Source organism: Pseudodesulfovibrio piezophilus C1TLV30, assembly GCF_000341895.1.
Classification (GTDB): domain Bacteria; phylum Desulfobacterota; class Desulfovibrionia; order Desulfovibrionales; family Desulfovibrionaceae; genus Pseudodesulfovibrio; species Pseudodesulfovibrio piezophilus.
In genome coordinates this window covers 367,672-425,342 of record NC_020409.1, presented here as the reverse complement: position 1 = coordinate 425,342, position 57,671 = coordinate 367,672, and the positions used below count along the sequence as shown (strand labels likewise).

Genomic DNA, 57,671 nt, shown 5'->3' with positions numbered 1-57,671 from the left:
GTGTCAAAAACAGACATATGAAATCACCTTTGTGAATTGTTTATAGTTTTTTAAACAAATGAATAAGTTTCCGTCAAGCAAATAAGAAATGAATTATTTTTTTTCTGAAAAAAATTTTAGACAAGTTTTATGAATATAGACACTCTCAAGACTAAACTCGATCCACAACAACCCAGAAGACAAGAGCCCCCACTCCGAGTCGAATCACATGACCGATATTGAAATGGTATCCCCAATCAATAAGAAACATCGCTAATAGACTTACAATATAAGCAATAATAATAATTTTACGCCAAATATTAAGTTTCAATAAATCCATTCAAGACCTCACAAATAGGAAAGACTGTATAAAACATGAAAGATAGAATCATTTCATTGCATACTACAGCTTGTCAATTCACTGAGCAAATCAACTTTACGAACTCCCCTACTTCGTTTCACCATCATCTTCTTTCGTCAATGCCATAAGCATCTCACCGAGCTTTTTCAATTTGGCATTGACCATACCATTGATACTTTTCTTAGGATAATCTCCATTTTTGCCTTTTACTCCAGCAGGAACACCAGTCAAGAGTTCGACCCCCTCATCAACTGTCTTCACTGCCCAAATGTGGAAATCACCGGCTTTAACAGCATCTATTACTTCATCTCGTACCATGAGATCCTTAATATTGGGGTGTGGAATCATGACCCCTTGATCACCCGTGAGGCCAGCACTCTTGCAGCAGAGATAGAAGCCTTCTATCTTCTCGTTAACGCCACCAATTGGTTGTATTTCACCATATTGATTGACAGACCCAGTTACGGCTATATTTTGTTTGAGAGGTGTCTCCGACAAACTGGATAGAATTGCGTAAAGCTCCGTAGAAGAGGCGGAATCCCCATCAATTCCTCCGTATGACTGCTCAAAAGCAATACTCGCAGCAAGAGAAAGAGGTTTGTCCTGAGCGAAACGACTTCTTAAAAAACCGGCAAGAATCAACATTCCTTTATTATGTGTTGGACCTGACATTTCAGCTTCACGTTCGATGTTGATGATCCCCTCCTTCCCCAAAGACGTGACAGCAGTAATTCGTGATGGTCTTCCAAATGCATAATCGCCCATGGAATACACAGCCAATCCATTGACCTGACCAACGACAGCTCCCTTCGTCTCAACCAGAAGACTCCCTCTGTCGATCATCTCCTGAAGCCGTTCTTCAACTTGGTTAGAACGATAAATCTTGCCACGTATAGCCTCTTTGACATGAGAAGCATTGACCTGCTCCACTTCATCTTTCATGGCGTAATAATTGGATTCACTCAAAAGATCCGCCATACTGGGGAATGCCGTAGAAATTTTTTCCTGCCGACCTGCCCATCTCACCGCTTCTTCCATAACAGCACCAAGGGCACTGGCGTCAAAAGGCTTCAATCCGCATTTATCAACTTCAGACCGAATAAATCGAGCGATTTGCAACACCGAATCATCCGAGATGTTCATACTTGATTCATAATCTGCCCGTATCTTAAAAATTTTCGGAACATCTTCATCATAATATTTTAACATCATGTATAAATAAGGACTGCCAAGGACGACAACCTTAACCTCCATATCAATAGGCTCCGGCTTTAACCCTGTAGCACTTATAAAATAGTAAGGATCAAATGTCTCAATCTCGATTTGCTCGGTTTTAAGAGAGCGTTTGAGAGTTTGCCAAACCCCTGGTTCATATATGGCATCCATTAAATTGATTACGAGATAGCCACCGTTGGCCTTGACAAAAGATCCTGCTTTAATCTTTGTATAATCAGTATGCCATCCCCCTGTTCTATCTTGTACCCGCTCTATACTTCCAAAAAGATTTCTGTATGTTGGATATGATTCAACAATGATCGGAGGTCCTACTAATTCTGAATTGTCAACCAATAAATTCACTTGGTATGGTTGAAATACCATTTCAGCCGAAGGCCCCGCAAACATCATTCCCGGAAGAGGACCTTGTTGTCCTGTCGACCCCAAAGCTTTGATACTCTCAAGGTCATCGGCCATATGTTCAAGAACAGAGTCCAGATAAGTTAACGTCTTCTTATCCGAATATTTTGCTTTAAGAGGTTGAAGAAAATCCTGAGCCAGTGCGGTGAACATTAATCGATCAACCTCTTCGTGCTTTTTCCCTACATCCTTTTGAATCAATTTCAATTCTTGCACAATCGAATCAATTTCTTCCTTCAACTCCAATCTTTTTTGTTGAAGACGCACAAACTCATCTTTAGGAAACCGACCATTCTCGACCATCTCTTCCAATTCAATCATTCGCTTGGGTTCCCCATCAACCAAAGGAACCACATCAGGCCGTTGTATTGGCCCCATCTGCATCCTTACAACAACCAGCCCAGTATCCTTAACTTGGTCTTCGATGGCCTTATAAAAACTCATAACTTTTTTTTCATGAGCTTCAGCAATTTGATTTTTGCGTGCTATATATTCTTCACTTTCGAAAAGCTGTGGAGCTTCTCTCTTCACGGTATCCAGAAAATCCTGCATATCCTTTTTGAAATGTCCTCCCTCTCCAGCTTCAAAACGCAGTTGAATAGGGGCCTCTGGTGATTTAAAATTATTAACATAACAGATATCATCTGGCGTTCTGTTTTTGTCTGTCATTTCGTCAAGGAGCTTTTTCACGGAAGACAATCGGCCTATCCCGGGCTGCCCTGTCACAAAAATATTATATCCTTTTTTATGCATTCCCATACCAAAGCGAAATGCTTCCACACCCCTTTTTTGCCCAATAATCTCGGTTTGTGGTTCAAGATCATCAGTTGTTGCAATTTTTAGGATTTTGGGATCAAGGGTCCACTTGAGTTTCTCAATAGGAACTTCTGCATGTATTCTCTTTGGCATTGATTCATCCCCCTGTCTTATTTCTTTGTAATGGTAACATGTTGCCCACTTTGATCAGGGCATTTGGGCAGTCGAACTTCAAGCACCCCCTGTGAATACGATGCTTGAACTTTTTCAGGCTGAATGACACAGGGTAACTTGATTTCTTTTTTTAATGTTTCCGATTGTGTTATACCAAGACTGCGTTCAATCATTTTCGTTGAGATGATCAATCGACGATCAAGCACCGAAACATCGACATCGTCAGGGTTTATGGTTCCAAGCTCTAACCGAACGACAAGGGTTTTCTCTTCTTCGAAAAATTCAAGATCACCCGAAATTCGACAAAACTGAACTGGAAGATCAAAATCAGTGCAGAGTTCATCGAACATTTTATCCATATCCTGTCGCATACGGCTAATTTCATTATGACTCCACCATTTCAAGTTGGCCATGGAAGCAAAACCTCCTAAGTCTGTGCCGCCCTGACGAGCGATTGAGTACTGAATCCTTCCTATCAATAGGCAATAAATTATCACACAATTCTGAATAACGACAAGGGGCCTATCGAATAAATCGATAGGCCCCTACGAAACACTCTAAAAAAAAAGATCAAAGTCTTCGAAATAAATTCGAAATAGCCAGAATCACAAATCCCGTAGAGACAAGCCAGAAAGGTCTTACAAGATCTTCCAAGGCCGGGACTGACATCACATCCAATTGAATAAGAATACCAAGTAGGCCAACGATGACGCCGATGATCCAGGTGATCAACTGCGGTGCGCTCAAGTTCATTATATTGGGCTCCCTTACTTCAACGATTCGACAGTTCGCTGCTATTTCAACTTTTCCAGCAACAATTCCGCTTCCGCCCTTGGAAGCGGCTTGGCATAGAGATAGCCTTGTCCATAATCGCATTGCAAGGAATAAAGCAAATCACGTTGCCGTTCTGTTTCTATTCCCTCAGCAACAACTCTTAATCTGAGACTATGAGCCATATTGACAATAGCCCTAATAATTTCAATATTCTCTGGTGACTTCTCCATTCTTCGTACAAAACTTAGATCAATTTTCAGTTGATCCATGGGGAATTTTTGCAAATAGCTCATAGAGGAATACCCTGTCCCAAAATCATCAATAGAAAGCATCAGCCCAAGGGATTTCAAGAGATTCAACCGATTGGTTGATTCCATGGCATCCCCCATGACAACGGTTTCAGTGATCTCCAACTTCAGGTTCCCTGGAGGCAACCCCGATCGATCAAGTATCGACTCCACTTCGGCAACAAGCGTTGCCTCGGCAAACTGTTTTGCGGAGATATTAACCGCCATAGTGAGGCTTTCCGCTCCTTGATGTGTCGATCTCCAATGACTGAGTGTTGAACATGCATCCTCAAGAATTTGCCTCCCCAATTCGACAATAAGGCCCGTTTCTTCAGCTACCGGAATAAACTCTCCTGGATTAACCAAACCACGTTCAGGATGGACCCAACGGGCCAGAGCTTCGAATCCATAAAGTGAACCGTCTGCCAAATTCACTATAGGTTGAAAGAAAGCCTCGAATTCCTTTTCCTTTAAAGCTCTTTTCAGATCACTTTCCACAGCGATGACATTAACAATTCCCTCACGCATTTTAGGAGAGTATTCTGCATAGCGATTTTTCCCCTTCTCTTTCGCCTTGTACATTGCCAACTGAGCATTATGAACAAGTTCATCTTTGTTGAGGAGACTACTACGAGCTGCTTCAAAACCGAAACTGGCAGTAATAGGAAAGTCAATACCATCAATAACAAATGGTTGACTAAAACACTCTTTGATATCTTTCACCAGGCTTCGCGCATCATCTTTACGATCAATTTGTTCAAAAAGAATCACAAACTCATCCCCGCCAAAACGGGCCAGCGTATCAGTAGGTCGGATGCGTTCCCTCAACCTCACACTAACGTTGACCAGGACCTTATCACCTACGGAATGCCCGTAATGATCATTGATGGCCTGAAACCGATCAAGATTGATAAAAAGCAACCCAAAGACCTTTTCCTGACCAACAGCTCTGTCAAGAGCCCTATTTACCCGATCAAGAAACAGTGCCCTGTTGGGTAACCCTGTCAATGGATCATGAAGAGAGCTATGCTTGAGTTGTTGCTCCATTTGTTTGCGGCTGGTCACGTCGCGTATATTTGTCCGTATTCCTAAAGGAGCACCGTTTTCATTTTCAATGGTATGCTTAATAAGACTCACCCAGCGCACGCGAGCATCTCTATGATTAATGCGAAAATCTATCGCCTGCTCTTCTCCGGATGTTTTGTCTGACATATAGTTATGCCAGGCAAGCAAATCATCTCTGTGTATAATACGCTCAACAAAATCAGGATTTTCCAGGAATTTATCCGGTGGGTAACCGCTAATGCGTTCACAAGCCGGAGAGACATAAATTGGACTGCCGTCAGTATCAATCCAACTTTCCCAGTCATAATTGTAGTCCGCGACCATACGATACCGCTGCTCAGAATCCTGAAGAGCCAAACGAGAGGACTCCAACTCTTCAATAGTCTTCTCCAACCGGCGAGTTGTCTCTTCCAAAGTTCTTTTATTTCGATGCAACTCTGCAAAGGTGTGAACTTTCCCTCGCAATATCTCCGGTTCGACTGGCTTGAAAAGATAATCGACTGCACCAAGCTCGTACCCCCGAAAGACATGGCGCTGTTCCTTACTTATTGCCGTGATAAAGATAAGGGGTATGTTGTAGGTCTGTTCCATGCTGCGGAACTTTTCTGCCAATTCAAAACCGTCCATCCCAGGCATCATGACATCAAAAAGCGCGACGGCAAAATCATTCCCTTCAATCAATTCGAGAGCTTCTTCACCAGACTGAGCCATGACCAAGTTAATATCTTCATCACGCAGGATACCCTGGATAAGTTTCAAATTGATCCTTTCATCATCGACAGCGAGTATATCTACAGAATAATTCATTTTACCCCTGAAAGGTCAGCTCAATATGATTGGTCGGAATCTACTCATTTGGTAGACTAGCAAAACCTTGATCGAATTTGTTTTATAATTATACTCAATTTAGCAAGACCACTACTGTCATTTTCATTTATTTGACAAAGACTCTCTCTAAATATATTTCCCACAATCTGATTTGCTAAGGAGAACCATATGCCTGAGAAAAAAGCACGTTTCAAAGAAACCCTCGATGAATGCCATGAATGGCCATGCCCATACGTATTTAAATTTATAGTTCCGAGTGAAAACCTTCAACTTATCAAGGATTTTTTCCCAGAAAACGAAAGTAGAAACAAAAAAAATACCAAGACTGGCAAATATACCAGTGTGACAGCCGAGGTCCATGCATACTCCAGCAAAGAGGTCATGGATATCTACGAAAAAGTATCCATAGTTCCTGGTATCATGTCCCTCTAATAATTAAAATATCCTTTTCACTTTCCCGACAAAGCCGACTATTTTAGTCGGTTTTCTTATTTACTGGCTTTACACTGTCCTCCTCTGAACTTACATTAGATTAACCATATTACCAGCGACATAAAGCCGTTCATGGTATAGTATTCACATTTATATAAATAGTTTTATTATCTCAGGAGAATATCATGTGGGAATACACCGACAAGGTTAAAGATCATTTTTTGAACCCCAGAAATGCAGGAAAGCTTGATGACGCTGATGGCATTGGAGAAGTAGGTTCTCTTGCCTGCGGAGACGCGTTGACTCTTTATATCAAGGTTAATGATGGAATAATAACAGACGCTAAATTTCAGACTTTTGGCTGTGCGAGTGCAATAGCCTCCAGCTCAGCTCTCACCGAAATGCTTATTGGAATGCCTGTTGATAAGGCTGAAGAGCTGACCAACAAGGACATTGCCGAGTTCCTTGGTGGACTTCCACGCGAGAAGATGCACTGCTCCGTGATGGGACAGGAAGCATTGGATCAAGCTTTGAAGAACATGCGCGGTGAAGCACCACCTCAAGCAGAACATTCTCACGAAGGAGAACTGATCTGTGAATGCTTTGGAATCTTTGATGAAGAAATACTCCGTGCGATCAAAGAAAATGATCTCAAGACAGTTGAAGATATAACAAACTTTACCAAGGCTGGCGGCGGGTGCGGAAAATGCGTGGATGATTTGGCCAGACTTCTTGCAGAATCCCGCGGTGAAGGAGTCTGTGAACCCCCTTCCACCGAATCGGCATTTCCGGCTCAAGGCTTGACGAATATTCAACGCATGCATCTCATCGAATCTGTTATTGATGAAGAAGTGAGACCTCTCCTGCAGGCTGATGGCGGAGATATCAGCCTCATAGATATCAATAAAGATGAAGTCGTGGTAAAATTCATGGGGATGTGTTCCAACTGCCCATCAAGCCAACTGACCTTGAATAATCTTGTCGAAGGAAAACTCAAGGAGAAAGTTGACCCATCTATCACGGTTCAGGAGGCATAGGAAAATGAAAACCATCTATATGGATAACAATGCAACGACTCAAGTTGATCCAGCCGTATTTGATGAAATAAAGCCTTTCTTTTCAGAATTGTACGGAAATCCGTCATCAATGCATCGCTTTGGAGGACAAGTAGGAGGACGAATTGCAGAAGCAAGGCAACAGGTAGCCGACCTCCTCGGCTGTTCACCTGAAGAGATCATTTTTACTTCGTGTGGGTCAGAATCAGACAACACCGCCATACGCTCAGCACTGAATGCGCAGCCTGATAAAAAACACATTATTACGACCCGCGTCGAACACCCAGCTGTTCTCAGTCTGTGCAAATTCCTCGCAAAAAAAGACGGCTATGAGGTCACATATCTCGGCACAGATGAGCACGGTCGCCTTGACCTTGATGAATACAGAAAAAGTATTCGAAAGGACACAGCCATCATTTCCATTATGTGGGCGAATAATGAAACAGGCAACATATATCCTATTGAAGAAATGGCGCGTATAGCCAAAGAATATGGGGTCATATTTCACACAGACGCAGTTCAAGCTGTCGGTAAGGTTTCCATCGACCTGCATTCTGCTCCTATCGACATGCTTTCTCTCTCCGGTCACAAGCTCCATGCTCCCAAAGGAGTCGGTGCCTTGTTTGTCAGAAAACGTCTCCCTTTTCGACCATTTCTTATTGGAGGCCATCAGGAACGTAGTCGTCGGGCCGGAACAGAAAATACAACGGGCATCATCGCTCTTGGCAAGGCTTGCCAACTGGCCATGCAACACATGGAGAAGGAAAAGACTGAGGTCAAACAACTGAGAGACAAGCTGGAATCAGGGCTCCTTGCAAGCATTCCCGACTCTATTTTGAATGGAGACAAAGAAAGCCGCCTTCCCAATACATCCAACATCTCATTTGGATATGTTGAAGGCGAAGCCATCCTGCTCATGATGGATCAACTCGGAATATGTGCAAGCTCTGGTTCCGCATGTACTTCAGGAAGCCTTGAACCGTCTCATGTCCTTCGTGCCATGGGGATTCCTTTTACCTTTGCACATGGTTCAATTCGATTCAGCTTGAGTCGATTCAATACAAATGAAGAGATTGATTTCGTACTGGAAAGCATGCCAGATCTTATTAAAAACCTACGTAAGCTTTCTCCTTTCTCCGCTGAAAAAATGGCTCCTGCCTGCACAAAGAGTTTTTCGGAGTAATATTATGAAGATAGCAAAAGATATGACTGAATTGATAGGGAGAACCCCTTTAGTTCAACTCAACAAGCTTTCCAACGGACTCGACGCGACCTTAGTAGCCAAACTCGAATTCAATAATCCATGTGGTTCGGTCAAAGACAGAATAGCTCTCAGTATGATTGAACACGCTATCAAAGAAGGACTTATCGATGAAGAAACCGTCCTCATTGAGCCGACAAGCGGCAATACCGGAATAGGGCTTGCCTTCATCTGCGCAGTAAAGGGACTTCGCCTTATACTGACGATGCCTGAATCCATGAGTATTGAACGCCGTAAACTCCTCAAAGGATTCGGTGCAGAACTCGTCTTGACCCCCGCACAAACCGGTATGACAGGTGCCATAGCCAAAGCTGAAACACTGGTTGCTGAACACACAAATGCGTTCATGCCCATGCAGTTCAAAAACCCGGCCAATCCTGAAATGCACCGCATAACTACAGGAGTGGAAATTTGGGACGACACAGATGGACAGGTTGACATCTTCGTTGCAGGTGTCGGAACCGGTGGAACGATTACCGGAGTGGCAGAGATTTTAAAAGAAAAGAAACCAGGACTTATGGCCGTTGCTGTCGAACCGACAGCGTCCCCGGTACTTTCGGGAGGAACTCCCGGCCCCCACATGATTCAAGGAATAGGTGCCGGTTTTATTCCAGAAACAATGGACACAAAAATCGTTGATGAAGTCATCACAATAGATAATGAAACAGCTTTTGAAATGGCAAAACAATTGATCAGCCAAGAAGGTATCCTTTGTGGCATTTCCTCAGGAGCAAATTGCGCTGCCGCCATTGAATTGGCAAAACGTGAAGAGAACGCAGGAAAAATGATCGTTTTTATAGCCTGTGACACAGGGGAAAGATATCTTAGCACCCCACTGTTCGATTAATGAGGCAACAATGACAGAAGATGATTACACCCTAGCCGATGTGGTTGCCCTGCTCGTTGAATCGGGCGACAGTGGTCCGATATCACATAGATATTCCGAAGATGTTCCTATGCCATCAGTCGAGATGCTTTCTTCTATTGTGGAAGATCTTCGCTGTGTTCTCTTCCCCGGATATTATGGACCGTCTGAGATTACTCCAGATACCATGCCCTATTATATCGGAGCCACGCTTGATCGAGTTGAACGCCAACTCACAGACCAAATTAACCGTGGTTATTGTTTTGTTTGTGACAAAAATCAAATTGACCGCTGCCACGATTGTGAAACTCGTTCACGTGCAATGGCAAGAGCCTTTGTTAGAAGTCTCCCTTCTATAAGGGCACTTCTTCTCACAGATGTCGAAGCAGCATATGACGGAGACCCTGCTGCCAAGACCCATGGAGAGACCATATTCTGCTACCCCTCTATTAGGGCGATGACCAACCACCGAATTGCTCATGAGCTCTATAAGCTTGGGGTAGATATCATCCCGAGGATCATAGGAGAAATGGCTCATTCCGACACTGGAATTGACATTCACCCTGGTGCAACTATTGGCAAAAGCTTCTTTATGGACCACGGCACCGGAACAGTCATAGGTGAGACGTGCATTATCGGCGACAATGTCCGTGTTTACCAAGGTGTCACCTTAGGAGCCAAGAGTTTTCCCAAAGGCGAAGATGAGAGACTTATAAAAGGCTTACCACGGCACCCTTTGGTAGAAGACGATGTTATCATCTACGCAGGTGCAACTATCTTGGGTAGAATAACTATTGGGAAAGGCGCTGTAATCGGCGGCAACGTATGGATTACTCGAGATGTCCCAGTGGGAGCACAAGTGATTCAGTCCAGAGCAATGGAGCAATCCTTTGTTGATGGAGGCGGTATATAACACCCCTGCTATCCAGACAGAAAAAAGGGAAGAGAGTTTTGTGCTCTCTTCCCTTTTTTCTGTCTGGGCATTAAGATTATTATCTTTCTAATTCAGCAACAAGATCAGCGATAGGTTTGCCATTAGGTGTCTTGGCGAATTTATCTATTTCCAGAACCTTTTTCCATGCTTTGAGGGCATTTGACTTATCATTCAAATCATGGAGATAGACTATTCCCATATTGAATCGGGAAACGACATGGGTAGGATCTAAAGCGACAGCTTGACTAAACGCATTGACTGCCTTCTCAAATTGCTTTGTACGTCGGTACATAACGCCAAGGTCAGACCATACCCCAATATTCATAGGTTTCAACTCAAGGGCTTTTTCATAAGCAGAGACAGCCTGTTGAGGGAGGTCATGATCAAAGCAAAAATTACCAAGCTTGATCCAAGCTTCCGCATTCGTCGGATTTGCATTGGCTTGCCCTTCAAGTTTCGCCAATGCTTGGGGATCCGCTGTATGTGGCTTCGCTTGCTGAGTAGAAGCAACTGGAGCACCAGTCGAAGGCAGTGCTTTCCCCTGACCGAGATAGAGCATAGTTGCTGTATTACCTATAAAAATGCCAGCGAAGAGTGCCAATACAACAAAAAGAGAGCATGAGGACCTTTTGATATAACTCTTTTTGACTTCTTCCATTTCCCGTTGTTTTTTATGAACACCCATTTTGATTCCTTTTATTCATTTTTTCTGTTGTGCGGCTCAGTCTGATTCATAACAAATACTCTGAAACTAGACTAGTCTGAACCAGCTCCAAATTCGTGTAAAAATGGCGTAACCCTTGACTTCCTGTGCGGGTTATAACAATCTACTGCGATTCATTTGAGCTGATACAATTATTCATAGAAATATATTTTTCCGGAGGACTAGCCCCCCATGAGTGACTATAAGAAAACCCTGCTTCTGCCTAAAACCCAATTCCCAATGAAAGCCAATCTCAAGCAACGGGAGCCTGAGATGTTGAAATTTTGGGAGGACACAGAAGCATATGAAAAAATGGTTGCGGCAAGCGATTCAAAAAAAGAATACGTCCTTCATGATGGTCCTCCATATGCAAATGGCCATATTCACATGGGCACAGCGCTCAACAAAGTGCTCAAGGATATCGTTATCAAATCTCGCAATATACAAGGGCAACAAGCTCAATATGTACCGGGCTGGGACTGCCATGGACTTCCTATTGAACATAAGGTCGAACAGGAACTTAAAAAAAAGAATAAAGAACTCGACACACTGACTATTCGTAAAATCTGTCGATCCTACGCTGCAAAATGGCTTGATACGCAACGAAAAGAGTTTAAACGCCTTGGGGTCTTAGGTGTGTGGGAAACACCGTACATGACCATGAATCCGGAATACGAAGCAGCGACAGCTCGTGAACTCGGGAAATTCATGGAACGCGATGGTGTTGTCAGGGGAAAGAAGCCTATTTATTGGTGTTGTGATTGCCGTACAGCTTTAGCCGAGGCGGAAGTTGAGTATGAAGACCACACCTCTCCATCCATCTATGTTCGTTTTCCATTGGCGGATGAAAACGCTCAGAAATTAGGTAATATTGATATTTCCAGACTGTATATTGCCATCTGGACAACCACACCATGGACAATCCCAGATAATATGGGAGTGGCTGTACATCCTGATTTTGACTACGCCATTGTAAAGTCAAATAATGATTTTTATATTCTCGCTGAGGGCCTACTCGAAGAATGTTCGGCCAAATTCGGCTGGGAATCCCCTGAAATCATCAAAACAATTCGCGGTGCCGAACTTGAAGGGCTTCAAGCCAAACATCCAATATACAACCGCCCTTCTCCTATTGTTTTGGCCGACTATGTCACACTTGAAACCGGTACGGGCTGCGTTCATACCGCTCCAGGACATGGACGAGAGGATTTTGAGACAGGACTCAAATATAGATTGGAAGTGTACTCTCCCATGAATGATCGTGGAGAATTTCTGCCCGAAGTAGAATTTTTCTCAGGATTGAACGTATGGGAAGCAAACCCTGCTGTTATCAAAAAACTGACTGACATTGGTAACCTGCTCGCTTCCGAAGACATCTCTCACTCCTACCCTCACTGCTGGAGATGTAAAAAACCGGTCATCTTTCGTGCGACGACACAGTGGTTTGTCGGCATGGATGAAAATAGTCTCCGCGACCGCTCATTGGATGCCATACGGAATAAGGTTGATTGGATCCCTGGCTGGGGTGAAGAACGCATTTACAACATGGTAAAGAATCGCCCGGATTGGTGCATTTCTCGTCAACGGAATTGGGGTGTTCCCATTTCCGCCCTGATTTGTGAAGATTGCGATGAGACATGGTTCGATGCGCAATGGGTCTATGATATATGCGATAAGTATGCGTCGCACGAAACAGGATGTGACTACTGGTTTGAAGCGCCAATCGAGGAGATAGTTCCAGAAGGATTGACATGCTCCAAGTGCGGCGGCACTCACTGGAAGCGGGAGACAGATATACTGGATGTCTGGTTCGACTCTGGAACCAGCTACGCCGCAGTTGTCGAACAACGCCCCGAAACTCGTTTCCCCGCAGATTTATATCTTGAGGGTTCAGATCAACATCGAGGCTGGTTCCACAGCTCGCTTCTTGCATCCATGGGAACACGTGATGTTCCACCTTACAAGACAGTACTCACCCATGGGTATGTTGTCGATTCCGAAGGACGCAAGATGTCAAAATCGATTGGCAATGTCATTGCACCCCAAGAAATCATAGATAAATATGGTGCTGAAATTCTGCGTATGTGGGTCTCTGCTTCCAATTATCAAGAAGATATTCGTATATCCGATGAAACCCTGAACAGACTTGTAGACGCTTACCGGCGTATCCGAAATACCTGTAGATACTTGTTGTCAAACCTGAATGATTTTGACCCTCAAAAGAAAGTTGCGGCCAACGATCTGCTGCCACTTGATAAATATGCTCTTGATATGGTGTCCAGACATCACGCTGAAATACAAAATGCGTACAAGAGTTTTGAATTCCACAAAGTTTACCACACGCTTCACAACCTTTGTGTTGTAGATCTTTCTGCCTTTTATCTCGATATCATCAAAGACCGGCTCTATGTGGAGGAAGAAAGTGGCCTCAAACGTCGCTCTGCGCAGACTGTACTTTGGCAGATTTTGCTCATGCTCCTGCAAGACATGGCCCCTATTCTCTCCTTTACGGCCGAAGAAGCTTTCCAGAGTATGTCAGATGCCATTAAAGGAGCTCTTGACCAGACAAAAACAGTCTTCGCTCTCAGATATTCCCCCGACTCTGTCGATCTCAAAGAGTCGGAGCTTGCAGACTGGGAAAAGCTGACAATGATCCGTAGCGTGGTAAACAAGGCAATCGAACCTAATCGCAAAAACGGCGTTGTTGGTAAATCTCTTGATGCTCAGGTTACTCTTTACGCATCTGAAGATATCCATAGACTTATTTATTCAGAAACTCTGGATGAACAAGAATTCTTCATTGTCTCAAAAGTAATAATGGCACATCTTGAGGATGCCCCAACCGATGCGTACGAAGATGAAGAGGTGCCAGAACTGAAAGTTTCCGTTGAAGCCGCACCTGGAGGCAAATGCGAACGCTGCTGGCGCATAACAGAAGAGTTGGGCACAGATCCCAGCTTTCCGGACGCATGTCCACGCTGTTCTCAGGTTCTTAAAACAGTCGCCTAAGGTTTTTCATGCACCGCTACAAGCTTGCTTCCTTTTGGGCCATAGCTGTGATCATACTTGATCAAGCAACCAAATTATGGATTTCCTCTGCCATGGAAGTATGGACTGGAAAAACCATTATACCGGAATTCTTCAATTTGGTTCATGTCCTCAATAGAGGGGCCGCTTGGGGATTCCTTGATAGTGACACGATCAGTTGGCAACGCCCTTTGTTTATTGTTGTTACTTTTATTGCCCTTGGCTTCATCGGATTTATGCTCAAGACTACTGAACCATCTGATAAATGGATGGTCAGCGGTCTTGGGCTTATTACTGGAGGAGCTGTGGGGAATCTGATTGACAGGATTCATCTCGGAGTCGTTGTCGATTTTCTGGATTTCTATTTGGGCACTCATCATTGGCCCGCTTTTAATATTGCAGATTGCGCACTGACTCTCGGTGCAGGTTGCATACTTCTCTCAATGTTTTACAACAAACGCAAAGGGACATCGCAGTAGATCCCCTTTTGTGCGTAGGAGTTTTCCGATGTTCCCAGACTACTCAGCTTTGACTTCAAACCAATTGATCTCCATAGCTACAGCAGTCCTTCTCTGTTTTTCTTTTACAGTATGGACCATACTTGATGCATGGAAACGAGACTTTGAATCAACGAATGAAAAAGTTCTTTGGATTCAAATCTGTATTTTTGTTCCAATCCTTGGTTCTCTGGCGTACCTTTCACTTGGAAGAAAAAGGGGGAGAAAAAGAACATGATCAAATCGTATCAATACTCTTCAGTTGCTATAGCGATCTTCCTGTTAGTTCTATTCACAGGGTGTGTTTCAAAAACAGATGTTGAAACACTCCAAATCGAACGACGGCAGGATCTTAACAGAATCAAACAGCTTGAAGCCGAACTCCAAGAATCAAAACAACTGCTCAAAGAAGATATTGAAAAATCACAGACACCTGTGAGGCAAAAAACTGCAGATATGTGGGCAGAAATGCAATCCCTTCGAAGCGACATAGCCCGCATCAGAGGTGACCTTGATACCCTCAACATTCGTATGGATCGCCAAATAGGAGCTTCAGACTCATCAGTCAGCCTTACCTCTCTCAATAAACAACTGAATGAAATTGAGTTTATTCTTGAAAATCAACTCCAAGTTGACCTTTCAAAAGTCAGAGAAGAGCGTTCCACAAAATTAGCCCCTCATGTTACAGAGGCGGAACCTCAAAGCTCCAATGCGACTATGCAGCCACAAAAATCAATTCATGAATCACAGCCACCGGTTCAAAAAGAACAAGAAGAGAATGATCCGGCAAAAGCCCTTTATGATAAAGCTTATGCTCTCTACAAAGAAGGACTTTTTGAAAAAGCCCGTTCATATTGGGCTGAATTCACAGATACTTTTCAAGGGCATGCATTTTCTGCCAGTGCTACTTTTTGGCAGGGACAATGCTATTATAAACTTAAGGATTATGCTCGGGCTGCGATCCTCTTTGAAGATGTCATTGAAAAACACAAGAAAAGTTCAAAATACAAATCGGCTTTACTCAAAGCAGGCTATTCCTGGAGCTACTTAGGGAAACCTGAATTGGCAAAAATGCGTATGGAAGAAATAATCGATAAATTCCCTCAATCAGTTGAAGCAACCCAAGCCAAGCGCTTCTTAGACAAAACAAAATAATCGGTGGAGCTTGCGATGCTTTGCCCTGCTATGCAATACTTATTCAATCAAGGTGTCCAATGAAAGAAGTTGTCAAAGGTTTTAGAAAAATAGTTTATCTCTCATTTCCACCAGAAGTCTCTGGCCGTCCTGTTGTTTGCAATCTGACTCGTCTCTTTGATCTTAGTTTTAACCTTCTGAAAGCAGATATCAGCCCTCGACATGAAGGAACTATGACACTGGAGTTGACTGGCCTGGAAGAAGATTTTCATAAAGGTATTGGATATCTGAAAGAGAATGGGGTCAGAATAACCCCTGTTGCTCACAAAATCTTTCGCAATGAAGAGTCATGTATCCATTGTGGTATCTGCACTGCGATGTGCCCAACAGATGCCCTCATCCTTGAGGCGAGTGATAGAACAATTCTATTTGATGTTGAGAAATGTTCTGCCTGTGGAATGTGTACTCGTGTCTGTCCGGTAAAGGCAATGACCCTCGACCTGGATGACAACAAATAAGCTCCGGGGGCTCTTATGAGTGAAGAGAAAAGAACATTTTCACGTGTTCCAGTCAGACTGAAAGGGTACGCACGAGTCATGCAAGACCTTTCCTCTCCTCAAAAATTCACGGGAGATGCAGTTGGTGAGGAGTCACCTTACGATGAAGTTTTTCGTAACAGCAAACTACCGGAAGAACTGACTCATTTTTTTGCTCAAATGGACCAGAAGCTTGACCGCATTCTTGGACTTTTAAGTTCTGATACCCTTCAAAATGACTTCCCACTTGAAGTCGAAATTTTAGAACTTTCTGCCGCTGGAGTAAAATTTAGAACCATCGATACAATTGATCCAGAAGATGCTCTGGAAATAGTTCTTTTTCTCAGTCAAATTCCTATGCGCATGGTTAGTAGTAAAGGCCGTATCCTAGGCATAGAAGATGATACCAAGCTCTACCGTTTTGAGTTTGTGGAGACACGAGGCTCAGATATGGAAGCGATAGTCCAATTTGTTTTCCAACAACAACGAGAACAAATTAGAAATTCGAAAATGTAGTTTTTCAGGAGCATAAAAATGATTGGGCAAGAAGAGATTGTTAAAGACATAATGGAGAAACTCTCTGCTAAGCTGGGATCGAGTCTCAAGGATTCCATCACCAAAGCAGTTGAAAAAGAAATTGCTGAAAATTTGTCACAATCTTTGCTTGAAGGTGAATTCTATCGCAGAGTCAATGAGGATCTTCAGACTGGACTCAAACAAATTTATCAAGAAGTTAAAGCTGCGCGTGGAGGCAAAGAAATCAAAAGCATTGAAGCTGATTTAAATCCTGAAGACCTTTTTAGTGAAACTTCGGATCAACTTGATGCAGTTCTTCAAACCACAGAAAAAGCAGCAGTAGACATTATTGAAATTGTTGAAAATCTTCAAGATTTACAGGGAATCGTAGCTGAAATTGTGACGGGTTTTGAATCCGGCGGCGTAACCAAAGAGAACAGGGAAAAACTCAAGGAAATCAACAATACGCTAGGAAGCGACCTTTCAACAATCATGGTGACGATGAGTTTTCAGGACCTTACAGGACAACGGATAAAGATCATCATTAACTCAATACGCCAAGTTGAGAGTATCGTGCGTGAGGTTATGCTTTCAACAGGATTAATGATCAAGCAGCGTGCAGAACAACCTACCCGAGATATTGAGTCCATGTCCGAAGAAGCCAAAACACAAGCAACATCAAAATTGGCTGGCCCAACTGCGGACACAAATCAAAATGATGTAGATGACCTTCTGGCTTCTCTCGGCCTGGACTAACGCCAAGAAGGACTTGAACTGATACACTTTGCCCTCCTATACTTTAGCCCTTTATCTTCACATCATTTTCTCTCAACCAGAGAGGTCTGTTTTTCTGAAGAAAAGGACAATTCATCATAAATGAATTGTCCTTTTCTCTTTTACATTTCTCAAAACACCCTGGTATTTGGAGGATGCTATACTAAAAAACAAGCTGTTATTTTTCAAACAGCAAGCTAGAGAACATCCCTGAGAATACTCAACATGCGCCCGCGCACACCGTCGGTTATTTCTGATTGATCCACATTTCTCCCGCCAGCGTAGACAGCAAGCTTGGCCGTACTTCTTTGACGATATCCTCGAAAATTGTTTTTCTTTCGAGAAATCTTCTTTTTGCCAAAAACAATTGTTGTACCATCGGCATCCTCTCTGGGCGCTAAAGTGGCCAGAGTAATATCGGAAATAATTATATAGGTATCATCTGTCATATAACTTCCCAGAATATACCCTATTGTCGCCCCTGCGACAGCGCCAGCTGCCCCCTTAGCAACTGTTTCACCCAATTTACCTTCTGTTGCCGGATCATAAGCACCAGCCACACCCCCAAGAGCTCCCCCTGCAAACTTGAACTGATTACTCATATTCTCTTGAATCTGGCCGGAATAACGAACATTGATATCCAAAAGTATACCGAAATCATTGCTATTAGTTGGCTCATATCCCAAATCTCTATAACCATTTTCCAAACGTTTTTTGAAACCATGAATATCAAAAGCAGGATCACCGGAAGTATTTCGAATTCGCAGTTTTAATTTATTATTGATAAAAAGACTGGAATCGACAAGAAACTGTTTGTCCATTCTCGAACCATACATCAGTCCGTCTTCCGCTTGAACCATCCCCATACGGCTTTTCGACGCAGTACAGGCAGTCAATCCAATAAGGAGCACAATGACACTTGCAGCGAAGAAGTTCTTGATCGTCATATCTAATTACCTTTCTTAAAGGCTATTTTGTTATCATCCAAGAAATTGAAAACCTCTGAATAATGAATACTGAAATTCAATCCTTCAGCGATATTCTTGTTTACGCCCCAATCATTGACGCCGATAACATAATTACCAAGGAAAAGAGGCCCACCGGAATTTCCCGCATTAACCGGGGTATCTGTCTGAATAAACATAACAGGTTTCCCCTTTACCCGCATGATGCTTTCATGCTTACGCAGAGTGCTGATAACACCTCGGGTCAATGTAAATTTATTTCCTAACGGATGCCCGATAGCTTCGACTGTCTCCGCAAGATTCAACTGTTTCTTGCCATAAAATACAACAGGTGCACCACGATCTTGTACCTTAACCAAAGCAAGATCGAGACGCACATCCTTTGCGATAACTTTGCCAAAAGTTTCCAGCCCACCCCACTTTTCCAATTCAACAAACTTTTGCTCCTCAACAACGTGGTAGTTAGTGAGGACAATATCATCTGTGACATAAAAACCGGTTCCAAGACCTGTGGCCGTTTTAACAACAACAACACTTTCAAAACGCCTATCTTTCTGCTTATCAAAGCCAAATTCTTTCTTCTTTGCAGAAGCCAACATGACGTTGCGATTCTTAACCACATCTCTTCTGATTTGCGCGATGGAAGAATATCGTTTTGTCTTGGCTTTGTTACCTGAATAATGATCAAGCAACTCAGAGAGCTTTACCGTCACAGGTTCAGATTCAAAAGCATCAACAGCTTCTTCAGTAACGTTTGTATTTTTGAGCGTTTCCAGATTAGGATCAGTATCACTTAGACCATATGCAACAGTGAAAAACTCTTGAGAGTGAACATCAAAAAAATCAGAGAGATATCGTTTTGTCCGTTGATCAATGACATAATATTGGACAGTTCCAGTCTTGATAACTTCCATCTCTGCGCGCTGAAAAGCATATTCGCCATATACGGGTTCATCAACATATCTCGGGGTTTCTCGGAACTTGGTCTTCAAATCTTCAATTTTTTGCTTTGCTTTATTTTGCTTTGACTCAGTCAATAGATTTGCAATGCTATTGCCCAAGACCTTATAAATATTACCTGAACTTGTATCCAAGCGATTATTTGACGTCATGATTTCCATATTCGCTTGCTGAAGTTCAACCTGTAGAACATCCCATTCAGGATTAAGGGCCTGTTTGTACCCCGTTAAACATGTTGATTTGATATAATTACTAGTTTCAACATGACGATTTGTCTTAGTAGCAGCCAGGTTGAATAAGATGATGATATCAGCACTTTTAACTTCTTTATTATCGAATCCCTTCTTGAGAGAACCATTGATAGCCGTAAAAGGCATATCCAAATCGACCCCGACTGGAAATTCAATGCCCCCCTTCTCCTTTAAGGCATCACTTGTCACCTCCAAAAAAGCAACTTTGACATCAGGAATGGCATCAAGTTCTAAACCAGCTTTGCAGGTCTTGGCATAGGCTCCCATCAAGGTTGCCAATGCCGCTTTCTTCGTTGAAGGACATAATGATTTGAAGAACAGACCTCCGATCTGCCGTTTCGCGTCATCAGCTAGATATTCTTCATATTGCTTATAAAAGTTGAGTAACTCATTCCCTTTTGCTTGTGCTATTTCCTTCTCCAAAAGTACTTTTTGTTCAGTCAAAAAGGCAGAAGCATCGAGTTCAACAGGGTAGACATTAAAGAAATTTTCTTCTTCAAAAATTGGATATGAGGCAAATTGTTCAGAAGCTGAATTTTTAATTTTGGCAATCTGTGTATTCAGTATTTCTTTGGCCTCATCCAAAAAAGCCGGATGAAACTGAGGATCTTTAAAAATCTGCACTCCATCTGCAGTATGAATTTCGCGTGAAAATTGTTCTATCTCTGTTTTGATTTCAATCCATTTCTCACGAGAGCTAGGCCATTCTAAATCTTTAATACTCCTCATCTTGGTCTGGATTACAGATCGATACGTACTTTGCAGGTGAGTAGACACTGTATTGACCAGATCCGCAATTGCCGGATCAGCCATCTTCTCAACAAACCAGTCCTTGTTCTGCCCGTAGACTGTCGAAGCATCATCAAACTGCTGTTTTGCTACCAACTCTGCTATATGATCTGCAGGAGTATAAAAAAGATTGTATGAAACTTTTCCCCCTTTTGTTGTTTGGCATGCCAGCAAACTGAGCAAAACAGACAGAAACATTAGAACCTTAAAATACCTAAACAGAACCTGCACACTCCCCTCCAAGCTATCTAGTTGATTATTTACGGCTTTCTATTTATCAGTGCATTTAATACAGGTCAAACATTTGTAATAATTAAAAGCCTTCAATAATGAATAATTTTACAAAGACCTTGTAATTTTATTTTGTTCTAAGAATCATGGACAAAGCGCATTTATCTTTGTCTCGACAAAAAAAAAGGCTTTCACCCAACAGTGAAAGCCTTTCCTTTTGTAAGATATAAATTCAGATTGATGAGGCTCGCGACAGAGCCTGATCCAAATCATCGAGAATATCTTCTACATCTTCCAGGCCGACGGAAATACGGATCAAGTCCACAGGCACTCCTGCAGCAAGCTGTTCCTCGGGTGTTGATTGTCCATGCGTTGTTGTCGCAGGGTGAATCACGAGGGTCTTGGCATCGAGAATATTTGCCAAATGGGAGCAAAGCTTCACAGATTCAATGAACACTTTGCCTGCTTCGAGCCCTCCCTTAACACCAAAACCAAAGACTGATCCAGGACCAAACGGGAATGTGTTTTTCGAACGATCGTAATCACTATGACTCGGCAATCCTGCGTAATTCACCCATTCAACAGCGTAATGAGATTCAAGAAATTCAGCCACCTTGAGGGCATTTTCACAATGCTTCATAGCCCGCAATGGTAACGTTTCCAAACCTTGAAGGATTTGAAAACTATTCATGGGGGATAAAGCCGCACCTGTATCACGCAATAACCCGATCCGAGCTTTAGTGACAAAAATGGGACAGGATGTACCATCTGCTCCACCAAGCTCTTCCCATAAATTAATATTATTATAGGTCACATCAGGAGTTGTCAGCTCAGGGAATTTATTATCTGCCCCCCATTTGAAATCTCCCTTTTCAACAATAGCCCCTCCCATAGCAGCACCATGTCCACCAATAATCTTAGTCAAAGAATACACTGCGATGTCACAACCAAAATCAAATGGATTGAAAATAGGTGGGGGTGATACCGTGGCATCAAGAACAAAAGGTATCCCATTAGCGTGTGCAACTTGAGCTATACCTTGAAGATCATCAACATTACAGCTTGGATTCCCAATCGACTCACTGAATACCAACCTGGTATTTTCATCAATGGCAGCTGCAAAATGAGCAGGATCAGAAGAGTCAACAAAACGCACTTCAATGCCAAATCGTTTCAAGGTATGCTCGAACAAAGTCTGTGTACCACCGTATATATTGGACCCAGAAACAATATTTTGTCCGGCAGAAGTTATATTGACCACAGAATAAAAAATAGCACTCATTCCTGACGCCACAGCGAGAGCACCGGCGGCATTATGCAATGCGGCCAATCTTTTTTCCAATACATCAGTCGTCGGATTCATTATTCTCGAGTATATGTATCCCGGTTCTTTAAGGGCAAAAAGATCAGCAGCATGCTGTGTGTCATTAAACAAATATGCCGTTGTCAAATGAATGGGGACTGCTCTGGAGCCTGTATCACTATCCGGGGTATGCCCAGCGTGAAGAGCCTGGGTTTGGGGGCCATACTTCTTATCAACCATGGGGACTCACTCCATAGGGTTAAATGTTGTCATAAACTCGGTATGAATTTATAAAAAGCACTCAAATACAATGCTGAAAAGCTCAGCATTGGGCAACACCCAGCCCATAGCAATTCATTATACACGACATAACCCGATCCAATGGATACACTTTCTCTTGAAAAAGACAGAAGAACTTCACGCCTTTCACGGAATAAATATTGTCAAAAACAGACCGTTTTAAAATGATTATTCACTGACAAAATTTTCTGAGAACCATTGAGAGAATGAAGCCCGTGCACGTATTCCATAGGCTTCTTTACGATATTTCTTTTTCATCTTCTTCTGAAGTCCTGGCATAAGCCCGAAGTTAACATTGGAGGGCTGAAAAGATTTATCCGTTTTGATTCTCAAATGACTTAAAAGAGCACCAAGAGCTGTTTCGAGAGGTGGAGTCTTTGGAGTAGGTTTTCCATTGAACTGTTTCCCTAAGGATATTCCAAGCCAAAGGCCTGATGCAGCCGACTCGAGATAGCCCTCAACGCCGGTAATCTGTCCTGTAAGGTAGATTCCCGAGCGTGCTTTGAGTTGCATTGCGCTATCCAGAACATCTGGAGCATTGACGTATGTATTCCGATGAATTGATCCCAACCTCAGGAATTCGGCTTTTTCTAATCCTGGAATCATACGAAAAACTTTTTTCTGGTCGGGATATGTCAGTTTCGTTTGGAATCCAACAAGATTAAATGCCGTTTTATCCTTATTTTCTGTTCGCAATTGCACAATGGCGAAGGGACGCTCCCCTGTCTCTGGATCAATGAAGCCTACAGGCTTGAGAGGGCCGAAAGCGAGAGTCATTTCTCCACGCTCCGCCATCGCTTCAACCGGAAGACATGCCTCAAAGTGAATCACTTTTTCAAACTCGCGGGGCTTGACCTTTTCGCCTGCAAGCAGCGCCGCTACAAATGCCTTATATTCTTCTTCGGACATTGGGCAATTCAAATAGTCATGGTCCTCGGGCTTCCAACGGGAACCCCAAAAAGCCTTAGAAAAATCGATTGAATCGCGAGAAACAATTGGTGCTATAGCGTCATAGAAGTATAGCCGTTCATCCCCAACAATATCCATTAAACTGGTCGTCAAACTTGGACTGGCAAGAGGCCCCGCCGCTATGATGACTGCGTCTCCTTTCCGGAGTTCTTCTGAATCGAGTGTGGTTATTTCTTTATGAACAACTTCAATATTCTCATTTTGGTTTATTGCACTTGTAACATATGCGGAGAAAAGAGATCTATCCACAGCCAAAGCTCCGCCAGCAGGAACCCGGGTAGCGTAAGCAGCTTCCATGATAAGACTACCTAATTCAGTCATTTCCTCTTTCAGGAGTCCTATGGCGGCACTTTCACCTGTTGCTCTAAAAGAATTTGAACAAACGAGCTCGGCAAGACCGTCTTCCATATGCGCTTCAGACCGCTTTTCCGGCTTCATTTCAAAAAGCTCCACCCGGTGCCCTGTTCGAGCTAATTGCCATGCACACTCCGCTCCGGCCAAGCCGCCGCCAACGATGATGATTTTCGCCATTTCATCTCCCCGATATCGTTTACGTTCACCGCTTTATACAGTATAAGAATAAAAACGGTAACTCTTTGGAATCAATGATGAGCAACACTCTTCTGGACATACAGGAATTAACAACCTGCTTTTCATCCCCGCAAGGTATCGCCAAGGCGGTGGATACCGTCAGCCTTTCCTTAATGCAAGGAGAAACCCTTGCAGTTGTAGGAGAGTCCGGCTGTGGAAAAACAGTCCTTGCTCTTTCAATCTTGGGCCTGATCCCCGATCCTCCTGGACGTATTACAGAGGGGACAATTCTATACAAGGAAGAAGATCTCCTTGAGAAGTCGGAAAAGGAACTTCGCAAGATAAGAGGAAATGCTATTTCAATGGTTTTCCAGGAACCAATGACAGCTCTCAATCCTGTTTTTCGTATTGATAACCAAATTGCAGAACCGTTGAGACTCCACCAAGGGTTCGACAAGTATGAAGCATTGGAAAAATCAATCGAATCACTCGCCTTGGTCGGTATTCCCAACGCCTCTCAAGTTGCCAAGACGTATCCTCATGAACTCTCAGGTGGAATGAGACAAAGGGTCATGATTGCAATGGCATTGGCGTGCAACCCAGAAATACTTGTTGCTGATGAGCCAACCACAGCACTTGATGTAACGATCCAAGCGCAGATTCTTGATCTCATGAACAATCTTAAAGCCCGCATGAATGGCTCTCTTCTACTCATAACCCACGATCTTGGTGTTGTCGCACGGATGGCACAGCGAGTAGCAGTGATGTATTCCGGTAAAATAGTTGAACTCTCTTCGGTTAGGAGTATCTTCAAAAATCCTCTTCATCCATATACTCAAGGACTTCTTTCCTCGACTCCTGTTATGGGAGACACATCAAGACTACATCCTATTAGAGGCATTGTACCAAGTATTTTCAATCTTCCCAAGGGGTGCCGCTTCCACCCCAGGTGTCCGAAAGCTTACACAAAATGCTCCCAGCAAATTCCTCCTCTTGCAGAATTGGAACAAGGTCATCTCGTTCGTTGCTGGCTTTACGATTAGGAGATTCCTTCAATGGCTTTACTTGAGCTTACTAATACTCATAAATCCTTTAAGATAACCAGTGGCTTGTTAGGACTTCAATCTGGAGAACTCAGGGCAGTGGATAATATCAATTTATCAGTTGAGAAAGGAAAAACTCTTGGGCTGGTAGGAGAATCCGGCTGTGGGAAATCTACATTAGCCAAATGCATTATGGGCCTGGAGAAATTAACTGCTGGCGAAATTCGTTTCGAAGATAAAACAATTAATTCCTGGGATGAAAAGAAACTTCGCCGGAAAATACAGATGATCTTCCAAGATCCGTATTCCTCACTCAATCCCCGCCATAAAGTTGGCGCGATCATCCGGGAAGGACTCGATATCCACCATATTGGCTCCCCGAAAGACAGAATTCTCAAAGTAAACGAGACGCTCAAACTGGTTGGTCTTCTTCCAGAGCATGCTCAGCGATATCCACATGAATTTTCAGGTGGGCAGAGGCAAAGAATAGCCATAGCCCGCGCCCTCGCCCTCAATCCTAACCTTATTGTTTGCGATGAACCTGTTTCGGCTCTAGATGTTTCCGTACAGGCTCAAATTTTGACACTGCTTAAAGACATTCAGACACAATTCAAGTTGACATATGTCTTCATTTCACATGATCTTTCAGTGATCAGTCACATTGCAGATCAAGTCGCTGTCATGTATTTGGGAAGAATCATGGAAGTTGGCCCTGCTCAAATTCTCTTTGAATTTCCTCGACATCCTTATACGCAGGCTCTCCTCTCTGCAGTTCTAGCGCCAGACCCCGAAGCGCAATCACAACAGATTCTCTTGAATGGAGATCTCCCAAGCCCCTTAGCCCCTCCTAGAGGGTGTCCTTTTCATCCTCGCTGCCCTTATGCTTTTGAAAAATGTGCTGTAATAAAACCTGAATTGAAGAATGTGGATTCCCAAATCCAAACTGCATGTTGGTTAGACTAACTTATCTGTTACCTCTATTTTGTAATAATCTGTCTCTATACACGGGACAAGAGGCTCATTATTCTAATCTTGTAAGCCCATTCAACCAAGATAGCCAAAGAGGAGAATCAAATGATCTCACGTCTCGACGCACTGGAATTACTTCGCCAACAGAACATTGATGAAAGCTTAATCAACCATGCTCTTGAATCTGAAGCAGTGATGCGAGGACTGGCCAACCATCTCGGTCAAGATGAAGAACTTTGGGGAATAACTGGACTTCTTCATGACCTGGACTATGCCACAACAAAAGAAAACCCCGCCAAACATGGAATACACTCGACTGAGCTTCTCCATGGAAAGCTCCCGGAAGATGCTCTGAACGCTATTAAGCGACATGCTTCTGAAATGAATGGGGCTGAAGCCCCCAACACCCTTTTTGATCACGCCCTTCGTTGCGGTGAGACTGTCACTGGTCTCATCCACGCTGGAGCTCTTGTCCGTCCGACGAAAATTGAGGGTATGAAGACAAAAAGCCTCAAGAAAAAGATGAAAGATAAAGCTTTTGCCGCAAGTGTTAGCCGAGACTGTATTCGAGAGTGTAATGAAATTGGGTTGGAGCTTGGAGATTTTTTGCAGATAGCTCTTGATTCCATCAAAAAAATTGCCCCAGAGGTTGGACTGACTGTATAGCTATACTCCTCTGAAAGCCCCTTTTATCTGAGTTGCACGATTTTTCCTTTTGTACTACGCCCTGAAATCCAAACAATCCTGTGCAATGAGGGAAGTGAGGTTTATTCATGACGATCATAGGAACGAATTTCGAATCCGGTCAGTCTCCCATTCATAGATTGGACCCGCGTATTCGAATCATTTGTGCAAGCCTGCTTTCGATACCGACTGCGCTCGTTCAATCGCCATTACAAGCTCTCACAGCTTTAATTTGTGGTATTGTTTTTATGATGGTCGCCAGATTAACTATCAGCCTCGTGGCAAAACGCCTCATAATTGTGAATACTTTTATCCTTTTCCTCTGGCTACTTGTCCCCATAACCACCCCTGGGACTCCAGCTTTTCACATTGGCCCCATAGTGATCACCGCAGAAGGTCTTAAACTTTCAACCTTGATCACTCTGAAATCAAATGCAATTGTACTGATATTAATGGCTTTGTTGGGTACAATCAAAATTCAGGACCTCGGCCCAGCACTTCAAAGACTCCGAGTTCCCAATAAGCTCTGCCATATATTGCTTTTCACCTACCGCTACATCTTCGTTATTCATCATGAATACATTCTCATGCGCCAAGCAATGACTGCGCGAGGCTTTAAGCCGACAACGACCAGCCATACTTATAAAACATACGCATGGCTGGTGGGTATGCTTCTGATTAAAAGCTGGGACCGAGCCGAACGGGTGCATAATGCCATGAAATGTCGTGGATTCAAGGGACAATTTTATACACTTTCCATATCAAGAACCTCGACCAGAGACTCCCTCTTCGTAATAATAAGTCTCATAGCAGTCAGTTGCATCTTAGCTATCGAAACTTTCAAGGGAATATTATTGTGAGCAAAAAAGTCATTGAACTCAGTGAAGTCATTTATGCATTTCCTGGAAGAAAAAATGCTTTAACCGGTCTTAACTTTCATCTCCATGAGGGGGAAAAGATAGGATTATTCGGACCAAACGGTGCTGGGAAAACAACAATGCTTCATATTCTCATGGGCTTGATACGACCCCAGAACGGCACTATTTCTCTTTTTGAACGCCCTATCGACTCTGATCATAAATTTGCTCAGGCACGTCTAAAAATTGGATTTCTCTTCCAAAACTCTGATGATCAACTTTTCTGTCCAACAGTTCTGGATGACGTCGCCTTTGGCCCACTGAATCAAGGCTTGACGAAGGATCAAGCACGGGAAAAAGCTATCGAAGCTCTCAACCGAGTTGGACTGGCGGGCTTTGAGAACCGTGTCCCATACAGATTATCAGGAGGAGAAAAAAAACTTGTTGCCCTAGCGACCATACTCTCCATGGAGCCAGAGGTACTCATACTGGACGAGCCGACAACAGGCCTTTCCCCTGAAGCCAAGAAAAGACTCATCGAAATATTGAACGGTCTTGATATGGCCCGTCTCGTGGTATCACATGAACCAGATTTTCTTGCGGCCACAACAGATACATTCGTTGCGATGCGTAATGGGAAAATCCAACCGGGCGAACTTAAGCCCCATACACATACACATGTCCACGAAGAAGGCGATATGCCTCACCAGCACTAGTTTCAACGATTTATCTCTATTCATCCAGCCGAGCATTAAGCTGGGATGCCCTCTCAAAAATCCTATTTGACAACTTTCATGGACGAAATCATCCATGCAATCTAGGCTCCATATTGATAGAAATCTTGAAGCTCTCGAAAGAGTTCCAAGAAAATAATCATTCCCCCTTGGCAAAGCAAAATGAAGACCTATTATTCAGCTACAACCCTTGAGTAAGGTCTGCCAATAATCTTTATCCCCCCTAAGAATGTCTGAACAAAATACTGCAATTGATATGAAGCGGGCCCCATACCGCACGATATGGCATTTGGCATGGCCTCAACTCATTATGATGGTCTTCCATTTCTGTATCGGCTTGGCTGATGTCTGGGTCGCTGGGTACATTAACCGAGAAGTACAGGCGTCGTTAGGAATCATATCCCAATCACTTTTCTTCCTGTTAGTCATTGCCATGGCCGTGGCAAACGGATCAGTCGCAGCTATCAGCCAATCTTTGGGAGCAGGTCTCTACAAACGTGTTGAACGCTATGTGGGTCTTTCTCTCATTCTCGCGGCAATCTTCGGCGGTATTTTCCTTCTCTTCGGTCTTCCGCTTAAAGACTTTCTTGTCACAGCACTTCAGGTTCCACCCACCATGCGGCCAGTGACTGAATATTTTCTTGCGGTCTATCTCATTCTGCTACCATCATATTATATACTCCTCATTACGAATGCGATTTTCAGAGCACGAAAACAAGTCATATACCCACTTTATTCAATGATTCTTGTCACTCTGATGAATACTTTTCTCGATCTTGGCCTCGGCCTTGGTTGGTTTGGTATGCCGGATATAGGTTTTAAAGGACTCGCATGGGCAACCTTTGGCTCTGTTACGGCAGGAGCCTTGCTTAATATATTCATATTGGCACGCCAGGGAGTCCTTAAATTCAAAAGTTTTCCACCACTGCGCTGGATAAAAAGAGCGCTCCCCTACCTTGCCAAGGTTTCATGGCCTTCAGGACTGATGCAAATCGTATGGCACTCTGGCTACCTTGTCCTTTACGCAATAACAGCAGCTCTTCCCTGGAATGCTGTCAATGCTCTCGCTGGCATGGCTATAGGTTTACGAATAGAGGCATTGTTGTTTTTACCTGCATTTGCTTTCAACATGACAGCCGGAATTCTTATCGGCCACTATCTCGGAGCGAGACAGCCTGAAGAAGCAAAAAAATGTGGTTACAGAATCCTCTTTCTTGGATTGATTTCAATTACATTGTTTTCCATTATCTTCTGGCAGTTCATCACTCCCTGCGTGAATATACTGACACGCGACCCCGCTGTTGCCCAAGAAGCCATCACGTATCTCAAATGGAATATACTCGCTATTCCATTCACTCTGACCAGTATGATTTTAGCGGGCGCGTTCAATGGCGCAGGTGCGACTTTATACAATTTGCTTATTATGGGATGCGCCAGTTGGTTTATCCGTCTCCCACTCGCTTACGGGTTGGGACACCTTTGGATGCAAGATGCCGAAGGAATCTGGATTGCCATGTTCTGCTCCCAAATTGTTCAATCCCTGACCCTGGTGTATTTTTACACCTTCAAGAACTGGCAACGATTCGCTATGATTAAAAATCGGAATGGCAATCGTACCAGTGCAGCACACAAGGAATCTGCATGACACTCGATTTTGGCCCCATAAGCTTGGACAGACAGGATGATTACCATATCGCCATGACTGGCTGTCCTCAACTAATGACCAGTGATTTTTCCTTTGCCAATATTTTTGGATGGGCAGAACACTATGGACTCGAATGGGCATTTCATAAGGACTTATGCTTCATTCGCCAAACTCGCCCGGAAGTCATTTACTGGGCCCCTGTTGGCCCCTGGGACAAATACGCCTGGGTTGACTGCTCAATTATGAAAGAAGCCCAACGTTTCACCCGTGTTCCCGAAGCCCTCGCCAATCACTGGGAAAAAGCCTATGGCTCCGCAATCAAGCTCACAGAGAACAGAGGGCACTGGGATTACATCTATTCAGTTGAAGAACTAATCGCTCTCAAAGGGAAAAAATTTCATAAAAAGAAAAATCTTCTTAACCAATTTATTAAAAACTCTAATTTCCAATATGAATCCATGCGACCGGAATGCGTTGAGGAAGTTTTAGAAATGCAAGATGAATGGTATAAATGGTATGAAGAAAACAATCCCTCTGAAGCTATCAAAGCCGAGAATCATGCCATTACTCGTGTGATGCTCAATTTTGATCAAATAAAAGGGCTTATGGGAGCTACTTTACGGGTAGATGGTAAAGTGATTGCGTACACAGTAGCAGAACCTTTATGCGATGACTCCATTGTCATTCATTTCGAGAAAGGAGATATTCGGCACAAAGGAGTCTACCAAGCAATTAATCAAATGTTTCTCAAAAATGATGCTGATACCTTTACCAATGTAAATAGAGAGCAGGACTTGGGAGATGAGGGGCTGAGAAAAGCCAAACTTTCTTACAATCCATCGTTCTTCCTCAAGAAGTTTGAAGCAATCGTGTCTTGATCATCTCATGTCCATACTTCTTTCTTCAGAAAAATCGAGAAAGCGGCTTGTCGTCCTTGGGCTTGACGGCTTGCCGCTTTCGCTTGCCCAAAAAATTGGACATATCTTACCCAATATTGGTCGTATTGCATCCGAAGCAACCACAGTAAAAGCGGAAATTCCAGAGCTTTCACCTGTGAATTGGACATCATTTTTTACAGGAAAAGGTCCTGAAGATCATGGAGTATTCGGTTTCTCTACCATGAATACGCAGACATATGAACTCAGCATAACCGACAGCAGACAAATTCAATGCCCAACACTTTTTGATACACTTGGCAAACATGATTTCATATCAAGAATCATAAACCTGCCCAATATGTACCCAGCCCAGCCAATACGGGGCATGCTCGTAGCCGGTTTTGTTGCACACTCTCTTCCTGATGCTGTTTATCCGCCTTTTCTTGCAGACAAGCTTCACGACTATGAATATAAACTTGAAGCTGACACGAATAGGGGCGCAACCGATCTGGAATATCTTTTGCGTGAATTGAGACAAACTCTTCACTCCCGCCTGAAAGCGCTTGATTTAATGTGGCCTGATTTGGCATGGGATCTTTTTGTCCATGTTTTCACTGAGACAGATCGACTCTTTCACTTTTTTATGGATGCAGTCTTGTCGGAAAGCCATCCCCTTCATGTCAAATGCATGCAATTTCTCGCCGAATGGGATCATGCATTAGGGCTCTTCCTCAAGAAATATGACAGCCTCCCCGCCCCGAAGCGTTTACTCGTTTTAGCGGACCATGGTTTTACCGAATTGAAAACAGAAGTGTGTGTCAATACATGGTTGGCTCAAAACGGAGACCTGACATATCAAGGAACTCCCCAAGACGAATGGGATGCCACTGTCATAGGGGACGAAAGTAAAGCTTTTGCACTTGATCCAGGTCGGATATACATTCACCAGAAGAATCGATTTGCTCGAGGTCAGGTAATGCCCTCAGAAAAAAAAGACTTGATACGAGTCATCAGGAAAGGTCTGCTCGATTTGACTTTGAACGGAGAGAAAGTAATGGCTGATGTTCATATGGGCCCTGAACTTTATCCAGGAACACAGTCTGCAGAGGTTCCAGACTTGATCTGCCAAGCGTATCCAGGTTTTGATCTTAAGGCAAAATTCGACAGAACCAATCTTTTCGGGTTCCATGGCAGAACAGGAACACACACGGTTGAAGGAGCTATCTTCTACGACAGCCAAGGCTCAAAACCGGCCCGAATGCGCGACACGGGACAAACCATACTTGAATATTTCAACATTGCGGATAGTTGATCAATGAGCATTGATTTTGAAACTGAATTGAATGATGCACAACGGGAAGCCGTACAAACCACAGAGGGCCCGGTACTGGTTATTGCCGGAGCTGGTTCCGGCAAAACCAGAACAATTGTATACAGATTGGCGCATCTCGTTGAGTCCGGCATTGACCCCGCTCAAATTTTACTTCTTACCTTTACCAAAAAGGCTGCGCAAGAAATGCTTGCCCGAGCTGAAGTCATCCTTGGCAGACCCCTGACAGGGACCAGTGGCGGAACATTTCATTCCTTTGCGTATGCAACATTGAGGCGCAACGCTGCCGATATCGGTTTCAACAATGGGTTTACCCTAATGGATAGAGCTGACAGCGAAAATATCTGCAAGGAAGTTAAAGATGTTTTCAAACTCGGCAAAGGAGACCGTTCATACCCCAGGAAGAGCACCTTACTGGATATGATCACCAAATCCAGAAATAAAGAGCTTCCCATAGAAATCATCATGGAACGGGAAGCCTACCACCTCAGTCCGTATCTTGATGATATAAATGAAATTTCCAATGGGTATGCACAATTCAAGCGAGAACATGCCCTCATGGATTATGATGATCTTCTTTTTTTGCTTGATCAACTACTTGAAGAGAATGCCCCACTCAGAAACCAACTTCAAACACGTTACCGCTATATCATGGTTGATGAATACCAAGATACTAACCTGGTTCAGGCTCGAATCGTCAAGCACTTGGCTGGAAGTAAGGGCAATGTGATGGCCGTTGGTGATGACGCCCAGTCAATCTACGCTTTTCGAGGGGCGAACATAGCCAATATTCTCGATTTTCCCAAAATATTCGAAGGGACCAAGATTATTCGGCTTGAAAAAAATTATCGATCTGTACAGCCCATTCTTGACCTGACAAATGAGATTCTGGCCGGGGCAGCGACAAAATTCGACAAACATCTATACTCTGACCTTAAAAGCGACAAACTGCCTGAAGTGGTCTATCCTCTCAGTGATCAAAGTCAGGCACGCCTGGTTGTTGACCAAATTCTGACCTTGCAACGAAAATATATGTTACATGAAATCGCAGTTCTTTTTCGTGCAGGGTACCAATCTTTTCCACTTGAAGTGGCATTGACCAGAATAGGCATTGATTATCAAAAATTTGGTGGTATTCGCTTCCATGAGGCAGCCCATGTCAAAGATGTTCTTTCCTACCTCAGACTCGTTCTTAATCCACACGATCTTCTCGCCTGGCAGCGAGCTATGGACCATATTAAGGGGGTAGGCCCCAAAACTGTCGCGAAAATTTACAAAGCTATGCACTCTGGTGATTCAAAATATCTCACGACAATCACAAAAAAGCATGAAGATTTACGAGCACTTTTTAATGAACTCAATACCCTGAGAGGACTGACACCGAAACCCTCCATGCTTCTTGAGCGAATAATGTCTTTCTACCAGCCAATCCTTATTGAAAAATACCCGGATGATTATCCAAAACGCCAAGCAGGGCTTGAACAATTAAGCCAAATTGCAGTCAGTTATTCTGATATGGAACAGTTTCTGGGAGATCTCAGCCTCAATGGAGATCCCGAGGACGAGAAACGCAAAGAGAATTCAGTAGTCCTTTCAACTGTTCACTCTGCAAAAGGCCTAGAGTGGAAAGCTGTGATCATCATAGATTTGGTTGAAGATCGCTTTCCATCTCGAAAGGCCATGCAACGAGCTGAAGACTTGGAAGAGGAGCGTCGGCTGATGTATGTGGCGTGCACTCGTGCAAAAGATTGTCTTAAACTCTTTGTGCCAAGTTCGGTCTACAATCGAGCCAGTGGGATGTCTGACCCTACATTGCCCAGTCCATTTATCCTTGAATTGCCTAATGAGACTTTTGAACGTCTCAACGAATCATACGGTGGAGGCATGGAAAAAAGAACTCGGCCTGAAACTCATCCACAGTTAGGAACAACGCGCCAGCAAACTCACACAGAGAGTAATACGGACACGAAAAACAAAAAAAATACTGTCAAATTGGGATTCTGCAAACATAAAATCTTTGGCAAAGGCAAAATTATTGCTCAACCAGAGCCTAATAAATTCAAGATAAACTTCCCAGGCTTTGGTATAAAGACAATCATCGGCGACTATATTGAAATGATCTAACTCCTTAAGAGACTAAAATGAAGAGCGAACAGACATTCCTTGAACTTATAGATTCTTTTTTCCCATGTGATCACGATTTTATTAAACTGGGACGCGGTGATGACTGTGCCGTATTAACGGGAAATAAAGACCTTTGTGTCTCCTCCGATCTTTTTATCGAAGACATTCATTTTCGACAGGCTTACTTTTCTCCGGAAGATATCGGATACAAGGCCCTTGCGGTTAATATTAGTGATATAGCCGCAATGGGGGCCAAGCCAATCGCATTTACAATGAATATAGTTGCTCCCCCTACGCTCAAAAATGATTTTTGGAAGGATTTTTTCAAATCCATGGCTATTTTGGCCAAACAAAACGATATAGTCTTGGCCGGTGGTGATTTAAGTCGAGGAGACAAACTGATGATCTCCATTACCATCTTCGGTATAGGCGGCTCTACAGGGTTCATAACCCGAGGTAATTGCCATACCGGAGATATTCTTTTCACAATAGGAGACCTCGGCTTGGCGCGTACAGGGCTTCTGGCTCTTGAAAAATATGGAGAGAAAGCCCGGACGCTTTTCCCGGCGGCTGTGATGGCTCACTTGAGACCTAAACCCAAGGTACTAATAGGCACACTTCTTAACGCTGCTGGGGTTAAAGGACTCATGGATATCTCGGATGGTTTGGCTCAGGACCTCCCCAGATTCCTCGGAGCGGACTCCGGTGCTGAGCTAGAGATCAAAGAAGACAGTTTAAATAACGATATCAAAAAATTTTCCGAAATAATTCAGCATGACCCGATTTCATTCACCCTTATAGGGGGTGAAGACTATGCCCTTCTCGGGGCCGTCTCTCCTTTTGAATTGGGTAAAGCAGAATCAGTACCAGGCTTCTCGCGTATCGGTACTGTGACCAAAGCTCCCGGTATTATTGTCAATGGTAATCCTTTTACAGGATCTGGGTTCGACCATTTTACAAAAACGGAGACCTCATGAATAAAGAACTTGTCATTATTGGAGTGGTCCGATCATCAATCAAAGATCTGAGCACTGCTCCCAAAATGGAAGACGCCCCTGGGGCTGTTCAGGCAACAATCGAAATCGATCCACTCTACGCTGAAGGGCTGGACTCAATGCAGGCAGGAGCACAGCTAGAATTACTCACCTGGCTTCACCAAGCAGAAAGAGACGTTCTTAAAGTACATCCTCGTGGCGACAAGAAACGCCCCCTGCGCGGGGTCTTTACAACACGGTCCCCTTTTCGCCCTAACCCAGTAGGCTTGCATCGTGTCACACTTGTTTCGATAAAAGGGACAACCCTGACTATCGAACCCCTGGAAGTGCTCGATGGCACACCGGTTATCGATATAAAACCCAAACCTTGAACGGGTCAGTGTGATTGAGATTGGTAATTCTCGATACGTGAGGTGAGAATCACGTGATCGATTGGATATCCACAACAGATGGCACAAAGTTAGTGATTAGGCATCACGGCATTACTTCCTTAATGACTCTTCCTGCCCTCAAACTCTCCGTTCACACCAGACATCTCAGCCATGGAGTATCCGCTAGAAAATCTTGTTGTAGAAAAGCTTTTTCAGTTAAATTGAGGAAATATAAGATCACACGCTTTTGCAGAGAAGCAAATCTGCTTTACTCATCACTCAAGGAATTTATGGATAGCTTGTATTGAATTAACGAACGGCCACCAAACCTATCAATTCGTATACGAGAAAGCCCCCCCGAAGTCCACGCTCTGGAGCTCCCTTTATTGTATCGGAACAAGACGTTTTATCGGACGTAAAACTTTTGAAACTCGGCTCTCACTGGGGCTATGTACCTCACTCGCCCCACCTGCGGTTTCAAAAGTGTAAAAAAGATCATGATCAAGGCTGCGTGCAATAGCCAAAACCTGATTCATATCTTTTCGCTTACAGACGACAAACTGAACAGTCACAGCTCCCTGAGACCCTTCACCTGCCACAGTAGTGATCATAAACCCGGCATCTCGGATGGCGTGTGCGATTTCCGTCCCTCGCCATGCACTGATAATACGAACCACGACATTACCCAGTGCAAGTTTTTTCTCAGCAATAATGCCAACGACATTGCCACAAGCAAAGCCAACGGCATAACAAACGCCCAGAAAGGGTTCTTCACCAACTTTGAGCATAACTGTTGAAGTTCCAAAAACCCAAAGAAGCATTTCCAAACATCCTAGACAAAATGCTGCTCGAGACTCACCCAAAACCGTTACCATGGTTCTGACCGTGCCGAGTGTTAAAACTGCAACCTCTGCCAAAAATATCATCGACCCAAGAAATAGAACTTCTGTTGTCATTGCTATCCCTCTCAATTCAGAATGAAGGACGCTCAATTATAGCTGATAATCATTTGGGTCAACCAAAAAAGAGAGCTTTTTATGTGACAAAAAAACGTTCTTTTAAGGTGTGATTATTCTGGTAACAAAATAAATGAGATATGAGCCTTCTCACAGCCATTGACCAGGATCGAAATTGCATGGTTTCCTGGATAATGCTTCCGAGTTGTCATTTGTTTGAAGGACTGCTTCCTTTCAATCTGAGATTTACCGTGTTTAAAAAACGACTCACCAGCTTGAAAGACTTTTCTGGATGTACTCCCATTCGCTTTGCGATAATCGATTGCATATTCGAGTCGAACTTTAACTGGTGACACCCCGGAATAGACAACGTCAAATTGGATTGCCTGTGTCGTTCCTATCGAAATCGTCTGCCCAGGTAATCGAAAATTCTCTATACAGATATCCTTTGGGTCACCAAAACCAAACAATCGCAAAGCGTCTGTATGCCCTTTTTTCAACAATGTTCTCAAACCATGTTTAACAACTTTTTCAACTTCAATCGAAAAACCGATCCACTGTGAACCAAGCTCCAGGACACGAGCAGAATGATCCTTTGATATGTCGTTGAGATTATTGGCGACACTGCGACGAACGTATTCTTCTGGGTCACTCTTGAGCTGTGTCAGTATGGGGATAATGGGGTCTGGATTTTTAATAAATCTGCGTAAGGGAGAAGCCCAAGGCAATCGAGGACGACAGCCCTCGGAAGCAAGGCGTCTTAAATGCATATCATCGCTTTCCGACCAAAGAAGCAATTGACGCGTCATTCTTTCTTGATCCAATCGGATAAATGGACGCACAGCAAACTCAGCACTCCCCAGGGGCGTGAAAAACGCGAGGGCATCCATTGATATATCCCAGTTTCCCAGACCAAATTGTTCCACATATTCAGGAAAGAGTAAGGACTGCAATCCATTATAACTCGGTGCAACCAATTTAAGCACCTCAATCGATTCAGCATAATCACATGGAAAGAGTTGCCCAAGGATGGCTGCCCCTTTTCTCAATCTCTCTTTGAGTTCCAAGGATTTCCAGGATTCTCCGCAAACAGATTGTGTATAATCCTCAGAAGGGAATTCGGGTAAATGCATCTTGATTTCAGCAGCGAGCTGAGTGATAAACTCGCACGAAATTACAGCTTTCATTTCACCAGCCATAGGAGCACCTCATACAAAAAAGGACGGCCCATTCATGGGCCGCCCTTCATTTTTAGTGTTCTTTTGAGAATCTATTTTTCCAACCAGCTCATCATTTCACGAAGACGTCCACCGACTTCTTCGATCTGGGACTCTGCCCCCATGCGACGCATGGTCTTTAAACCAACCTGGCCAGCTTTGTTATCCAAAATGAAATCACGCGCAAATGCACCAGTCTGAATATCCTTCAGGACACGACGCATCTCTTCACGGGTTTCCTCTGTGATAATGCGAGGACCAGTGACATAATCACCAAATTCTGCTGTGTCAGAAATGGAATACCGCATCTTGGCCATGCCGCCTTCATACATCAGGTCAATGATCAATTTCAATTCGTGCAGGCATTCGAAATAAGCAACTTCAGGCTGATATCCGGCTTCAACCAATGTTTCAAAACCAGCTTTACACAACTCGGTCAGTCCACCACACAAGACAGCCTGTTCACCAAACAAATCTGTCTCAGTTTCTTCCTTGAATGTTGTTTCAATAACACCTGAACGCGTGCCACCGATACCCTTAGCGTATGCCAAAGCAATATCCATAGCCTTACCGGAAGCATCCACTGCCACAGCAGCCAAACAAGGAACGGCTCCACCTTCAGTGTAAGTACGACGAACCAGGTGTCCCGGACCTTTAGGGGCAATCATGATACAATCGACACCCTTCGGAGGAGTAATCTGCTGGAAATGAACATTGAAGCCATGGCCGAAAGCAATCACATTGCCTTCTTCGAGGTGAGGAAGAATATCTGCGGCAAAAACATCAGCCTGATACTGATCAGGCAGCAGGATCATTATGAGATCAGCCTGCTTGGCTGCATCGGCCACGGACATCGGCTCAAAGCCGTGTTCCTTGGCAAGATCGTAGTTGGGGCCACCAGGACGCTGTGCAACAATAACGTTAACGCCGGAGTCGCGGAGGTTCTGTGCATGGGCATGGCCCTGGCTGCCGTAGCCGACTACCGCTACGGTTTTGTTTTTCAGCAAGCTCAGATCTGCATCATTCTCGTAATAAACTTTCATGGGGGATTCTCCTCATATTTTACGCCACGTATGGCCGCAATTTCCTGAATTATATAAACATGCGAAAAATCCGGGCAAAGGGAATCTCCCTTGGCCCGGTAAATCGCTTGATTGCGAATTATAGGTCGATCTGCATGGAACGCTGCATGGCAACATTCCCGGTGCGGGCGATCTCTTTGATTCCGAAACGGCTGAGCAGATTCACCAGCGCAGAGATTTTTCCCTGATCACCAGTGACCTCAATAGTCACCTCATCGGGGCTGACATCTACAACCTTACACCTGAAGATGTCAACAATACGGAGAATTTCAGCTCGTTTCGAATCTTCGGCATTAACCTTGAGCAGAACCATCTCCCGCTCAACAGATTGAAGTTCCGTGAGATCCTTGACTTTTATGGTAGGAACTAACTTGCGTAGTTGTTTAACGATCTGTTCAATTATGCCATCGTCACCTTCAGCAACGATTGTCATGAGTGAAACACCTTTTTCAAGAGTGGGGGCGACATTTAAGGAATAGATATTAAAGCCGCGGCCACTAAAAAGCCCAGCAACTCTAGATAACACACCCGGTTCATTTTCAACTACGACAGAAAGTGTATGTTTATTCATCATCATTCTCCCTACACCAGCAACATCTCGGTCAACGAGGCACCAGCCGGGACCATTGGGTAGACATTTTCTTCCCGAGCAACCCGTATATCGACAATGACAGGCTTATCAATTGCAAAAGCTTCACGAAGCGTGGATTCTACGGCATTTTTCTCAGTTACACGATAACCAGCAGCTCCATAGGCCTCTGCAAGTTTAACAAAATCAGGTTGAGCATCCATGCAGGTCTCACAATAATTTTTGTCATAGAACAGCTCCTGCCATTGACGAACCATTCCAAGGTAACCATTATTGAGAATGACGATCTTAACGGGAAGCTTATTACAGACCACCGTCATCATTTCCTGAATACACATCTGTATAGATCCATCTCCAGCGATGTCGATCACAAGCTTATCAGGGAAAGCCCTTTGCGCCCCCATGGCTGCGGGAAAACCGTACCCCATGGTTCCGAGCCCGCCAGATGTCAGCAAAGTATTGGGCTTTGTATACTTGAAAAACTGAGCAGCCCACATCTGATTTTGCCCGACCTCTGTGGCGATAATAGCATCGCCCTGAGTTATCTCGTAGATTTTCTCAACGACATATTGCGGTTTGATGGATTCAGCATCATCCGCATAAGTCAGAGGGTGCTGCGCACTCCATGCAAGTACTTGATCAACCCACTCCTTGTGATCCGCAGCCCAATCAAACTCATCCTGAGTTGCCCGAGTCTCTTTTTTCAGTGCAGACAATGCTGACTTACAATCAGCGACAAGAGGAACATGGACCGAGACATTTTTTTGAATTGATGTTGGGTCAATATCAATATGAACAATCGTTGCCTTGGGAGCAAAGGTATCAACCTTGCCGGTTACTCGGTCATCAAATCGAGCCCCCACAGCCAAAAGTAGATCACAATTGTTCACCGCCATATTCGCTGCATACGTTCCATGCATACCAAGCATTCCCAGAAACATATCGTCATTACCAGGAAATGCTCCCAAACCCATCAGAGTAGAAGTCACTGGAATGTGCAGCTCTTTTGCCAGCCATGTCAATTCTTCGTGACTTCCGGAAGTGACAACTCCCCCACCTGAATAAATCAACGGCCTCTTTGCATTCTTCAGCAGTTTGACAACCTTGCGGACTTGCCCAACATGAGGCTTACTCGTCGGATTATAGCTGCGCATCTCCACTTTTTCTGGATAGTGAAATTCCGCGATCTGACTCTGCACGTCTTTAGGTACGTCAACAAGGACAGGGCCGGGACGGCCAGAGCGGGCGAGATAAAAGGCCTGCTTGACCGTCGCGGCAAGTTCTTCAATATCCTGAACCAGATAATTATGCTTTGTACACGGCCTGGTGATACCGACAATATCAACTTCCTGAAAAGCATCATTACCGATTAGAGGACGTGGGACCTGTCCTGTAAAGATGACCACCGGAATGGAATCAGCATATGCCGTAGCAATGCCGGTTACAGTATTGGTGGCACCGGGGCCGGAGGTGACTAGGCATACCCCGACCTGGCCTGTAGCCCGGGCATATCCATCCGCAGCATGGATAGCACCTTGTTCATGGCGCACTAGAATATGCTCAACGGATGAATTGGGTATCTCATCATAGATGTCTATGACGGCTCCACCCGGGAATCCGAACATGACATCAACTCCTTCCTCTTCCAGACACTTGAGTAGCATCTGGGCCCCGGTCAATTTCATCTTAAGCCTCCTCTCCTCTATATTTGTCAAGCAGGGTCTGTAACTGAGTCTTACCTGCCAACTTTTTCTTCTTGAGTTCTTTCATTTCCTGAATTTCCGTAGGGGAATGATAGGATTTCGACTCAATCTTATCTAACAATTTTTCGTATACAATGTGCTGATCCCATAGAGCCTTCAATTCGGCGTCTTCTCCCTCATGCTTCACAATGAGTTCAATGTCATTGGCTTCCATGTACCGCTCCTTTGTTACTGGTTGTTGCGTTTGATCAAAGTCAGAAAGGCACTGAAATCAACCACTCCCGCATTATTGATAACCAATTTTCGCTTTGATTTGACGAACCGGACAATCCCATCCAATTCCGGTTCAATAATCGATTACTCAAAGCTCCTGAGTTCCCTATCCCTCTATTGCCTACAGCCGGCATAGCTGTTCTTCAACACCTTCTGCTTTCCCCACAGCAAGAGGAATTTGCTCCGAAGCGAAAAAATAAATCTTATTACTTTTACTGACAATTCCATTTGAAAACACGCCAAAGACTTTAGTCAACTTTTTTTAAGTATTTCAACTTGGACTCCAACTCTTCGACTTGGTCTCTTCCCGGTTCGCTCAATTCCACCATTTCCAAATGCGACTTAAGCAGTCCTTTTAATTCTATCTCAAAGCGACTTCTCTGCCTTTTCAAAGCCTCTATCTCTTCATGAATTTGCGCCAGCCGATTATGCCCTTTCTGCACAGTTGCATCGGCCTTTGCCCGCGCCTCATCCATGATCAATTGCGCTTCCTTACTTGCTGATACCTTTAAGTCATCAACCATCTTTTGGGTGCTCACCAAAGTATCACGCAAGGTCTCGTCGCGTTGCCGATACTCCTTTACAGAGTGTTCAAGCTGACGAATCTTCCGTTTAAGATTCTTACGCCTATCTGCAGCATTTCCAAGCACTTCAGCCAATTCCAGCATGAACTGGTCAACCTCAATGCGAGAATACCCAAACATCCTACGAGAAAACTGTTTGTTGAGGAGATCAATTTTAGAAACGGTCATTTCGGCCCCCTTAAGGAAGTCCCTCAAAGAATCTGTCACAGCATTGGAGAGCCTGAGCCAAAAGAGTAGGCTAAGCGCATAAGATTACCGACAACAACAATCTCGCACACCTTGATAGCCAAGATAACGATGATTGGAGACAGGTCGAAACCTCCAACAACGACAAACGGGACAACACTACGAATTTTGTAAAATACAGGTTCCGTTACCCCACGTAAAAAACGAACAATAGGATTATATGGGTCAGGGTTTACCCAGGAAAGCAACGCAGAGATGATAACAATCCAGAAATATGCGTTGAGAACAATACCAAGAATAGTTGCGATAGCGCGGACAATCAAGTCCATGAAACCTCCAGAATAAGTGAATTTTTCAGTCCACTGCAATAGTATCAATGTGAGTAATTTCGCACACCAAATTGCAAGAAGCAAGTTTTAAAATCTTGGAGCAAATCCCTTATAACAACGCTGCATTGCGGCCTTGATATCCCAAAAGCTCTCAATATGAACCTGAGCGGACAAAGATTGATTCCTATATGCCCAGAATCGGACTCCCGATGCACGCCCAGCTTTTTCATCGACCAAGGAATCACCTATATACGCAACTTCTTCAGGCTGCATGTCCAGCTCTCTCAAAATTTTGAACATTCCTTCAGGATGAGGTTTCGGTGAAACCAATTTCCCGGAAGTCATGACCGGAAAGAAAAAACCCTCCAGATCCATAAGCTTCAAGATAAAGTCCATCGAATCTGCCCGGCTGGTATTGACGGCAAGTTTAAATCCTGTGTCCCGCAACCAGCACAGGAACTCACGAACCCCTTCAGATCGCGTCATGTATTGCGTCAAGCTGCTGGAATCAAAATTCCGCACCACTTCCCAAGCCTGTTCGAAAAGCTCATCAGGAACGATGTGTTTGATGGCATCCCTATGCGTAAACATGTGAACATGTTTTATTTCTGAAGCAGTGAGAGGAGGAAGTCCCAATTGTTCTTTTATATTTCCATAATAGTGAATATTCGCCTGTAATGAATCTATAAGAACCCCATCACAATCAAATATAACACATTTAAGCCCTTCAAGGAGCTTGACATTCATAAGTGGATTGGCCAACGCCATAGATCATCTCCGAGGTTATTCCATTATGGCGACAGTCACTTCTGACAAAAGAGAGGGGGTGCTCGGCTGCTTACGTCGACCGGCAAACCTCCAGACAGGCTGTGAAGCTATTTGAGCCCCCTCTGGTAACTCCATGCCTTTTGGTGCGGGACTGAAATCTATTTCCAATTCCCTCCAGTGAGCATAAATTTCCTGCTCAGTACAAAAAAGAATAGCTTCTGCTGGCAAGAAAAGAGGAAGCGCTTCAATAATCCGGTGCCATGGAAGACGAACTCTCTGCTCATCCAATTGCCCGCCCGTGTGGCTTTCTGTTGCGCTCAATTCAAGCACACGACCGTTGACACGATCCTCATCTTCCATCCCTAAAGTGGTATCAAGGGACTTCCATGAATCCTTGATACCTCTTTCGAGTTTTTTCAGTTCAATCATTCGCTCCTCAAAAAACCAGGCCAACAACAGAATAAACTGAGCCTTTGAAAAAGCCTCTTTTTCTTCCCTTGCGGCTTTCGTCCCCTTCCCGTCATCAAACTGACGAGTCAACTGCGCACGTATGGACAGAGAGGATCCTTCGTAAAACTCTTCTGTGGACATAACGCCAAAATATGCCATTTCACTCGGGTCTTTGAACTGTTCGCCAAACCGAATACAGTCGTCAATCAAAGTGTGAGCAGTCTTGGAATCAAGAGGTAAATTTCCAGGACGAAAACCTCCTTCAACATCCTGCTCCACCATCCCGGGGTCAAAGGTCGAGACTTTCCCTACAAGCTCAGTGGGAAGAAATTCCGAATGCATATGTGGAAAGGCTAACAGCATAGTACGTCTCCTTAAATCGATTCAAATGGACTGGCGACTCCGATCAAGGCGGAAATGGCGACATCTTCCCGTGCACTTTGGCAAGCTCAATAGACAAAGTCCATCAACAACATAAACACAATGAGGGATGTCATTATTGGGGGCATGAGTATAGTCAAGACAATGAAAAACATCGCGTGCCAACCGTTGGAATTGCCGCTCCCACAAATCGGGAACCGATGAGTCATCGACTTTGAATGCACCGACTCTATCGAGAAAATCATCATAGGCATCACCCCAATGAACGAGAACCCGACATCGCCACCGGGTATAATACCCTGGGTTCAAATGCTCTTGATAGAAACATCGTGCTGTTTCATGATGTAGGCACCCAGTACCGGGCAATTGTTTGATCTCTGCCATTTCGCCACCTTCAGTTCACCTTCTCGTCCAAGAATGATGATTGCAACAGCTTGTTTCGCTTACAAGATGTAAAGCCCCATGGTGTAATTGTAAAGGTTGAAGCAACGCTTTTAAACTTCGCTTTTTTATCAGACAAAAAGGTCCATTATCTTGACCTTAACTGTGCGCAGGTGTATGACCTCATCATTCGAAATTCAGAGATTTTTACTATTGGAGGCTCTATATGATCGGCGGATTTGGAGTATGGGAACTGTTGATTATCCTCGTTATCGTGCTGGTCATCTTCGGTGCCAAAAAGTTGCCTGAAATAGGCGGCGGCATTGGACAGGCCATCAGCAATTTCAAACGGGCTTCCAGCGAGCCTGAAGAGATTGATGTGACTCCCAAAAATGAGGATAAAAAGGAAAATTAGTCAAATGTCAGACGACACTGATTAAAATAAAGCCCGATTGTTGCAACAATCGGGCTTTATTTTAATCTCCATTCACTTCCTCGAATAAAGCGAATCCTCTCTTTAAATAAGCGCCTCCAGACCAAATCGTCAAAAAGGCTGTCACCCATACCATTATGTTGAGTATGAAAGGAAACTCTAGAGAAAACGTTCGAGTAATCATCACATAAATGATCAAAAATATTTGGACAACAGTCGTCAGCTTACTAACCCAGATTGGTTGGATACGATTTTTTACATCAACACCCCAGAGATTCAGGGCAAATAACCCACCAATGATGATGACATCACGACTGACTACCAGGACAGCCAACCAAGTTGGCAGCCAAAGCTTGAGGGCAAGGCAAACAAAAGATGTCACCAAGAGGGCTTTGTCCGCCAGTGGATCCAGCATGGCACCGAGCTGTGTCCGTTGATTCCAAATACGGGCCAAAAAACCATCTAGAGCATCAGTTAATCCCGCTATAGCAAAAAGAATCCACGCCAAATTAAAATTTTCACTCGTATACGCCATGACGAAAACCGGAGTCAAAAGAATCCGGCTTAGGGTAAGAATGTTGGGAATTGTCCATATGTCGTCTTGAGCCACTCCTCCCCTCCTCTTCTAATCCCCCGACAACTGATAGGTCACACCCCGTTGGGGTAAATACGCCTGAAGCAACATTTCCAGACGCTGATCATCAAGGAGTCTCAGTTCCCAGGTCCCACCAACCCCGGAGGGTTGCAAGTTCAATTCTGCCAATGAGACATCCTGAACAGCAGAATCCCAGCCCTTGAGAACCCTGTCGAATTCCAAAGCTGCGTCCGGAGAGAACCAGCCTGCAACGGATAATTTTCTTGTCGCTCTTAAGGGCTGGCTTTGCTGTGATTGATGAAAATATTTGCCCCAAAGATTAAACCATACTACCGACAAATCCTTATTAATATAAGCCCATTCTTTCTTCTCCGAAAAAAGAGATCCTTTAAAAGTACCTTCAGGACCGTTTTCTATTTTTAAGGAAGGCAAAACTCCTTGAGTGTTTCGAATGCCTGTCAGCGTCATTAATCCGCGCAATTTAACGAGATTTTCCTCTGATATGTCAGCAGCCCATTCGACATTCGCGACCAGTGGGGCCATGACAGTTGAAAACAACCCCATATTTTTAAGCCCCTCACGCAACGGTTTTTTATTAATCCTGACATCAAGATCAAGAATAACACCATCTTCTGTCGATTGGGATGAAACCACTTTATAGCCCTGGATATACGGTTCAACTCGGGTTAAAAGGTACTCTTTGAAAAGATCACTACGAGATTCATCCAATTCTGCTGGCAACATGACACGGGCTTCCATTAAAACAGCTTCAGCAAAACCTTGAGTCAGGGCTTGCTGGCGAAGTTCCATTGGGGAGACATCTTCTTGTATAGGCAAAAAAACCTGCACCTCTCGAGCCATCGCAGCACCACTTTGAAAACAAAAAAGAAAAGCAAAAATGAAAAAACAATATCTGATCTTCAACATTTCTATTGATCCTCTAAAGGCAAATCACTTGAATAAACGCCCTCTTCAACATTCAACCCCTCGATGCTATCCAAAACAACCACGACACGGCAATTCTCAAGAACACCGGGCGAGCGCAATATAGTTTTGATTAAACGCGCCATTGGAGAGGCTATCACAAGATCTGTCCGCCACGATCCATAGACGCTCAGAGCTGGAACCAGCAAGGGATTTGTACCGACACGTTTCTCAAGGACTACGGGATTGGGAGTTGTAACATAACTGACAACACCTTTGTTGATCGCATCAGCCCTGCTCACCATGAAAGCCCCATAAACGCCGACACCGTCTTGTCCAAAAATGACCGGTGTTAACGCGGGAGTGACTTTGAGACCACGAGCATCAATAATCACCCCGGTATATCTCGATATTCCGGTCCCGACAGGTTCAGGGACTGTTTCCTGAAAAGAAAGATCTTGCTCAAAAGAGGTTGCCATTTTTGGAGGAATGCCGCTTTGGAACGGAATAGTTGTCGGCAAAATAAGCTCTGCGAGTTTTCCACGTAAGATTTCAAAAACACGCACTTCACCATTTTCGTTAAACACAGAGGGGCGTTCAATGGGGGAATTCTGGACAAGGCCTCTCACACGCTCTGCCAGTTCATTCTCTTCTGACAGATACGCCGAAACAGTCTGTCGAGAGTCAACACGAACCGAGAGTATCATGTCGAGCATTTGTTTCCGTGCCGAAATAACAGCCTTACGAACCGAAAGCGACGTCAAAGCGGCCTTTTCTTCGTCTTCAGAACCTTGTATTCCCTTCACAACGAGGAGCTCCCCATTGTCCCAGGAAATGGTCGCGTTCTGGCTCAATCTTTGAACATACCCCTGAGACGAGTATGCCCAAACAGGAAAGGCCAACAATAAAGAGGTACTCAAGAGGAGTATACGCAAAGACATGTGTATTGATATATCCTTGAAGGTGACAAGTGGTCGATTCGAATTTTCAAAACTGATTGGGATGTATCGCGCTTGTGCTTTTTCCGCAAGCCACGCCTAGCGGCTCTTGCTGCCAGAAAAAGACAATGTTATTCTTCTGAAAGTATATTATTACGGAGCACACTATGTTAATTCATTTAATGCAACACGGAGCCTGCCTGCCCAAAGAGCTTGATCCTACTCAACCTCTCAGTCCTGTTGGCCGAGAACAAATTGAAAAATCGGCAAAAGCGGCACAAAGGCTTGGACTTAACTTTGAACTGATAATTGCCAGTCACAAACCTCGTTCATTCCAAACAGCCGAAATCATGGCCCAGGGGACGAACTATCCTTTGAAGCGCATTGAATTGAGTGACACAGTAACACCAATGGCCGCTCCTCAGTCCACTCTGGATTTTATTCAAGAGTACGAAGGCCTGGATTCGATATTGATTACAGGCCATCAGCCCTCATTGACAAGACTTGTTTCAACCCTTTTAACAGGATCTGAGCATCTCAAAATAGTAATAGAAAATGGCGGTCTTATACAACTTTTAATGGGAACAGGCACAAGACTCGCAAGCCTGAATTGGCACCTCTCTCCAGCACATCTGACATTTATCGCCGAAAGTTAACTCCACTCTTATCAAGCCATTGCAAAGCAAACTCAGCAACAGCTTCCCCTTCGCCAAGGGAAAACCAGTTGATGTCAGTCTCTTTTTTAAACCAGGTTATCTGCCGCTTGGCGTAAGCTCGAGTATGCTTGATCCATTCAAGCTGGGCAGTTTCAAGTGATATTTCCTTTTGCAGATACGCCAATAATTCAGCACACCCTATTCCGGTCCACCCCGGAGCTCGTGGGTCCGGACATGCGGCCAGAGCAACTTGGGCCTCTTGAAGAGCCCCAAGTTCAAGCATGGAATCGATTCGAGCCGCAAGATGCGGTTCCAACTCTTTGAGGGATATATCAATACCTATTTTCAAAGCCTTGCATGGAGCAGGAATATGTTCGCTATTGGTATGCCACCATGTCATATTCTTTCCGGTAGCAAGAAAGACTTCAGCCGCCCGGCTATTTCTCTGTGCATCGTTCGGATGAATTTTCGCAGCATAGTCAGGATCGGTAGCCAGCAATTCTTCATGGAGTTTTTGCGGCCCCTCTGATTGCACTCGAGCCAAGACTGCTGTGCGAATTTCCTCAGGGATGGGAGGTATTGGCGCAATTCCCTGTAAAAGAGAGCGTAAATACATCCCAGTCCCTCCGACTAAAACCGGCAGTCGTCCTGCTTTCCACACCTCATTGATCTTTTCCATTGCCAACGTAACGAACCGGGCCGCTGTCATCTTCGTCTCTGTTGGTAAGAAACCATATAAAAGATGAGGGCACATGCTCTGCTCTTCCTCATTGGGCTGTGCCGTAATAAGAGGGAAGTCAGCATAGACTTGGCGAGAATCAAAATTAATGACACTCACCGGAACCTGGCGGGATAGCGTAATGGCTGCTGCCGTTTTCCCTGTACCAGTTGGACCAAGCAGGCAAACGACTGAAGGAATTTGTTTCATGGGAGCTTACTTGCCCTCCGCACAACCAAATTGAACACCGTAGCGAACTTGGAGCGGATCAATGACTTGCTCTGGAACCAATCCACAGACATCACCACCATATTTGGCAACCTCCTTGACGATCGTCGAACTCAAGTACATCCACTGAAAATCAGTCATCATGAAGACTGTTTCAATTTTCTGCGCTAATTTTCGATTCATCAAAGCCATCTGAAACTCATATTCGAAATCAGAGACCGCTCGAAGACCGCGCATGATGACCCCCGCGCCTTTACTTGCCACATAGTCAATAAGCAAACTGTTGAATGGCTCAATAACAAGATTACACTCTCCCTGAAACACATCGTGAGCCATCGCCACTCGTTCCTCTACAGAAAAGAGTGTTTTTTTGGGGGTACTTTCGGCAATAGCAAGGACAACTGTGTCAAAAATTGTGAGTCCACGCCTAATCAAACTGACATGCCCCATAGTCAATGGGTCGAAAGTGCCGGGGTAAACGGCTATCTTTGGATTTAATTCCGCCATAATAGAATCCTGGTTTGACCGTATTCACGATCGGTTAGAAGTTCCATATCCGCAATACGCCCATCTGCGGAAGGCAGTACTGATGTTTCCACTTCTGCAAGGACAAACGCTCCGTCAGCAATCCATGACTTTTCCAACGCTTTCTCCAAGGCAGGGACCAACAGATCTCGCCCATAAGGCGGATCAATAAATACCAGATCAAATGGGAGCTCCGGCTGTTTGGAAAGAACAGCGAAAAGGTCCTTGCTCATGACCTTGGCCCGCTTCTTTTCAATACCAAGGTCAAGTAAATTTTTCCTAATTAAACCTGCGGCTTTATGGCTCTTTTCAACAAACCAGGCAGAAGGTACTCCTCTGCTCAAACACTCCATTCCCAAACTTCCACTTCCCGCAAACATGTCAATGACACGAGCAGTGGAAAAATCAACACCCCTTGCCGACAACATAGAAAAAATCGATTCCCGAACTTTCATCGTTGCAGGGCGATAACCGGGACCTTCGCAGGTCTTAATTCTTCGCCCTTTATACCGTCCACCAACGATTCGCATTTACATCTCTGAAATTAGCGCGAGAATATCGCGGTTGACGTCCAGCAACTTGTCTCTCAATTCAACCTGGTCAACCCAGGGACGATTTTCAACATCTTGAACTCGCGATTTCAATTCTGCATACAGAGATTGAGAATCTCGGAGGATGTATTCCCAATCCACTCTGGGTTGAGCAATATCCATATCAACAACAGGTTCGAGTTCCTGCCCTGGTTCAAGCTCTAATTCTTCCATATATTCAGGTATATGAACTTCAAAACCAAATTTTTCTGATATCAAGTTTGCAAATTCTTTTTGAACCTCAGCCTCCCCATGCACAAGAATGACCTTGACCGGCTTCCCGCGCATGGCCCCCAACCAACTCATCAAATCATCCTGCCCAGCATGACCGGAAAAGCCGTTAATCGTAAAGATTTTTGCATTAATAGCGACCTCTTCTCCGAATAACCTGATTTTTTTGGCTCCGTTGAGAATCTTCCGCCCAGGAGTTCCGACTCCCTGCCATCCGACGAAAATAACACTGGCTCCGGGCTTCCATAGATTATGCCGCAGATGATGTTTAATACGCCCGGCATTGGCCATTCCACTCGCCGAGATGACAATTGCAGGCCCGTCACTCTCATTAATAGCCTGGGACTGATCCCGAGTTTGGGTAAAATGTAAATTCGGGAGATCCAGAGGGTGTTCCCCTCGCCGAATAAATTCCTGAGTCTGCTCATCATAAAATTCCGGATGTTTCCTGAATATTTCCGTCGCGCGAATAGCAAGAGGACTATCAAGATAAACAGGCATGTCAGCAGGAAGACGCCCCTGCTTCTTGAGCAGAAAAAGTGAATAGATAATCTGTTGCGACCTTTCGACAGCAAAGGCCGGGATGACAACCTTTTCGCCATTGGCATAACTATAGTCAATGGCGGCCGCCAGTTCGTCTAGATTATGTTCTTCGTTGGGATGATTACGATTACCATAGGTAGATTCGAGAAAAACATAATCAGCAGTCTCGACACCAACCGGGTCTTCGACAATCAACTGCTCAGGACGTCCCAAATCCCCCGAGAAAACGGCTTTGGTTCTTTTACCATCCTGTTCGTATTCAATCTCAATAAATGCCGACCCCAAAATATGTCCGGCATTTTTGTAGGTCACTTTTATACCTGGTGCCGGTTCAAACGTTTTGTCATATTCAACAGAGGCCAATAAAGGGATTGTCCCTTCAGCATCTACAATACTGTACAAACTGCGTACCGGTTGAACTCCTGTTCTCATTCGCTTGCGGTTCGCCCATTCAGCTTCCATTTCTTGAATATGAGCACTATCGAGGAGCATTATTTCTAACAAATCCCTCGTTGGAGCTGTACAATAAATCGGATTCTTAAACCCTTTGGCGACCAGGGCTGGCAAGAGGCCACTATGATCAATATGGGCGTGAGTAATCAGTATAAAATCGAGATTTTTAGCACCATATGCATCAAAATTCCGATTTCTCTTCTCTATTTCCTTGTTTCCTTGATGCAATCCACAATCGAGAGCAAATCGTTTACCCCCACATTCAATAATATAACAAGATCCGCTAACAGTCCGGGCCGCACCCATGAAGGTTATTTTCATAAAGAATCTTCTCGCTTTTATGAGGTGTGGAAATACATGCAACAATACTCTTTCGAAAGGACAAAAATCGGTGTAATAATAATGTGACGGCAGACGCTTACATTCACTGCCGACTGTGCATACATGCCTTATTAACGATGATCAGGCAACTTCTCCATACCGAGATTAACATCACCAAAAGAACAAGGAGTTCCCATGAAACGCCGCTCAAAACAATATCTCATCGACGACCTCTCGATACAAGAATCCTGGCGCCTTTTCAAAATCATGTCGGAAATTGTCGATGGTTTTGAAAATTTATCCGAAATTGGTCCAGCAGTTTCAATGTTTGGTTCAGCACGAGTCAAACCTGACGAGCCTCTTTATGCGAGTACGGTTGAACTCTCCAAAAAACTCTCGCAAGCAGGTTTTTCGGTCATAACAGGAGGTGGTCCAGGGCTCATGGAAGCTGGCAACAAAGGAGCCTTTGAAAATGGCGGCGAATCGATAGGCCTGCACATTCACCTCCCAATGGAACAGCACAACAATCCATACCTTAACATCCGCAGTGACTTTCGATACTTTTTCATCAGAAAACTCATGTTTATAAAATATGCACTGGCATACGTCGCTCTCCCTGGTGGATTCGGCACCCTTGATGAACTCGCAGAGGCACTCGTACTCATTCAGACCCATCGAATCAAGCCTTTCCCGATAGTCCTCTTCGGCACTCAATTCTGGGGGGGCTTGGTTGATTGGTTCAAAGAACAATTAGTGGTCAATCATTTTGCCGAAAGCACGGACCTCGACCTGTTCATTGTCACAGATGATCCGGATGAAGTCGTCTCTCACATACAAAAGCACGTCATTCTTTAATTTTTGTGACGAACTCCCGCAAAGCTCTTCTCTACGGCCTGGCGACAGTGGGCTTATGGTCCACTGTCGCTTCTGCCTTCAAACTATCACTTCGTTACCTTGACCCGCTGCAATTTTTACTCTGTGCAAGCACGGCATCTCTCTTTGCGCTGATAACTATATCATTAATTCAAGGCAAACTTTACGAACTGAAAAGAATAAAACGATCCGACCTAGTTCGGTGTGCTTTGCTTGGATTTCTCAATCCATTTTTATATTATATTCTTCTATTCAAAGCATATGAATTGCTTCCAGCACAAGAAGCACAACCACTTAACTATACGTGGGCAATCACGATTTCCCTTCTTTCAGTCCCACTCCTTAAACAAAAAATGACGGGTAAGGATATCGGAGCGATATTCACGTGTTATATTGGTGTGTTAATCATTTCTACACATGGGGAAATTTTCAACTTGAAATTCTCAAATCCTCTTGGAGTATCACTCGCATTAACCAGCACTCTCATTTGGGCTTTTTACTGGATTTTCAACACCACAAGCGCCCTCCCTCCAATCCTTATCCTTCTCCTCAATTTTGCTTTTGGATTACCCTTCATTTTTTTAACAACGCTTATATTTTCAGAACTCCCTTCTCCCAATCTATGGGGGCTGATTGGAGCGACCTACGTCGGCTTCTTCGAAATGGGAATAACCTTTGCTTTGTGGTTAACAGCGATGAAATATGCAGCACAACCAAATGGCGGAGGAACAGCTCGAATTGCAAACCTTATATTCCTCTCTCCATTTCTCTCACTCTTTTTTATTCATCTTCTCGTTGGCGAGGAGATTTTGACAACGACGATAGTTGGACTCATATTCATAATAATAGGCACCATTTTAATGCAATGTCGTTCCAGGCAATAAAAAAAGCCGAAAAGGAATTCCTTTTCGGCCTCAAAGACATTTCTGGTAATAATCCTATATTGCAATACGCACATCTGTCGCGATTACACCTTTTACTGCGCCATCCGAATCAAGAAATGGGCATGAGACTGTAATGCATTTTTCACCTGAAGCTGACGAAAGATACACATCTGAAATATAAAATGTTTTATTTTCAACAGCACCAACAAACCAAGCTCGGGATGCCCACTGTGAACCATATGCTGATTGGTCTTCGGAATAATTCATATCCTTCCCTCCAAGATTACTCACAGTCTGTGTCCCTTGAGAGTCTGTAATATACATCAATTCCAAGAAATCATTCGCCTTCAAAGCGCGTCTCATGGCGACTTCCTGCCTCGATCGTTCAAGTGATTGAACATCAGAGGAAGAAGCCAGATCACCTATAATTTCTTGTACCTTGCCATTTCCAACCAATCTAAATACGCCTGTCATGGTAGAGAGATCTTCGACCCGTTCCGCTAAAACGACAACTGCCGTAGAGGCCTTTTCCATCTCTTCACCTGTCGATGCAGAAATCGAATGCACTTCGGTAATGGTTCTCGTGACTTCTTCGCTTGCAATGGACTGCTGGGCTGCAGCTGCTGCAATTGAACGAATTCGATCAGCACTAGCCCCTGCAATGGCAACAATTTCTTCAAGAGCATTGCCAGATTCATGAGCAAGAACAGCAGCCTCATCAGCAAGGCCTGTCATATTCTCGACTCCCTCGATAGTAATATCTACCTGCTCCTGAATCCCTTGAATAGCAACACCGACATCTTTTGTTGCTTCCATTGTCTTCTCCGCAAGTTTGCGAACTTCATCGGCAACGACAGCGAAGCCCCGTCCTGCCTCACCTGCTCGTGCTGCTTCGATTGCCGCATTGAGAGCAAGAAGATTTGTCTGGTCCGCAATATCAGAAATGACTCCCATGATCTTTCCAACACCTTCAGCCTGCGCACCCAGGTCAGCCACCCGGCCAGCCAAGGATTGAGAATTGCCGGAAACAGAACTGATGGAATCCAACGTTCTTGTCACCACCAATGCCCCTTTCTGTGCGAATTCTTTTGTTTTCTCCGCATCAGAAGCAGCTGCTTCTGCATTCGATGCAGACTCGCCAACAGAAGCATTCATCTCTTCCATGGCAGAAACGGATTCTGAAATATAACGCTGCTGATCAAAAGCGCCATCCTGAGCTTTACCCGAAGCAATACCAAGGTGTTCGGATTGGTCCCGTATTGCCTGAACAGAGAGGTCCAGGGTCTCTGCGGCAGAAAGTAACCCTTGGCATCTCGCGACTTCACCCAATTCCCGTGCTTGAATCGCTTGATCCAGTGCAAAGCACGCCTTGTTTTCTGCATCACAAGCTAGACTTTCACTCTCCTCGAGCTTTTGTTCCAGTCCACTTACATAGCTTACAATTTGGTTTAAACTTACAAAGTTATTTACAAAATCGTTACTCTGAAGAACTTGGACGGCATCTTCCGGCCTGTGAGCAATAATGTGATCAAAAATTATGGACAGTACTCTTTCTCGCTTGGTATTTCTTACACGATAAGCAAGAAGTATCCCTATAAGACAGAGTGCAAAAAAAAGGGTGCCTCCTGTTAAACTCCAAGCCAAGGTATTGCCCTTTGATGACAGAATTGTGACTTCCGATTCGGCCCCTATCGCTTCCCCACCAAATGAAAGAAGTCCTGTCCCAGTAACCAAAAAAATCATAAATACAGCGTGGTACACATCTTTACGTCGCTTCATCGAATGTCTTCCTCTAATCAAATATAAAAAACTGACTGAGTACCAGCAAGAGTAAAGCCAATTATCCGTCGATTGATTTTAAACAAAAAAAATCTGTATATTTAAGATGTTGAGCAGACATCTTGAAAAACTCTAGATTTTTTTTAAACCTTTAAAATGCCACTTCTGCCCTTCTCAACTTTCCCTAAATCAAAGAAAATCCGGGTCAATACCAGCCTTACCTCCAGCTAATATAACTTTCATATACCGAATAGTTCGATCATCCACGGGAACAATTGGAAAGTTCTCTCTACAAGCGTCACATTGTGCCATAGCAGGACGAGACGGTGCAATGAGTGGAACCTCTCGACTGCAATGAGGGCACGGATAGAGAAAGATGAGTTCCATTCCAGCGGGCTTGACAGGAGTCAGTGGTTTTTTACTTCCAGACATACTTACCTTTTAATGATTAAATTTTTCCCGGTCATCGCTGAAGGTCTTTCCAGCCCCAACAAGCCAAGTATTGTTGGGGCAATATCAGCGAGAATACCTTCACTCAACAGAACCTCTTCAGCTCCATTTTCAATGAATACCAGAGGAACCGGATTTGTAGAATGGGCGGTATGAGGAGTTCCATCTGTGGCGATCATCTGCTCTGCATTGCCATGATCCGCCGTTAAAAGGATACGACCTCCCTCCTCCAGTACAGCTTTGACTATTTTCCCCACACAATCATCAACAGTCATGCAAGCCTGACAGGTCGCGTCAAGAAGCCCTGTATGTCCGACCATATCGAGATTGGCCAAATTGCAAACACAAAGATCATACTGACTCAACTTTTCAATCAGGGTCTCAGTAACTTTTACCGCGCTCATGCACGGTTTTTTATCATACGTAGCAACATCACGAGGAGAAGGGATCATGATTCGATCTTCCTTGATGAATGGATCTTCTCGCCCGCAGTTCAAAAAATAGGTAACATGGGCATATTTCTCGGTCTCGGCTATACGGAGTTGTTTCAATCCGTTACCAGAAACGACTTCACCCAATGTTTCTGCATATTTTTCCGGTGCAAAGGCTACAGGAAGCGGAAAAGAGGATTCATACTGAGTCATTGTTGCAAACTCGGCCAATGAGGGAACTGCCCCCCTTTCGAATTCTTCAAAATCCGAATCAAAAAGAGACCTGCTTATCTCTCGTGCACGATCTGCACGAAAATTGAAGAAAAACAGCCCATCACCGTCTCGCAGTAGACCATCGACACCTTCAACAATACTCGGTTCGAAAAATTCATCAGTCTCACCGGCATCATAGGATGCTTTGATGCCTGATAATGGATCTGATACAATATTCCCTTTCCCTTCCACCAAGGCTTTATAGGCCTTTTCAACGCGCTCGTACCGTTGATCCCTATCCATGACCCAATAACGCCCTGTTATCGTTGCGACAGAACCAACTTCAAGTTGAGTTAATATACTCATCAGTTGCCGGGTGTATTTAAGTCCGCTGGTTGGAGGAGTATCACGACCATCGAGAAAAACATGCACAAAGACTTCAGTGAGCCCTTCTTTTTTTGCCAGCTTAAGCAACGCGTCGAGGTGCTTGATATGACTATGGACACCACCATCCGAAACAAGACCCATAAGATGGAGCCGTCCACTCCCCGCTTTCGTCTTCTCGATAAGGTCGGACAAAACAGGATTTCCGTTGAAATCGCCTTTCTCAATAGCCATATCGATACGGGTCATATCTTGGTAAATGATCCGTCCACCACCGATATTCATATGGCCTACTTCGGAATTCCCCATAAAACCGTCAGGGAGTCCGACAGCACGTCCTGAGCACGCCAAAAGGGTGTGCGGATAGTGGGCCATGATGCTATCCAGATGAGGAGTGTCAGCAGTCTTGACACAGTTCCCGGCACCTTCTGGTGCCACGCCCCAACCATCCAGAATCAGCAAAAGCGTTTTTTTAGGCTGAGACATCACTATCCCACCTATAGAGTCAACGGCACACGTGGAGCCTCAGCCCACATCCCTTCAAGATTATAAAAATCCCGGAGTTCATCGAGGAATATGTGGACAAGGACATCATTCAGATCAACCAGGACCCACTCTCCAGCCTGGTGCCCCTCCATGCTTAAAAATTCTACAGAGTCTTTAGCCGCCTGATCCAGAAGATGATCGGCAAGAGCCTTGGCGTGCTTCGTTCCACGCGCGGAAACGACAATAGTCATATTTGTCACAGAGCTCATTTTTTCAACATCCATGACAACAATTTTCTCGCCTTGTTTCTCATCAAGCCAATTGGCGACCAAAAGAGCTTTTTCACGACTTGATATTTCACTAAATTTTTTCGGTTTGTTCATTTATCCTACTCGGGAATTATGATGTTTATGCCTCTTATGAGACGTTTCGTTCAACGAGCAATTCGGCAAGCTCTCGTTTTGGAACATGGTGTTTACCTACGGAATCACGCCAATATTTGATATTTCCCTCTGACGAAAGAGGATCAACGACGACCTCTTCAATTGGAACTCCAAGAGCAAGTACAAGCAAGATTTCCAAATTATCAGAAAGC

At 44.2% G+C, this 57,671-nt stretch carries 60 protein-coding genes (1 of these 60 running past the window's edge); 27 read left to right on the top strand and 33 right to left on the bottom strand.

Features of this window, described 5'->3' with window-relative positions:
* Window positions 1–151: 151 nt before the first annotated feature.
* From BN4_RS18205 to BN4_RS02075, 5 genes are all read right to left on the bottom strand, one after another.
* Window positions 152–319: a SpoIIIAC/SpoIIIAD family protein gene (locus tag BN4_RS18205; RefSeq protein WP_015413696.1), complete on the bottom strand. Its 168-nt coding sequence runs from the start codon at window positions 317–319 to the stop codon at window positions 152–154.
* Window positions 320–427: 108 nt separating this feature from the next.
* Window positions 428–2,884 carry a Lon protease family protein gene (locus BN4_RS02090; RefSeq protein ID WP_015413695.1) on the bottom strand — a complete coding sequence of 819 codons (2,457 nt, stop codon included), beginning with the start codon at window positions 2,882–2,884 and terminating at the stop codon, window positions 428–430.
* A 17-nt stretch (window positions 2,885–2,901) separates the two neighbouring features.
* Entirely contained in the window at window positions 2,902–3,318 is a 417-nt protein-coding gene (locus tag BN4_RS02085) for an Hsp20/alpha crystallin family protein (RefSeq protein WP_015413694.1), read from the bottom strand.
* Window positions 3,319–3,475: 157 nt separating this feature from the next.
* Window positions 3,476–3,658 carry a hypothetical protein gene (locus BN4_RS02080; RefSeq protein ID WP_041720086.1) on the bottom strand — a complete coding sequence of 61 codons (183 nt, stop codon included), beginning with the start codon at window positions 3,656–3,658 and terminating at the stop codon, window positions 3,476–3,478.
* Window positions 3,659–3,699: 41 nt separating this feature from the next.
* Window positions 3,700–5,838 (bottom strand): two-component system response regulator, encoded by a 2,139-nt coding sequence (locus tag BN4_RS02075; RefSeq protein ID WP_015413693.1) that lies wholly within the window; start codon window positions 5,836–5,838, stop codon window positions 3,700–3,702.
* A 189-nt stretch (window positions 5,839–6,027) separates the two neighbouring features.
* Between BN4_RS02075 and BN4_RS02070 the strand changes: the two genes are divergently transcribed.
* From BN4_RS02070 to epsC, 5 genes are all read left to right on the top strand, one after another.
* Window positions 6,028–6,291: a DUF493 family protein gene (locus tag BN4_RS02070; RefSeq protein ID WP_015413692.1), complete on the top strand. Its 264-nt coding sequence runs from the start codon at window positions 6,028–6,030 to the stop codon at window positions 6,289–6,291.
* Window positions 6,292–6,476: 185 nt separating this feature from the next.
* The gene (gene nifU, locus BN4_RS02065; RefSeq protein ID WP_015413691.1) at window positions 6,477–7,328 is read left to right on the top strand and encodes a Fe-S cluster assembly protein NifU; all 852 of its coding nucleotides are present in this window, start codon (window positions 6,477–6,479) and stop codon (window positions 7,326–7,328) included.
* A 4-nt stretch (window positions 7,329–7,332) separates the two neighbouring features.
* A complete protein-coding gene (gene nifS, locus BN4_RS02060) occupies window positions 7,333–8,529 on the top strand; it encodes a cysteine desulfurase NifS (protein ID WP_015413690.1) in 1,197 nt (398 codons plus the stop codon).
* A gap of 4 nt (window positions 8,530–8,533) precedes the next feature.
* Window positions 8,534–9,454, top strand: a complete 921-nt coding sequence (gene cysK / locus BN4_RS02055) for a cysteine synthase A (protein WP_015413689.1) — start codon at window positions 8,534–8,536, stop codon at window positions 9,452–9,454.
* Between the two features lie 10 nt (window positions 9,455–9,464).
* On the top strand, window positions 9,465–10,385 hold the full coding sequence (gene epsC / locus BN4_RS02050) for a serine O-acetyltransferase EpsC (RefSeq protein WP_015413688.1): 921 nt from the start codon (window positions 9,465–9,467) through the stop codon (window positions 10,383–10,385).
* A gap of 79 nt (window positions 10,386–10,464) precedes the next feature.
* Here epsC and BN4_RS02045 read toward each other — a convergent pair whose 3' ends face one another.
* Window positions 10,465–11,091, bottom strand: coding sequence for a tetratricopeptide repeat protein (locus tag BN4_RS02045; protein ID WP_015413687.1), 627 nt, complete (start codon window positions 11,089–11,091; stop codon window positions 10,465–10,467).
* 210 nt (window positions 11,092–11,301) lie between these two features.
* On the opposite strand from BN4_RS02045, the gene ileS reads away from it, so the two are divergent.
* The 7 genes from ileS to BN4_RS02010 are packed head-to-tail and all read left to right on the top strand — an operon-like array spanning window position 11,302 to window position 17,575.
* Entirely contained in the window at window positions 11,302–14,118 is a 2,817-nt protein-coding gene (gene ileS, locus BN4_RS02040; protein WP_015413686.1) for an isoleucine--tRNA ligase, read from the top strand.
* A gap of 8 nt (window positions 14,119–14,126) precedes the next feature.
* Window positions 14,127–14,615, top strand: coding sequence for a signal peptidase II (gene lspA, locus BN4_RS02035; RefSeq protein ID WP_015413685.1), 489 nt, complete (start codon window positions 14,127–14,129; stop codon window positions 14,613–14,615).
* Window positions 14,616–14,643: 28 nt separating this feature from the next.
* Window positions 14,644–14,871, top strand: coding sequence for a PLD nuclease N-terminal domain-containing protein (locus BN4_RS02030; RefSeq protein WP_041720085.1), 228 nt, complete (start codon window positions 14,644–14,646; stop codon window positions 14,869–14,871).
* Window positions 14,868–15,788: a tetratricopeptide repeat protein gene (locus tag BN4_RS02025; RefSeq protein WP_015413684.1), complete on the top strand. Its 921-nt coding sequence runs from the start codon at window positions 14,868–14,870 to the stop codon at window positions 15,786–15,788. The genes BN4_RS02030 and BN4_RS02025 overlap by 4 nt, the downstream gene beginning before the upstream one ends.
* 59 nt (window positions 15,789–15,847) lie before the next feature.
* Complete coding sequence (locus BN4_RS02020) at window positions 15,848–16,285, top strand: NIL domain-containing protein (protein ID WP_015413683.1); 438 nt, start codon at window positions 15,848–15,850, stop codon at window positions 16,283–16,285.
* 15 nt (window positions 16,286–16,300) lie between these two features.
* A complete protein-coding gene (locus tag BN4_RS02015; protein ID WP_015413682.1) occupies window positions 16,301–16,819 on the top strand; it encodes a PilZ domain-containing protein in 519 nt (172 codons plus the stop codon).
* An 18-nt stretch (window positions 16,820–16,837) separates the two neighbouring features.
* Entirely contained in the window at window positions 16,838–17,575 is a 738-nt protein-coding gene (locus BN4_RS02010; RefSeq protein ID WP_015413681.1) for a protein phosphatase CheZ, read from the top strand.
* A 215-nt stretch (window positions 17,576–17,790) separates the two neighbouring features.
* Here BN4_RS02010 and traT read toward each other — a convergent pair whose 3' ends face one another.
* The 4 genes from traT to trmFO all read right to left on the bottom strand — a co-directional run bounded on the left by traT (window position 17,791) and on the right by trmFO (window position 23,892).
* Window positions 17,791–18,540: a complement resistance protein TraT gene (gene traT, locus BN4_RS02005; protein ID WP_015413680.1), complete on the bottom strand. Its 750-nt coding sequence runs from the start codon at window positions 18,538–18,540 to the stop codon at window positions 17,791–17,793.
* A gap of 2 nt (window positions 18,541–18,542) precedes the next feature.
* On the bottom strand, window positions 18,543–20,789 hold the full coding sequence (locus BN4_RS16985; RefSeq protein ID WP_015413679.1) for a S1C family serine protease: 2,247 nt from the start codon (window positions 20,787–20,789) through the stop codon (window positions 18,543–18,545).
* Window positions 20,790–21,021: 232 nt separating this feature from the next.
* Window positions 21,022–22,332, bottom strand: a complete 1,311-nt coding sequence (locus BN4_RS01995) for an O-acetylhomoserine aminocarboxypropyltransferase/cysteine synthase family protein (RefSeq protein ID WP_015413678.1) — start codon at window positions 22,330–22,332, stop codon at window positions 21,022–21,024.
* 228 nt (window positions 22,333–22,560) lie between these two features.
* Complete coding sequence (gene trmFO / locus BN4_RS01990; protein ID WP_015413677.1) at window positions 22,561–23,892, bottom strand: methylenetetrahydrofolate--tRNA-(uracil(54)-C(5))-methyltransferase (FADH(2)-oxidizing) TrmFO; 1,332 nt, start codon at window positions 23,890–23,892, stop codon at window positions 22,561–22,563.
* 77 nt (window positions 23,893–23,969) lie between these two features.
* On the opposite strand from trmFO, the gene BN4_RS01985 reads away from it, so the two are divergent.
* The 11 genes from BN4_RS01985 to tsaA all read left to right on the top strand — a co-directional run bounded on the left by BN4_RS01985 (window position 23,970) and on the right by tsaA (window position 35,522).
* Window positions 23,970–24,935 (top strand): ABC transporter ATP-binding protein, encoded by a 966-nt coding sequence (locus tag BN4_RS01985; protein ID WP_015413676.1) that lies wholly within the window; start codon window positions 23,970–23,972, stop codon window positions 24,933–24,935.
* Between the two features lie 12 nt (window positions 24,936–24,947).
* Complete coding sequence (locus tag BN4_RS01980; protein WP_015413675.1) at window positions 24,948–25,898, top strand: ABC transporter ATP-binding protein; 951 nt, start codon at window positions 24,948–24,950, stop codon at window positions 25,896–25,898.
* Window positions 25,899–26,009: 111 nt separating this feature from the next.
* On the top strand, window positions 26,010–26,570 hold the full coding sequence (locus BN4_RS01975) for an HD domain-containing protein (protein WP_015413674.1): 561 nt from the start codon (window positions 26,010–26,012) through the stop codon (window positions 26,568–26,570).
* A gap of 107 nt (window positions 26,571–26,677) precedes the next feature.
* Window positions 26,678–27,448 (top strand): cobalt ECF transporter T component CbiQ, encoded by a 771-nt coding sequence (gene cbiQ, locus BN4_RS01970; protein ID WP_015413673.1) that lies wholly within the window; start codon window positions 26,678–26,680, stop codon window positions 27,446–27,448.
* Window positions 27,445–28,161 carry an energy-coupling factor ABC transporter ATP-binding protein gene (locus BN4_RS01965; RefSeq protein WP_015413672.1) on the top strand — a complete coding sequence of 239 codons (717 nt, stop codon included), beginning with the start codon at window positions 27,445–27,447 and terminating at the stop codon, window positions 28,159–28,161. The genes cbiQ and BN4_RS01965 overlap by 4 nt, the downstream gene beginning before the upstream one ends.
* Window positions 28,162–28,408: 247 nt before the next feature.
* Entirely contained in the window at window positions 28,409–29,824 is a 1,416-nt protein-coding gene (locus BN4_RS01960; RefSeq protein WP_015413671.1) for an MATE family efflux transporter, read from the top strand.
* Window positions 29,821–30,702, top strand: a complete 882-nt coding sequence (locus BN4_RS01955) for a DUF2156 domain-containing protein (RefSeq protein WP_015413670.1) — start codon at window positions 29,821–29,823, stop codon at window positions 30,700–30,702. The genes BN4_RS01960 and BN4_RS01955 overlap by 4 nt, the downstream gene beginning before the upstream one ends.
* A 7-nt stretch (window positions 30,703–30,709) precedes the next feature.
* Complete coding sequence (locus BN4_RS01950; protein ID WP_015413669.1) at window positions 30,710–32,014, top strand: alkaline phosphatase family protein; 1,305 nt, start codon at window positions 30,710–30,712, stop codon at window positions 32,012–32,014.
* 3 nt (window positions 32,015–32,017) lie between these two features.
* Window positions 32,018–34,156: an ATP-dependent helicase gene (locus tag BN4_RS01945; RefSeq protein WP_015413668.1), complete on the top strand. Its 2,139-nt coding sequence runs from the start codon at window positions 32,018–32,020 to the stop codon at window positions 34,154–34,156.
* 17 nt (window positions 34,157–34,173) lie between these two features.
* Entirely contained in the window at window positions 34,174–35,133 is a 960-nt protein-coding gene (gene thiL / locus BN4_RS01940) for a thiamine-phosphate kinase (RefSeq protein ID WP_015413667.1), read from the top strand.
* Entirely contained in the window at window positions 35,130–35,522 is a 393-nt protein-coding gene (gene tsaA / locus BN4_RS01935; RefSeq protein ID WP_015413666.1) for a tRNA (N6-threonylcarbamoyladenosine(37)-N6)-methyltransferase TrmO, read from the top strand. Before thiL ends, tsaA begins: the two co-directional genes overlap by 4 nt.
* Window positions 35,523–35,905: 383 nt before the next feature.
* On the opposite strand, the gene BN4_RS01930 is transcribed toward tsaA, so the two are convergent.
* The 11 genes from BN4_RS01930 to BN4_RS17430 form a co-directional block, all read right to left on the bottom strand.
* Entirely contained in the window at window positions 35,906–36,397 is a 492-nt protein-coding gene (locus BN4_RS01930) for a DUF2179 domain-containing protein (RefSeq protein WP_231856597.1), read from the bottom strand.
* 194 nt (window positions 36,398–36,591) lie between these two features.
* Window positions 36,592–37,677: a DNA alkylation repair protein gene (locus BN4_RS01925; RefSeq protein WP_015413664.1), complete on the bottom strand. Its 1,086-nt coding sequence runs from the start codon at window positions 37,675–37,677 to the stop codon at window positions 36,592–36,594.
* Window positions 37,678–37,748: 71 nt separating this feature from the next.
* Complete coding sequence (gene ilvC, locus BN4_RS01920; RefSeq protein WP_015413663.1) at window positions 37,749–38,738, bottom strand: ketol-acid reductoisomerase; 990 nt, start codon at window positions 38,736–38,738, stop codon at window positions 37,749–37,751.
* Window positions 38,739–38,856: 118 nt separating this feature from the next.
* Window positions 38,857–39,348: an acetolactate synthase small subunit gene (gene ilvN / locus BN4_RS01915; RefSeq protein WP_157871470.1), complete on the bottom strand. Its 492-nt coding sequence runs from the start codon at window positions 39,346–39,348 to the stop codon at window positions 38,857–38,859.
* 11 nt (window positions 39,349–39,359) lie between these two features.
* Window positions 39,360–41,051 (bottom strand): biosynthetic-type acetolactate synthase large subunit, encoded by a 1,692-nt coding sequence (gene ilvB, locus BN4_RS01910; RefSeq protein ID WP_015413661.1) that lies wholly within the window; start codon window positions 41,049–41,051, stop codon window positions 39,360–39,362.
* A gap of 1 nt (window position 41,052) precedes the next feature.
* Window positions 41,053–41,283, bottom strand: coding sequence for a DUF465 domain-containing protein (locus BN4_RS01905; protein WP_015413660.1), 231 nt, complete (start codon window positions 41,281–41,283; stop codon window positions 41,053–41,055).
* A 307-nt stretch (window positions 41,284–41,590) separates the two neighbouring features.
* Window positions 41,591–42,094 carry a DivIVA domain-containing protein gene (locus tag BN4_RS01900; protein WP_015413659.1) on the bottom strand — a complete coding sequence of 168 codons (504 nt, stop codon included), beginning with the start codon at window positions 42,092–42,094 and terminating at the stop codon, window positions 41,591–41,593.
* Window positions 42,095–42,129: 35 nt separating this feature from the next.
* Window positions 42,130–42,441, bottom strand: a complete 312-nt coding sequence (locus BN4_RS01895) for a YggT family protein (RefSeq protein ID WP_015413658.1) — start codon at window positions 42,439–42,441, stop codon at window positions 42,130–42,132.
* 87 nt (window positions 42,442–42,528) lie between these two features.
* A complete protein-coding gene (locus BN4_RS01890; protein ID WP_015413657.1) occupies window positions 42,529–43,209 on the bottom strand; it encodes an HAD family hydrolase in 681 nt (226 codons plus the stop codon).
* A 15-nt stretch (window positions 43,210–43,224) separates the two neighbouring features.
* Complete coding sequence (locus tag BN4_RS01885) at window positions 43,225–44,022, bottom strand: hypothetical protein (RefSeq protein WP_015413656.1); 798 nt, start codon at window positions 44,020–44,022, stop codon at window positions 43,225–43,227.
* 21 nt (window positions 44,023–44,043) lie between these two features.
* Window positions 44,044–44,424 (bottom strand): hypothetical protein, encoded by a 381-nt coding sequence (locus BN4_RS17430; RefSeq protein WP_015413655.1) that lies wholly within the window; start codon window positions 44,422–44,424, stop codon window positions 44,044–44,046.
* A gap of 223 nt (window positions 44,425–44,647) precedes the next feature.
* Here BN4_RS17430 and tatA point away from each other — a divergent pair, with 223 nt between their 5' ends.
* Window positions 44,648–44,836: a twin-arginine translocase TatA/TatE family subunit gene (tatA, locus tag BN4_RS01880; RefSeq protein ID WP_015413653.1), complete on the top strand. Its 189-nt coding sequence runs from the start codon at window positions 44,648–44,650 to the stop codon at window positions 44,834–44,836.
* A gap of 61 nt (window positions 44,837–44,897) precedes the next feature.
* Here tatA and pgsA read toward each other — a convergent pair whose 3' ends face one another.
* From pgsA to BN4_RS01865, 3 genes are read right to left on the bottom strand one after another with little or no spacing between them, the layout of a single operon-like run.
* Entirely contained in the window at window positions 44,898–45,464 is a 567-nt protein-coding gene (gene pgsA / locus BN4_RS01875) for a CDP-diacylglycerol--glycerol-3-phosphate 3-phosphatidyltransferase (RefSeq protein ID WP_015413652.1), read from the bottom strand.
* Window positions 45,465–45,479: 15 nt separating this feature from the next.
* A complete protein-coding gene (locus tag BN4_RS01870; RefSeq protein ID WP_162138608.1) occupies window positions 45,480–46,373 on the bottom strand; it encodes a hypothetical protein in 894 nt (297 codons plus the stop codon).
* A gap of 5 nt (window positions 46,374–46,378) precedes the next feature.
* Window positions 46,379–47,179 carry a hypothetical protein gene (locus BN4_RS01865; RefSeq protein ID WP_157871239.1) on the bottom strand — a complete coding sequence of 267 codons (801 nt, stop codon included), beginning with the start codon at window positions 47,177–47,179 and terminating at the stop codon, window positions 46,379–46,381.
* 299 nt (window positions 47,180–47,478) lie between these two features.
* Here BN4_RS01865 and sixA point away from each other — a divergent pair, with 299 nt between their 5' ends.
* A complete protein-coding gene (gene sixA, locus BN4_RS01860) occupies window positions 47,479–47,967 on the top strand; it encodes a phosphohistidine phosphatase SixA (RefSeq protein ID WP_015413649.1) in 489 nt (162 codons plus the stop codon).
* Here the strand turns inward: sixA and miaA are convergent.
* The 4 genes from miaA to BN4_RS01840 are packed head-to-tail and all read right to left on the bottom strand — an operon-like array spanning window position 47,951 to window position 51,576.
* Window positions 47,951–48,895 carry a tRNA (adenosine(37)-N6)-dimethylallyltransferase MiaA gene (gene miaA, locus BN4_RS01855; protein ID WP_015413648.1) on the bottom strand — a complete coding sequence of 315 codons (945 nt, stop codon included), beginning with the start codon at window positions 48,893–48,895 and terminating at the stop codon, window positions 47,951–47,953. The genes sixA and miaA overlap by 17 nt on opposite strands.
* A 6-nt stretch (window positions 48,896–48,901) precedes the next feature.
* On the bottom strand, window positions 48,902–49,420 hold the full coding sequence (coaD, locus tag BN4_RS01850) for a pantetheine-phosphate adenylyltransferase (RefSeq protein WP_015413647.1): 519 nt from the start codon (window positions 49,418–49,420) through the stop codon (window positions 48,902–48,904).
* Window positions 49,408–49,968, bottom strand: coding sequence for a 16S rRNA (guanine(966)-N(2))-methyltransferase RsmD (gene rsmD / locus BN4_RS01845; RefSeq protein WP_015413646.1), 561 nt, complete (start codon window positions 49,966–49,968; stop codon window positions 49,408–49,410). The genes coaD and rsmD overlap by 13 nt, the downstream gene beginning before the upstream one ends.
* Entirely contained in the window at window positions 49,969–51,576 is a 1,608-nt protein-coding gene (locus BN4_RS01840) for an MBL fold metallo-hydrolase RNA specificity domain-containing protein (protein ID WP_015413645.1), read from the bottom strand.
* Between the two features lie 195 nt (window positions 51,577–51,771).
* Between BN4_RS01840 and BN4_RS01835 the strand changes: the two genes are divergently transcribed.
* Entirely contained in the window at window positions 51,772–52,431 is a 660-nt protein-coding gene (locus tag BN4_RS01835) for an LOG family protein (RefSeq protein ID WP_015413644.1), read from the top strand.
* A gap of 5 nt (window positions 52,432–52,436) precedes the next feature.
* A complete protein-coding gene (locus BN4_RS01830) occupies window positions 52,437–53,333 on the top strand; it encodes a DMT family transporter (protein ID WP_015413643.1) in 897 nt (298 codons plus the stop codon).
* A gap of 54 nt (window positions 53,334–53,387) precedes the next feature.
* On the opposite strand, the gene BN4_RS01825 is transcribed toward BN4_RS01830, so the two are convergent.
* From BN4_RS01825 to BN4_RS01810, 5 genes are all read right to left on the bottom strand, one after another.
* Window positions 53,388–55,112 carry a methyl-accepting chemotaxis protein gene (locus BN4_RS01825; RefSeq protein ID WP_015413642.1) on the bottom strand — a complete coding sequence of 575 codons (1,725 nt, stop codon included), beginning with the start codon at window positions 55,110–55,112 and terminating at the stop codon, window positions 53,388–53,390.
* Window positions 55,113–55,301: 189 nt separating this feature from the next.
* Complete coding sequence (locus tag BN4_RS18020) at window positions 55,302–55,544, bottom strand: hypothetical protein (RefSeq protein ID WP_015413641.1); 243 nt, start codon at window positions 55,542–55,544, stop codon at window positions 55,302–55,304.
* A 2-nt stretch (window positions 55,545–55,546) separates the two neighbouring features.
* Window positions 55,547–57,076 (bottom strand): 2,3-bisphosphoglycerate-independent phosphoglycerate mutase, encoded by a 1,530-nt coding sequence (gene gpmI, locus BN4_RS01820; RefSeq protein WP_015413640.1) that lies wholly within the window; start codon window positions 57,074–57,076, stop codon window positions 55,547–55,549.
* Between the two features lie 11 nt (window positions 57,077–57,087).
* Window positions 57,088–57,459, bottom strand: a complete 372-nt coding sequence (rsfS, locus tag BN4_RS01815; RefSeq protein WP_015413639.1) for a ribosome silencing factor — start codon at window positions 57,457–57,459, stop codon at window positions 57,088–57,090.
* A 34-nt stretch (window positions 57,460–57,493) separates the two neighbouring features.
* On the bottom strand, window positions 57,494–57,671 hold the final stretch of the coding sequence (locus BN4_RS01810) for a nitroreductase family protein (protein ID WP_015413638.1). 407 nt of this gene lie beyond the right edge of the window; 178 of the gene's 585 nt are visible here — the last part of the coding sequence; its start codon lies beyond the right edge, outside the window; its stop codon occupies window positions 57,494–57,496.

Bases quoted from the DNA above. Each gene is read 5' to 3' on its own strand.
- BN4_RS02030 (WP_041720085.1), top strand. From the start codon at position 14,644: ATGTTCCCAGACTACTCAGCTTTGACTTCAAACCAATTGATCTCCATA.
- BN4_RS01895 (WP_015413658.1), bottom strand. From the start codon at position 42,441: ATGGACTTGATTGTCCGCGCTATCGCAACTATTCTTGGTATTGTTCTC.
- tsaA (WP_015413666.1), top strand. From the start codon at position 35,130: ATGAATAAAGAACTTGTCATTATTGGAGTGGTCCGATCATCAATCAAA.
- ilvC (WP_015413663.1), bottom strand. From the start codon at position 38,738: ATGAAAGTTTATTACGAGAATGATGCAGATCTGAGCTTGCTGAAAAAC.
- BN4_RS02020 (WP_015413683.1), top strand. From the start codon at position 15,848: ATGAAAGAAGTTGTCAAAGGTTTTAGAAAAATAGTTTATCTCTCATTT.
- lspA (WP_015413685.1), top strand. From the start codon at position 14,127: ATGCACCGCTACAAGCTTGCTTCCTTTTGGGCCATAGCTGTGATCATA.
- gpmI (WP_015413640.1), bottom strand. From the start codon at position 57,076: ATGTCTCAGCCTAAAAAAACGCTTTTGCTGATTCTGGATGGTTGGGGC.
- epsC (WP_015413688.1), top strand. From the start codon at position 9,465: ATGACAGAAGATGATTACACCCTAGCCGATGTGGTTGCCCTGCTCGTT.
- cbiQ (WP_015413673.1), top strand. From the start codon at position 26,678: ATGACGATCATAGGAACGAATTTCGAATCCGGTCAGTCTCCCATTCAT.
- BN4_RS02075 (WP_015413693.1), bottom strand. From the start codon at position 5,838: ATGAATTATTCTGTAGATATACTCGCTGTCGATGATGAAAGGATCAAT.
- BN4_RS02045 (WP_015413687.1), bottom strand. From the start codon at position 11,091: ATGGGTGTTCATAAAAAACAACGGGAAATGGAAGAAGTCAAAAAGAGT.
- BN4_RS01930 (WP_231856597.1), bottom strand. From the start codon at position 36,397: ATGGTAACGGTTTTGGGTGAGTCTCGAGCAGCATTTTGTCTAGGATGT.
- BN4_RS01835 (WP_015413644.1), top strand. From the start codon at position 51,772: ATGAAACGCCGCTCAAAACAATATCTCATCGACGACCTCTCGATACAA.
- BN4_RS01885 (WP_015413656.1), bottom strand. From the start codon at position 44,022: ATGCTGTTAGCCTTTCCACATATGCATTCGGAATTTCTTCCCACTGAG.
- BN4_RS01890 (WP_015413657.1), bottom strand. From the start codon at position 43,209: ATGGCGTTGGCCAATCCACTTATGAATGTCAAGCTCCTTGAAGGGCTT.
- nifU (WP_015413691.1), top strand. From the start codon at position 6,477: ATGTGGGAATACACCGACAAGGTTAAAGATCATTTTTTGAACCCCAGA.
- BN4_RS01955 (WP_015413670.1), top strand. From the start codon at position 29,821: ATGACACTCGATTTTGGCCCCATAAGCTTGGACAGACAGGATGATTAC.
- ileS (WP_015413686.1), top strand. From the start codon at position 11,302: ATGAGTGACTATAAGAAAACCCTGCTTCTGCCTAAAACCCAATTCCCA.
- ilvN (WP_157871470.1), bottom strand. From the start codon at position 39,348: ATGAATAAACATACACTTTCTGTCGTAGTTGAAAATGAACCGGGTGTG.
- ilvB (WP_015413661.1), bottom strand. From the start codon at position 41,051: ATGAAATTGACCGGGGCCCAGATGCTACTCAAGTGTCTGGAAGAGGAA.
- nifS (WP_015413690.1), top strand. From the start codon at position 7,333: ATGAAAACCATCTATATGGATAACAATGCAACGACTCAAGTTGATCCA.
- traT (WP_015413680.1), bottom strand. From the start codon at position 18,540: ATGACGATCAAGAACTTCTTCGCTGCAAGTGTCATTGTGCTCCTTATT.
- trmFO (WP_015413677.1), bottom strand. From the start codon at position 23,892: ATGGCGAAAATCATCATCGTTGGCGGCGGCTTGGCCGGAGCGGAGTGT.
- BN4_RS18020 (WP_015413641.1), bottom strand. From the start codon at position 55,544: ATGTCTGGAAGTAAAAAACCACTGACTCCTGTCAAGCCCGCTGGAATG.
- coaD (WP_015413647.1), bottom strand. From the start codon at position 49,420: ATGGCGGAATTAAATCCAAAGATAGCCGTTTACCCCGGCACTTTCGAC.
- BN4_RS17430 (WP_015413655.1), bottom strand. From the start codon at position 44,424: ATGGCAGAGATCAAACAATTGCCCGGTACTGGGTGCCTACATCATGAA.
- BN4_RS01985 (WP_015413676.1), top strand. From the start codon at position 23,970: ATGAGCAACACTCTTCTGGACATACAGGAATTAACAACCTGCTTTTCA.
- BN4_RS01945 (WP_015413668.1), top strand. From the start codon at position 32,018: ATGAGCATTGATTTTGAAACTGAATTGAATGATGCACAACGGGAAGCC.
- BN4_RS02070 (WP_015413692.1), top strand. From the start codon at position 6,028: ATGCCTGAGAAAAAAGCACGTTTCAAAGAAACCCTCGATGAATGCCAT.
- BN4_RS01975 (WP_015413674.1), top strand. From the start codon at position 26,010: ATGATCTCACGTCTCGACGCACTGGAATTACTTCGCCAACAGAACATT.
- BN4_RS18205 (WP_015413696.1), bottom strand. From the start codon at position 319: ATGGATTTATTGAAACTTAATATTTGGCGTAAAATTATTATTATTGCT.
- BN4_RS01950 (WP_015413669.1), top strand. From the start codon at position 30,710: ATGTCCATACTTCTTTCTTCAGAAAAATCGAGAAAGCGGCTTGTCGTC.
- rsfS (WP_015413639.1), bottom strand. From the start codon at position 57,459: ATGAACAAACCGAAAAAATTTAGTGAAATATCAAGTCGTGAAAAAGCT.
- BN4_RS02090 (WP_015413695.1), bottom strand. From the start codon at position 2,884: ATGCCAAAGAGAATACATGCAGAAGTTCCTATTGAGAAACTCAAGTGG.
- BN4_RS02010 (WP_015413681.1), top strand. From the start codon at position 16,838: ATGATTGGGCAAGAAGAGATTGTTAAAGACATAATGGAGAAACTCTCT.
- BN4_RS02015 (WP_015413682.1), top strand. From the start codon at position 16,301: ATGAGTGAAGAGAAAAGAACATTTTCACGTGTTCCAGTCAGACTGAAA.
- BN4_RS01900 (WP_015413659.1), bottom strand. From the start codon at position 42,094: ATGACCGTTTCTAAAATTGATCTCCTCAACAAACAGTTTTCTCGTAGG.
- BN4_RS02025 (WP_015413684.1), top strand. From the start codon at position 14,868: ATGATCAAATCGTATCAATACTCTTCAGTTGCTATAGCGATCTTCCTG.
- BN4_RS01925 (WP_015413664.1), bottom strand. From the start codon at position 37,677: ATGGCTGGTGAAATGAAAGCTGTAATTTCGTGCGAGTTTATCACTCAG.
- BN4_RS01840 (WP_015413645.1), bottom strand. From the start codon at position 51,576: ATGAAAATAACCTTCATGGGTGCGGCCCGGACTGTTAGCGGATCTTGT.
- BN4_RS01980 (WP_015413675.1), top strand. From the start codon at position 24,948: ATGGCTTTACTTGAGCTTACTAATACTCATAAATCCTTTAAGATAACC.
- rsmD (WP_015413646.1), bottom strand. From the start codon at position 49,968: ATGCGAATCGTTGGTGGACGGTATAAAGGGCGAAGAATTAAGACCTGC.
- miaA (WP_015413648.1), bottom strand. From the start codon at position 48,895: ATGAAACAAATTCCTTCAGTCGTTTGCCTGCTTGGTCCAACTGGTACA.
- BN4_RS01960 (WP_015413671.1), top strand. From the start codon at position 28,409: ATGTCTGAACAAAATACTGCAATTGATATGAAGCGGGCCCCATACCGC.
- BN4_RS01995 (WP_015413678.1), bottom strand. From the start codon at position 22,332: ATGGTTGATAAGAAGTATGGCCCCCAAACCCAGGCTCTTCACGCTGGG.
- thiL (WP_015413667.1), top strand. From the start codon at position 34,174: ATGAAGAGCGAACAGACATTCCTTGAACTTATAGATTCTTTTTTCCCA.
- BN4_RS01825 (WP_015413642.1), bottom strand. From the start codon at position 55,112: ATGAAGCGACGTAAAGATGTGTACCACGCTGTATTTATGATTTTTTTG.
- sixA (WP_015413649.1), top strand. From the start codon at position 47,479: ATGTTAATTCATTTAATGCAACACGGAGCCTGCCTGCCCAAAGAGCTT.
- cysK (WP_015413689.1), top strand. From the start codon at position 8,534: ATGAAGATAGCAAAAGATATGACTGAATTGATAGGGAGAACCCCTTTA.
- BN4_RS02080 (WP_041720086.1), bottom strand. From the start codon at position 3,658: ATGAACTTGAGCGCACCGCAGTTGATCACCTGGATCATCGGCGTCATC.
- BN4_RS01905 (WP_015413660.1), bottom strand. From the start codon at position 41,283: ATGGAAGCCAATGACATTGAACTCATTGTGAAGCATGAGGGAGAAGAC.
- BN4_RS02085 (WP_015413694.1), bottom strand. From the start codon at position 3,318: ATGGCCAACTTGAAATGGTGGAGTCATAATGAAATTAGCCGTATGCGA.
- tatA (WP_015413653.1), top strand. From the start codon at position 44,648: ATGATCGGCGGATTTGGAGTATGGGAACTGTTGATTATCCTCGTTATC.